54 protein-coding genes (1 of these 54 running past the window's edge) are annotated in these 44,517 nt (G+C 48.1%); 6 read left to right on the top strand and 48 right to left on the bottom strand.

What is annotated here, in order from left to right:
- Positions 1-343 precede the first annotated feature (343 nt).
- Positions 344-1,228 (bottom strand): nucleotidyltransferase-like protein, encoded by an 885-nt coding sequence (locus tag K7P76_RS30325; protein ID WP_232189848.1) that lies wholly within the window; start codon positions 1,226-1,228, stop codon positions 344-346.
- 209 nt (positions 1,229-1,437) lie between these two features.
- Here K7P76_RS30325 and K7P76_RS30320 point away from each other — a divergent pair, with 209 nt between their 5' ends.
- The gene (locus K7P76_RS30320; RefSeq protein WP_232189847.1) at positions 1,438-1,815 is read left to right on the top strand and encodes a DUF2614 family zinc ribbon-containing protein; all 378 of its coding nucleotides are present in this window, start codon (positions 1,438-1,440) and stop codon (positions 1,813-1,815) included.
- Between the two features lie 67 nt (positions 1,816-1,882).
- Here the strand turns inward: K7P76_RS30320 and K7P76_RS30315 are convergent, their stop codons facing one another.
- From K7P76_RS30315 to gatC, 8 genes are all read right to left on the bottom strand, one after another.
- The gene (locus K7P76_RS30315) at positions 1,883-3,562 is read right to left on the bottom strand and encodes a glycosyl hydrolase family 18 protein (protein WP_232189846.1); all 1,680 of its coding nucleotides are present in this window, start codon (positions 3,560-3,562) and stop codon (positions 1,883-1,885) included.
- A 216-nt stretch (positions 3,563-3,778) separates the two neighbouring features.
- Positions 3,779-4,210: a Fur family transcriptional regulator gene (locus tag K7P76_RS30310; RefSeq protein ID WP_232189845.1), complete on the bottom strand. Its 432-nt coding sequence runs from the start codon at positions 4,208-4,210 to the stop codon at positions 3,779-3,781.
- A gap of 115 nt (positions 4,211-4,325) precedes the next feature.
- Positions 4,326-4,985 carry a DUF6677 family protein gene (locus tag K7P76_RS30305; protein ID WP_232189844.1) on the bottom strand — a complete coding sequence of 220 codons (660 nt, stop codon included), beginning with the start codon at positions 4,983-4,985 and terminating at the stop codon, positions 4,326-4,328.
- A gap of 22 nt (positions 4,986-5,007) precedes the next feature.
- A complete protein-coding gene (locus tag K7P76_RS30300; RefSeq protein WP_232189843.1) occupies positions 5,008-5,712 on the bottom strand; it encodes an MgtC/SapB family protein in 705 nt (234 codons plus the stop codon).
- A gap of 113 nt (positions 5,713-5,825) precedes the next feature.
- Entirely contained in the window at positions 5,826-6,305 is a 480-nt protein-coding gene (locus K7P76_RS30295) for a GNAT family N-acetyltransferase (protein WP_232189842.1), read from the bottom strand.
- A gap of 67 nt (positions 6,306-6,372) precedes the next feature.
- Positions 6,373-7,806 carry an Asp-tRNA(Asn)/Glu-tRNA(Gln) amidotransferase subunit GatB gene (gatB, locus tag K7P76_RS30290; RefSeq protein WP_232189841.1) on the bottom strand — a complete coding sequence of 478 codons (1,434 nt, stop codon included), beginning with the start codon at positions 7,804-7,806 and terminating at the stop codon, positions 6,373-6,375.
- Positions 7,807-7,818: 12 nt separating this feature from the next.
- A complete protein-coding gene (gene gatA, locus K7P76_RS30285; protein ID WP_232189840.1) occupies positions 7,819-9,279 on the bottom strand; it encodes an Asp-tRNA(Asn)/Glu-tRNA(Gln) amidotransferase subunit GatA in 1,461 nt (486 codons plus the stop codon).
- A 20-nt stretch (positions 9,280-9,299) separates the two neighbouring features.
- Complete coding sequence (gene gatC / locus K7P76_RS30280) at positions 9,300-9,587, bottom strand: Asp-tRNA(Asn)/Glu-tRNA(Gln) amidotransferase subunit GatC (protein ID WP_232189839.1); 288 nt, start codon at positions 9,585-9,587, stop codon at positions 9,300-9,302.
- Positions 9,588-9,736: 149 nt separating this feature from the next.
- Between gatC and K7P76_RS30275 the strand changes: the two genes are divergently transcribed.
- A complete protein-coding gene (locus K7P76_RS30275; RefSeq protein WP_232189838.1) occupies positions 9,737-10,816 on the top strand; it encodes an EAL domain-containing protein in 1,080 nt (359 codons plus the stop codon).
- An 82-nt stretch (positions 10,817-10,898) separates the two neighbouring features.
- On the opposite strand, the gene K7P76_RS30270 is transcribed toward K7P76_RS30275, so the two are convergent.
- From K7P76_RS30270 to K7P76_RS30230, 9 genes are all read right to left on the bottom strand, one after another.
- Entirely contained in the window at positions 10,899-11,282 is a 384-nt protein-coding gene (locus K7P76_RS30270) for an ATPase (protein WP_232189837.1), read from the bottom strand.
- Positions 11,283-11,431: 149 nt separating this feature from the next.
- Positions 11,432-12,646, bottom strand: a complete 1,215-nt coding sequence (locus K7P76_RS30265; protein ID WP_232189836.1) for a M24 family metallopeptidase — start codon at positions 12,644-12,646, stop codon at positions 11,432-11,434.
- 74 nt (positions 12,647-12,720) lie between these two features.
- A complete protein-coding gene (locus tag K7P76_RS30260; protein WP_232189835.1) occupies positions 12,721-13,203 on the bottom strand; it encodes a hypothetical protein in 483 nt (160 codons plus the stop codon).
- A 24-nt stretch (positions 13,204-13,227) separates the two neighbouring features.
- Positions 13,228-13,653, bottom strand: coding sequence for a hypothetical protein (locus tag K7P76_RS30255; RefSeq protein ID WP_232189834.1), 426 nt, complete (start codon positions 13,651-13,653; stop codon positions 13,228-13,230).
- A complete protein-coding gene (locus K7P76_RS30250; RefSeq protein ID WP_232189833.1) occupies positions 13,650-13,796 on the bottom strand; it encodes a hypothetical protein in 147 nt (48 codons plus the stop codon). The genes K7P76_RS30255 and K7P76_RS30250 overlap by 4 nt, the downstream gene beginning before the upstream one ends.
- A gap of 19 nt (positions 13,797-13,815) precedes the next feature.
- The gene (locus tag K7P76_RS30245) at positions 13,816-13,965 is read right to left on the bottom strand and encodes a hypothetical protein (RefSeq protein WP_232189832.1); all 150 of its coding nucleotides are present in this window, start codon (positions 13,963-13,965) and stop codon (positions 13,816-13,818) included.
- 15 nt (positions 13,966-13,980) lie between these two features.
- Complete coding sequence (locus K7P76_RS30240; protein ID WP_232189831.1) at positions 13,981-14,874, bottom strand: hypothetical protein; 894 nt, start codon at positions 14,872-14,874, stop codon at positions 13,981-13,983.
- A 20-nt stretch (positions 14,875-14,894) separates the two neighbouring features.
- The gene (locus tag K7P76_RS30235; protein WP_232189830.1) at positions 14,895-15,830 is read right to left on the bottom strand and encodes a type II secretion system F family protein; all 936 of its coding nucleotides are present in this window, start codon (positions 15,828-15,830) and stop codon (positions 14,895-14,897) included.
- Complete coding sequence (locus K7P76_RS30230; protein ID WP_232189829.1) at positions 15,824-16,108, bottom strand: hypothetical protein; 285 nt, start codon at positions 16,106-16,108, stop codon at positions 15,824-15,826. The genes K7P76_RS30235 and K7P76_RS30230 overlap by 7 nt, the downstream gene beginning before the upstream one ends.
- 287 nt (positions 16,109-16,395) lie before the next feature.
- Between K7P76_RS30230 and K7P76_RS30225 the strand changes: the two genes are divergently transcribed.
- From K7P76_RS30225 to K7P76_RS30210, 4 genes are all read left to right on the top strand, one after another.
- Complete coding sequence (locus K7P76_RS30225) at positions 16,396-16,584, top strand: type II toxin-antitoxin system HicA family toxin (RefSeq protein ID WP_232189828.1); 189 nt, start codon at positions 16,396-16,398, stop codon at positions 16,582-16,584.
- A 34-nt stretch (positions 16,585-16,618) separates the two neighbouring features.
- Complete coding sequence (locus K7P76_RS30220; RefSeq protein ID WP_232189827.1) at positions 16,619-17,038, top strand: type II toxin-antitoxin system HicB family antitoxin; 420 nt, start codon at positions 16,619-16,621, stop codon at positions 17,036-17,038.
- Positions 17,039-17,239: 201 nt separating this feature from the next.
- Complete coding sequence (locus tag K7P76_RS30215) at positions 17,240-17,866, top strand: hypothetical protein (RefSeq protein ID WP_232189826.1); 627 nt, start codon at positions 17,240-17,242, stop codon at positions 17,864-17,866.
- A gap of 169 nt (positions 17,867-18,035) precedes the next feature.
- Positions 18,036-18,503 carry a hypothetical protein gene (locus tag K7P76_RS30210; RefSeq protein ID WP_232189825.1) on the top strand — a complete coding sequence of 156 codons (468 nt, stop codon included), beginning with the start codon at positions 18,036-18,038 and terminating at the stop codon, positions 18,501-18,503.
- A 91-nt stretch (positions 18,504-18,594) separates the two neighbouring features.
- Here the strand turns inward: K7P76_RS30210 and K7P76_RS30205 are convergent, their stop codons facing one another.
- From K7P76_RS30205 to K7P76_RS30060, 30 genes are all read right to left on the bottom strand, one after another.
- Positions 18,595-19,404, bottom strand: coding sequence for a C39 family peptidase (locus K7P76_RS30205; protein WP_232189824.1), 810 nt, complete (start codon positions 19,402-19,404; stop codon positions 18,595-18,597).
- Positions 19,397-19,861 carry a phage holin family protein gene (locus K7P76_RS30200; protein WP_232189823.1) on the bottom strand — a complete coding sequence of 155 codons (465 nt, stop codon included), beginning with the start codon at positions 19,859-19,861 and terminating at the stop codon, positions 19,397-19,399. Before K7P76_RS30200 ends, K7P76_RS30205 begins: the two co-directional genes overlap by 8 nt.
- A gap of 67 nt (positions 19,862-19,928) precedes the next feature.
- Positions 19,929-23,198, bottom strand: a complete 3,270-nt coding sequence (locus K7P76_RS30195; protein WP_232189822.1) for a phage tail protein — start codon at positions 23,196-23,198, stop codon at positions 19,929-19,931.
- Positions 23,198-23,482 (bottom strand): ketopantoate hydroxymethyltransferase, encoded by a 285-nt coding sequence (locus K7P76_RS30190; protein ID WP_232189821.1) that lies wholly within the window; start codon positions 23,480-23,482, stop codon positions 23,198-23,200. Before K7P76_RS30190 ends, K7P76_RS30195 begins: the two co-directional genes overlap by 1 nt.
- Positions 23,479-24,063 (bottom strand): putative phage tail protein, encoded by a 585-nt coding sequence (locus tag K7P76_RS30185; protein WP_232189820.1) that lies wholly within the window; start codon positions 24,061-24,063, stop codon positions 23,479-23,481. The genes K7P76_RS30190 and K7P76_RS30185 overlap by 4 nt, the downstream gene beginning before the upstream one ends.
- Positions 24,056-25,135 (bottom strand): baseplate J/gp47 family protein, encoded by a 1,080-nt coding sequence (locus K7P76_RS30180; RefSeq protein ID WP_232189819.1) that lies wholly within the window; start codon positions 25,133-25,135, stop codon positions 24,056-24,058. Before K7P76_RS30180 ends, K7P76_RS30185 begins: the two co-directional genes overlap by 8 nt.
- Positions 25,128-25,529 (bottom strand): DUF2634 domain-containing protein, encoded by a 402-nt coding sequence (locus K7P76_RS30175; protein ID WP_232189818.1) that lies wholly within the window; start codon positions 25,527-25,529, stop codon positions 25,128-25,130. Before K7P76_RS30175 ends, K7P76_RS30180 begins: the two co-directional genes overlap by 8 nt.
- On the bottom strand, positions 25,526-25,870 hold the full coding sequence (locus K7P76_RS30170) for a DUF2577 domain-containing protein (RefSeq protein WP_232189817.1): 345 nt from the start codon (positions 25,868-25,870) through the stop codon (positions 25,526-25,528). The genes K7P76_RS30175 and K7P76_RS30170 overlap by 4 nt, the downstream gene beginning before the upstream one ends.
- Positions 25,870-26,838: an XkdQ/YqbQ family protein gene (locus K7P76_RS30165; RefSeq protein WP_232189816.1), complete on the bottom strand. Its 969-nt coding sequence runs from the start codon at positions 26,836-26,838 to the stop codon at positions 25,870-25,872. The genes K7P76_RS30170 and K7P76_RS30165 overlap by 1 nt, the downstream gene beginning before the upstream one ends.
- Before the next feature lie 14 nt (positions 26,839-26,852).
- Positions 26,853-27,524 (bottom strand): LysM peptidoglycan-binding domain-containing protein, encoded by a 672-nt coding sequence (locus K7P76_RS30160; RefSeq protein ID WP_232189815.1) that lies wholly within the window; start codon positions 27,522-27,524, stop codon positions 26,853-26,855.
- Complete coding sequence (locus K7P76_RS30155; protein WP_232189814.1) at positions 27,521-30,235, bottom strand: tape measure protein; 2,715 nt, start codon at positions 30,233-30,235, stop codon at positions 27,521-27,523. Before K7P76_RS30155 ends, K7P76_RS30160 begins: the two co-directional genes overlap by 4 nt.
- Positions 30,236-30,280: 45 nt before the next feature.
- Positions 30,281-30,802, bottom strand: a complete 522-nt coding sequence (locus K7P76_RS30150; RefSeq protein ID WP_232189813.1) for a hypothetical protein — start codon at positions 30,800-30,802, stop codon at positions 30,281-30,283.
- Between the two features lie 237 nt (positions 30,803-31,039).
- Positions 31,040-31,462: a phage tail assembly chaperone gene (locus K7P76_RS30145; RefSeq protein ID WP_232189812.1), complete on the bottom strand. Its 423-nt coding sequence runs from the start codon at positions 31,460-31,462 to the stop codon at positions 31,040-31,042.
- Between the two features lie 24 nt (positions 31,463-31,486).
- Positions 31,487-31,951: a phage tail tube protein gene (locus tag K7P76_RS30140; RefSeq protein WP_232189811.1), complete on the bottom strand. Its 465-nt coding sequence runs from the start codon at positions 31,949-31,951 to the stop codon at positions 31,487-31,489.
- A gap of 1 nt (position 31,952) precedes the next feature.
- Positions 31,953-33,269, bottom strand: coding sequence for a phage tail sheath family protein (locus K7P76_RS30135; protein ID WP_232189810.1), 1,317 nt, complete (start codon positions 33,267-33,269; stop codon positions 31,953-31,955).
- A gap of 1 nt (position 33,270) precedes the next feature.
- The gene (locus tag K7P76_RS30130; RefSeq protein ID WP_232189809.1) at positions 33,271-33,471 is read right to left on the bottom strand and encodes a YqzN/YkzM domain-containing protein; all 201 of its coding nucleotides are present in this window, start codon (positions 33,469-33,471) and stop codon (positions 33,271-33,273) included.
- Positions 33,468-33,899 carry a phage tail terminator family protein gene (locus K7P76_RS30125; protein ID WP_232189808.1) on the bottom strand — a complete coding sequence of 144 codons (432 nt, stop codon included), beginning with the start codon at positions 33,897-33,899 and terminating at the stop codon, positions 33,468-33,470. The genes K7P76_RS30130 and K7P76_RS30125 overlap by 4 nt, the downstream gene beginning before the upstream one ends.
- Before the next feature lie 4 nt (positions 33,900-33,903).
- Entirely contained in the window at positions 33,904-34,308 is a 405-nt protein-coding gene (locus K7P76_RS30120) for an HK97 gp10 family phage protein (protein ID WP_232189807.1), read from the bottom strand.
- On the bottom strand, positions 34,308-34,673 hold the full coding sequence (locus K7P76_RS30115) for an ABC transporter ATP-binding protein (RefSeq protein ID WP_232189806.1): 366 nt from the start codon (positions 34,671-34,673) through the stop codon (positions 34,308-34,310). Before K7P76_RS30115 ends, K7P76_RS30120 begins: the two co-directional genes overlap by 1 nt.
- A gap of 2 nt (positions 34,674-34,675) precedes the next feature.
- A complete protein-coding gene (locus tag K7P76_RS30110) occupies positions 34,676-35,062 on the bottom strand; it encodes a phage head-tail connector protein (RefSeq protein ID WP_232189805.1) in 387 nt (128 codons plus the stop codon).
- Complete coding sequence (locus tag K7P76_RS30105) at positions 35,052-35,303, bottom strand: hypothetical protein (protein WP_232189804.1); 252 nt, start codon at positions 35,301-35,303, stop codon at positions 35,052-35,054. The genes K7P76_RS30110 and K7P76_RS30105 overlap by 11 nt, the downstream gene beginning before the upstream one ends.
- Before the next feature lie 59 nt (positions 35,304-35,362).
- The gene (locus K7P76_RS30100) at positions 35,363-36,484 is read right to left on the bottom strand and encodes a major capsid protein (protein WP_232189803.1); all 1,122 of its coding nucleotides are present in this window, start codon (positions 36,482-36,484) and stop codon (positions 35,363-35,365) included.
- Positions 36,485-36,519: 35 nt separating this feature from the next.
- Positions 36,520-37,161, bottom strand: coding sequence for a phage scaffolding protein (locus tag K7P76_RS30095; RefSeq protein WP_232189802.1), 642 nt, complete (start codon positions 37,159-37,161; stop codon positions 36,520-36,522).
- Positions 37,162-37,406: 245 nt separating this feature from the next.
- Positions 37,407-39,053: a minor capsid protein gene (locus tag K7P76_RS30090; protein WP_232189801.1), complete on the bottom strand. Its 1,647-nt coding sequence runs from the start codon at positions 39,051-39,053 to the stop codon at positions 37,407-37,409.
- Positions 39,050-40,489 (bottom strand): phage portal protein, encoded by a 1,440-nt coding sequence (locus tag K7P76_RS30085; RefSeq protein WP_232189800.1) that lies wholly within the window; start codon positions 40,487-40,489, stop codon positions 39,050-39,052. The genes K7P76_RS30090 and K7P76_RS30085 overlap by 4 nt, the downstream gene beginning before the upstream one ends.
- Positions 40,490-40,501: 12 nt before the next feature.
- Positions 40,502-41,758 carry a PBSX family phage terminase large subunit gene (locus tag K7P76_RS30080; RefSeq protein ID WP_232189799.1) on the bottom strand — a complete coding sequence of 419 codons (1,257 nt, stop codon included), beginning with the start codon at positions 41,756-41,758 and terminating at the stop codon, positions 40,502-40,504.
- Positions 41,751-42,515, bottom strand: a complete 765-nt coding sequence (terS, locus tag K7P76_RS30075; RefSeq protein ID WP_232189798.1) for a phage terminase small subunit — start codon at positions 42,513-42,515, stop codon at positions 41,751-41,753. The genes K7P76_RS30080 and terS overlap by 8 nt, the downstream gene beginning before the upstream one ends.
- Positions 42,516-43,002: 487 nt before the next feature.
- Positions 43,003-43,611, bottom strand: a complete 609-nt coding sequence (locus K7P76_RS30070) for a tyrosine-type recombinase/integrase (protein ID WP_232189797.1) — start codon at positions 43,609-43,611, stop codon at positions 43,003-43,005.
- A gap of 56 nt (positions 43,612-43,667) precedes the next feature.
- Positions 43,668-44,279 carry a hypothetical protein gene (locus tag K7P76_RS30065; RefSeq protein ID WP_232189796.1) on the bottom strand — a complete coding sequence of 204 codons (612 nt, stop codon included), beginning with the start codon at positions 44,277-44,279 and terminating at the stop codon, positions 43,668-43,670.
- Between the two features lie 135 nt (positions 44,280-44,414).
- A protein-coding gene (locus K7P76_RS30060; protein ID WP_232189795.1) for a sigma factor-like helix-turn-helix DNA-binding protein crosses the window boundary here: on the bottom strand, positions 44,415-44,517 show its end. 407 nt of this gene lie beyond the right edge of the window; the window shows 103 of its 510 coding nt (coding positions 408-510); its start codon lies off the right edge, out of view; it ends in the stop codon at positions 44,415-44,417.

Here is a 44,517-nt window from a genome sequence, read left to right as displayed (position 1 = left end):
TAAAGAGCCTTTGAGGCTCAATCTGTACTGCTGGTTTGCCATCCGACAACCGAAGTCATCTTCAGACGTTTGTTCGTTTTCTTACGCTCAATGTTCAGTTTTCAAAGAACAATTTGTGTTGCTTTTTTTGTTGCTTTTTGTGCTTCGTTTTTCGTCATCCGCGCTAACGGCGACTTTTATAATATACCACAGTGCCTACTATCAATGCAAGAACTTTTTTTATTCCATTTCCTGTCGATTGATGTTTTACTGTGTCCGCTTCGCACTGCTTTTTCAGCGGCGAGATATAATTTATCATAGAACCGTATACCAAGTCAACGATAAATTCGACATTTCTTCAGCATTATCGCAAATGGCTTGCCGAGGCATATCGAAGCTCTAATAATCCCCTAATTTGTCGATGCGCCGGTTTTGCTATTTCACGAATACAGCCACGTTTGACGAGCTTCTGAAGAAGTATCGACATATCCAGAGAGAGCCCTGACAAATCAGGGTGCCGCAATAGCTCCGAAGGCGTCCAGGATTCGTCGCGGCTCTCAATCAGTCGAATAAGCAATGCGCACGAGGATTCCATTTTGTTCAGAACGGAAAACTCACAGGCTAGCAGCACGAGCTGCACACGTTGTTCCAGCGTTTCCCCGCTTGTCGTCAACTCTTCGAAAAGCTTGTATATCCCTGGATTAACCCTTCTCATCTGCTCCCAAACCGTTAATTCGGGATGCATCCCCTGTTCGACCAGAGCGATATGCGCCCAATAATGCAAAGAGGACAATACATTGGAATACGCATCTAATACTTGGCCATCTTTAATATCTTGCTTGGCTTGCAGATAAGTGCGCACAAACCGGGAAAATTCGCTGAGCAGCTTCTGTTCGCGGATAAGCGGCGACCATTCCATCAAACGATCGCGCAAATCCGTTATGTATCCCTCGCGGTCGATCATGATGTCGCCTTCAACAAGCCAGTGAACGACATTGCGGTTTTCTCCGCTTACGATCCAGCTCTCCAACGTTTCCGGAGTGACCCTTCTTACTTGAATACGCAAGTCTTTCCATATCCAGTGCTCGGTATCCTTGTTCAGATTCGCAACGTTCGTTACAATAAGAGCCAAGCGGTCCATCCCATCAATTAACGGTTGATAGGAAAATGGATTCGCAACAAGAAGAAGGCTGATTAACCCTTCCTCCTGACCTAACTGTTCGGAATAAAACAATTCCTTATTATCCATTCGCTCCACCTTATTCACACCCCGATCAAGGTTACAGACCTCGCATGATTTGTTCCAAGGTGGTCTGTCCGCTAAATGTGAGCTATAATTAATTTTACGAGTATGGTCTAGTTCTACAACGCACCTCCCGTTTCCTGCATAGCGTCCGAGACGGAATGATCAAGTAATAGAACGACCTTATACGGTCATTGAGGATGGGAGATATTAATATGAAATGGAAAGCCAGCAAAATATCGACGATGCGCACATGGGGGCTATTGCTCGTGCTAGTCGGTATGGGGATTATGATTTTCGGAACAAGCGGAATTTTACTATTCGGGGAAGTCGGCAAAATCATCGCCGCAATCTTCATGGTATTCGGAATCATTAGCTGCTTCGTGAGCATGGGTATCTATTTCTGGGTTGGCATGCTGTCCACTAGCGCTCCCGTAATCGATTGTCCTGAATGCAACAAAAGAACGAAGATGCTAGGTACGACGGATCGCTGCATGTACTGTCATACGATTCTTACGTTAGACCCAGAGAAAGCGACAACCGGCACACAATCTGACATGTCGGAAGAAACGCCGCTTCAAACCCAGCCTTAAAGAAAACTAAGCAAACAAATCAAAACCTCCGGAACCCGACTATTCAGTCGATGCTCCGGAGGTTTTTTTATGGACGACTTTGCAATGTTTTATCAAGTACGCCCCAAATGTCGGACGATTCAAATCCTCGGCGCCATGAAGCGATACCCGCCAAATTGTACTTCTTAGCTATTTCGGCACGCGCTCGTATAGAAGATGCATCCTCGATCCATATCTTTTTCACGAGATTGCCTTCCTTGAATTCCACGTAACGCTGACCCGTCTCCTCGGAGAACGTCGGCTTTAGCTTCTTTTCTTTCAATAGCTGCTGCACGGCATCCATATCCATCGTCTTGGAAGTAACCTTGACGCCTTGTTTACCGTCCGGTTCCTCCGTCCATATCCGCGTGTAGTACGGAATGCTCAAAATTAATTTGCTCGAGGGCACGCGATCTTCTTCCAAAATTCGTTGGATCGAGTTCTCGGCCCAAGATAACGAGGAAACGGAACCCGATACAGGACTCGAGGCCCAATGCTCGTCGTAAGCCATTACCATCATGAAGTCAACGATCGTACCTAAGCGTTCCCTATCTAGAAACGCGGACCACATCTCGCTATTCGACTTCGGAGTAACATCTATTGAAACAACGAGATTTTGTTCGTGCAGGAGAGGGGTCATTTCCCGCATGAACTGAACGAGGTTGTCCTTGTCTTTCGTATATACATTCTCGAAATCAATGTTGATTCCTTGAAGCTTAAACGTCTTGGCATAGGCCAACAGCTGTTGAATCATCGCAAACCGCGATTCGTAAGAAGCAAGCGCGATATGCGTACGATCGGGTTCAAACCCGTTGCTGTAAAGCCCCCATACTTGAATCCCCTTGGAACGGGCCCATGTCGAGTAGCCCGCATCGGCTTTACTGCGTATGTTCCCTTTGCCATCGAGCAACTCGAACCAAGTCGGACTTACGACGTTAACGCCGGGAAGCTCTCCGATTTTATTCGGGTCGGGATTAGCGGAATATACGGCTTCCCAAGTCAGATTGATTCGCTTCCCCGTTCCCTTCCAGGCTACAAAAGAGTCTTCGGGGGCTGTCGACTCAGGAATTTGCTCTACGGACAGCAAAGTGACACTCCCTTTGGATACATAGCCGATATGACCGGATTTAGATTGGGCTTTATACCATCCATCCGATTCTCCCCACAATCGCAAATCCGCTCCGGCCGGCAAATCTTCAATAATCGCAAACGACTTGTCCGAACCTTCCCGAAGCTTGATTCCCTTCTCATTCGCATCGGGAACTCCTGCATGCTGAATGGCTTCTCCAGGCATTAAGAGCGTAACGATGCCCGTCGATTCGCCAACCTCGGCCTTCACTCCGAACAATTCGGTAAGCGGCGCTAACGGCAAATAAAGCTTTCCGTCTACTTTCTTGGCGGCAAATCGCAAAGCGAACGGCTTCCGATTTAACGTAGCGTCCAATTCCCCGGTTTTAAAATGCAGCACTTTCGTTTCCGTCGTCAAAATAATCGATTCCGTCTTTTCCTCATAACGAACTCCGTCACCCACCAACTGCTGGGCAACCGCTATAGGAATCAGCAACCCTTCCTTGTTCCCTTGAGCATAAGCGTTCGTCCACTTCCCTTGGACCATAACCGGAAAAGGCTTCGAAGAGTATTCGGGTTTTATATAGGACGAATTAGGCAAACCGGATGCTTTCCACCAGATGATAGCGACGGCAGCCGCCACGAAGAGCAGCAGCAACATAATCCAAGGTCTCGTACGTCGACGCGCACGACGAGGTCCTGTCATCGAAGCGGTATTCAATATTATTTCACTCCCGTATTTGTTGATCTGGATGAAGGCATGTCCTTGATAGAAAAAACGATGCGAACAACCGGAAAGTTGCTAGACTAAGACGCTTAAACGAAAAAAGGCGCCAAGGCATTAACCTTCGCGCGTATATCCATAAATTAGACGGAATTAGGAATGCATGACCTTGCATGCCGGACAGAGTCCGAATATTTCCATCCTATGACCCAACACACTAAATCCAGTCGAAGCGGCTGCCGCTTCCTCTACTTCTCTCACCGGCGGATAATCGAAATCGACCATTGTTCCGCATTTCGTGCAAGTCACATGATAATGATCGGACATGTCGGCGTCGAAGCGGCTGGAATCATCTCCATAGGTCAGCTCGCGAACAAGGTCGGCATCTACGAAGACTTTCAGGTTATTATAAACTGTAGCAACGCTCAAGCTCGGATATTGCGGAGAAAGCGCGCGAAAAATATCATCAGCCGTCGGATGCGTAATTGATTCCATGAGATATTTAAGAATGGCATACCGTTGCGGTGTCATCCGGACGCCGCCCGATTTGAGCTGGTCCACGGCATGCACGACCTTGGAGTCCATGCTCTCACAGCCTTTCCTATAACGCCTGCTTACTAAAAACAGGTATAGCTTTATTCTACGTTTCGTATCCGATCATTGTCAATGGAAGATACACCCCGAAAACGACGTAAAACGATCATCTTTTACCGCCATGCTGTCCGCGCATTTCCCAGAACCATAGCCCTACGCCGGCACCGATAAGGACAATCGCCCCTAACATCGATCCAGTAGAGTTGAATATCCAGTGTGTCCAGCTCCTATCTGCCATAACAAGAACGACAATTCCTGCCGCCGCAAGAAACAGAATTCCTGCTGGAGGCATCCCCTTGATACTATTCTCTATGGTGGGATTAACTGGCCGATTCGCCCAGCCTTCGGGGGCATTATGAATGGGGAAGGCTTTGCGTTCATTGACGGAATCCGTGCTTTGAAGCGCATCGAATAGGTTATAGAAGTAGATGATCGGCAGCAGCAGACTTAGGAGAACGACGGATAACCCATTGTCTCCTTCTTGGGAGACGTATACGATAGCCGTAATATCAAAGGCGATAAGCAGCATAAGGACGATACCTTTGATCATCAACCCTAAATACATATGCCCGATTCCCGGAACTAAAAAAGCCAATAACCCGGCTACCCACTTTCTTCTTCTGCCAATCCGAGGCCCTTGCTCCCTGGCATAAGCCGGAGGGGCTCCATATCCTGGAGACCATTGCTCATGGATTCGTTCACCGGAATCCGGATTCGGTGGCGACGGATACTCTTGAGGGCGGCCCCAATCATCAGTTTCTTTCATGTGAATACCTCCGACTCTCTCTTTATTCCGCTGCAACGGATCTTACTCCATCCATTCGATTAAACTCGTCCGCTATGGCAATCAATTGCTCTCTGTGCGGAAGTATGACGGTGATCAAGATTTGTTGTTGCTTGATACCCGCATTTGGCGCATCATCGACCGCATCGATAAATCGAACCTTTACCAACTTGGCGCCATGCTGATCCAGCAGGCTTTGAAAGCCTTCGACTCGCTGTGTTTGGGCATCCGCGGTAACAACGAACGTGCATTGGCGCCGATGGTTTACATATCGCTTTTCCACGATACTTAGACCCCACAAAATCAGAAGGATCATTATGGCAGAAAGAATGGCTGGCAAGTAAAATCCGGCACCAACCGTAAGCCCAACGGCCATGACAACCCAAATAGATGCTGCGGTCGTCAATCCCGTAATCGATTTGCCGGTGAAAAGTATTGTACCCGCTCCTAGAAAGCCGACACCCGTAATGACTTGAGCGGCCAGCCGTGCAGGATCCAAGCTAACATTCGGTTCGCCTACGAAATCCGCAAAGCCATACATAGATAAAATCATTAGCAAGCAGGAGCCCAAGCTTACTAACGCATGCGTTCGTAAGCCGGCCGCGTGATTTGTGCGTTCTCGTTCAAATCCGACCAACCCGCCGAGTATGACGGATAGAAGCAGCCGGACAACAAGATGCACATTATCTAATACCCAAGGATTGTGCATTCGCATCCCTTTCGCCGATTCATTTTCATCATTGTATCACGCTGTAATTTGACCCGACAATGGTTTTCGGACGGGGATGGAACCTAGGCTGAGGTCGGAGTTGACACGATTAATCATTCCCTATTCGGCGCGCGTTCTAGACGCAGCATCGTAATTCCCGGGATAGGCTCGAATGTCTCGGACCGCATGAACCCGAAGCGTTCATACAATATGATTGCCGGCAAATTGCGGATTTCAGCTGTCACAGTCCAAGCAGCAGAGTTTGGCGTGTCGGACAGTATATGCTCCATCATTAAACGACCAATGCCTCGGCGCATAAAGTCCGGATGGACCATCAGCCTGCAGATCGTATATCGTCTCTCCCCTTCCCGCTCCCGCTCATACGAAACCGCGCCCACAAGCTCTCCGGAATCGTCGTCCCGGTATCCCCAGAACGTTTCACCGCATGTTTGCAGCGATTTAACCGTATCCTGGAGCGGAGGCAGATCAGCAACCCCAATCAATGCCGCTTCTACCCGATAAGCCGGATGCTGCAAAGCCCATACTTCCTCGGCCGCTTCCTGCTCTTTAATATTCAAAGATACGATGCCCATAATCGATCCTCCTCTCAAGAGCAAAACGACAAACCCGCCGCTAAGCGAATTTGCCGTTTCTTTATTTTTATGCGTTCAGCCGATCTATCAGCAATTTGTTGACAAGACCAGGGTTAGCTTTACCCTTCGTTTCTTTCATGATCTGGCCCACTAGAAAACCGATCGCCTTTTCCTTGCCGTTGCGGAAATCCTCTACCGATTGTGGATTGGCTGCGATAATCGCGTCCACGACCGCCAGAATGGCGCCCTCATCGCTGATTTGGACCAATCCTTGCTCCTCGACGATCTGCTGCGGCGATTTCCCCGTCTCAATCAACCCCTTGAAAACGGTTTTGGCGATTTTGGAGCTTATCGTGCCTTTCTCGATCAGCTGAATCATCTCGCCTAGCCCTTGGCCCGTAATCTTGACATCGTCAAGTTCCAGACCGTTGGCGTTCAGATAGCCGAGCAACTCCCCCATGATCCAGTTCGCGGATGCTTTCGCGTCACTCGTATGCTTAAGGCTTTCCTCGAAGAAATCCGCAAGCTTCATCGAAGCGGTTAATACGCCCGCATCGTAGGAGGACAGGCCATACTGCTGAATATACCGAGATTGGCGGGCATCCGGAAGCTCCGGAATCGAAGCTTGAACGCGAGACTTCCACTCGGCATCAATGTGCAGACGTACCAAATCCGGGTCCGGGAAATAACGGTAATCATGCGCTTCTTCCTTACTACGCATGCTGATCGTTTTCCCTTGGCCTTCATCCCAGCGCCGCGTTTCCTGTACAACGGTACCGCCGCTATCCAGAACGTCCGCCTGACGCAGTTCCTCGTATTCCAAGCCGCGCTGCACGCCGCGGAAGGAATTCATGTTTTTAAGCTCAGCACGCGTACCGAATTTCTCTTGGCCATAAGGGCGAATGCTGATGTTTGCGTCGCAACGAAGGCTGCCTTCTTCCATCTTCACGTCGGAAACATCGCAATATTGCATAATCGCTCTAAGCTTCTCTAAATAAGCTTTCGCTTCCTCCGGAGAACGAATATCGGGTTCCGATACGATTTCAACAAGAGGCGTTCCAACGCGGTTAAAGTCGGCCAAGGAGCCAAAACCGCCGTCGATATGGGTCAGCTTGCCGGCGTCTTCTTCCAGATGGAGTCGGGTAATACCGATCCGTTTCGTCTGGCCGTTCACTTCGATGTCGATCCAACCATTCTCGCCGATCGGCTGGTCGAATTGGGAAATCTGATAAGCTTTGGGCGAATCGGGATAGAAGTAGTTTTTCCGGTCAAATTTGCACCATTCGGCGATATCGCAGTTAATGGCCATTGCCGCTTTCATCGCGTATTCCACCGCTTGGCGGTTCAACACCGGCAGAACGCCCGGATGACCAAGGCATACGGGGCAAGTGTGCGTATTGGGAGGTGCGCCGAAAGAAGTGGAGCAGCCGCAGAAAATTTTGGACTTCGTATGCAGCTCGACGTGTACTTCAAGACCGACGACCGTTTCATATTTGGACATGTTATGCTCCTCCTAAGACAGGGCCGGACGCAGGTTATGAAACCCGGTTTGGCTTTCGAATGCGTGCGCGGCTCTCAGTACCGTCTGCTCGTCGAACGGCTTGCCGATAATTTGCAGTCCTACGGGCAATCCGTCCGCTAAACCGCATGGAACGCTAATTGCGGGCACGCCCGCCAAACTGACAGGAATCGTGCAAATATCGTTCAAATACATCGTGAGCGGATCTCCGACTTGTTCGCCTAATTTAAAAGCCGGCGTTGGTGCCGTTGGTCCGATAATTAGATCGAATTTCTCGAATACTTGATCGAAATCGCGTTTGATAAGCGTACGAACCTGCTGAGCCTTTTTATAATAAGCATCATAATAACCGGAGCTGAGCGCATATGTTCCTAACATGATCCTGCGCTTCACTTCGGCTCCGAACCCTTCGCTGCGAGAACGGCGGTATAGATCAAGCAGGTTGGACGGATTGTCGGCGCGAACGCCGTAACGTACGCCGTCGAATCGAGCCAGGTTGGAGGATGCTTCGGACGATGCTAACAAATAATAAGTAGCGACGGCGTAATCCGTATGCGGTAATGAGACTTCTTCCCACACGGCACCCATCGATTCAAAAACTTTTAACGCTTCAAGTACGCGTTCTTTGACCTGCGGGTCAATCCCTTGACCCAAATATTCTTTAGGCACCCCAATCCGCAAGCCTTTGACATCGCCGGTAAGAGCGGAAAGATAATCCGGGATTTCGACGTTAGCGGAGGTGGAGTCCCTCTCGTCATGACCCGCGATCGCTTGCAGGACATAGGCGGAATCTTCGACGTTTTTCGTGATGGGCCCGATCTGATCAAGCGAAGACGCGAATGCAACTAGGCCGAATCGGGAAACAAGGCCGTAGGTCGGCTTTAATCCGACAACGCCGCAATATGCGGCCGGCTGGCGAATGGAACCGCCCGTATCGGAGCCAAGCGTGAAATATACTTGTCCAGCGGCAACCGCTGCCGCCGACCCGCCGCTTGAGCCGCCGGGTACTCGGTCTAAGTCCCAAGGATTGTGGACGGGATGGTACGCGGAATTCTCGTTGGAACCGCCCATCGCAAACTCGTCCATGTTCAGCTTGCCTATCGTGACGGATTGTGCCGCGCGAAGCTTCGTTACGACTGCCGCATCGTAGATTGGATTATGGTTTCCAAGAAATTTGCTACCGCATGTCGTCAGCAATCCTTCGGTAACGATATTGTCCTTGATGCCTGCCGGAATACCGAACAAGAGGCCCCGTTCGTCCCCTGAAGCAAGTTGGGCATCCAATGCTTGGGCTTCCTTGCGCGCGCCTTCTTCATTTAACGTGAGAAACGCGCCGATTTTGTCGTCCGTATCGGTAATCCGTTTGAAGGATTGCTCCACCAGGTCGGTAACGGATAATTGCTTATCGTGAAGACGGTTATGTATTTCGGACAATTTCAAGTCAAAAACTGACATTCTTTGCTCCTCCTAAGTCTTTATTCCAGAACGGGCGGTACTTTGAATTGACCGTCCTCTTCCTCCGGAGCGTTGAGAAGTACTTTCTCAATGGGCCAGGATGGTTTAACCGTATCTGCTCTCATTACATTGGCTAGAGGCAACACATGGCTGGTCGGTTCTATCCCGTCCGTGTTTAATTCGTTCAATTTATCCGCATATTTAAGAATAGCGTTTAACTGATCTCCGAATTGCTCTTTCTCGGCATCCGACAGCTCAAGACGCGCTAAATTCGCAACATGCTCTACGTCTTTTTTCGTGATACTCATGCTTGTATTAACCCTCCTTAAAATCCACTTATCTGCTCATTCTTTTCATTATATCGGACAAACTAAGGGAACTCAATGATTCAAACCCGCTTCACGTACAAGGTAAAAGGGTAAAAGAAAACTATAGGCACAGAAGCGAGGAGGGAAAAATGATGTCCCGTTACCATAAAGGTTTATCTTCGATTCCACTGCGGGATTCAGGTTATGTGGAATTTGCGGCTGACGATCTAAGCTTGCGTACTCTATTGCGAGAAGCCATCCAGGATACCGAGAAATCGGAAGACCTTCCGATCGGGCTGCAATACGACAACCAGCAACAACTGCTTAAGCTCATGAGTAATTTGCAGGCACGGCTGCCAGCCGACGATGCCCGAAGCATTCAATGCCGGATTTGCTATGACGACAAACAAACCGACGATCGGTTAGCGGAAAATAAGGACGGCGAAGATGAGGCGTGGATTCCTTTGTCGGAGCTTTTTGGCGAAGTGGGAGGGCATAACGTATCCGACTATATTTTGCATCGGTTATTTACGACCCATCTTCAGCCCGTCGTGCAGCCGAGCGGCAACATTATCGGGTACGAGTTTCTATTGCGTCCGTTGCCGGAACAAATTCCTTTTCGCCCGGCAGAATTATTCGAGAAGGCGAGACGGATCGGCCAGCATTCCTTTCTGGACAGGGAAGCGAGGCATTCGGCAATCCGCATGGGCGCCGCACATCTGCAGAACGGGATCAAAAGGTTTATTAATTTCCTGCCTTCCTCGCTCCATTGTCCGACAGCTTGCCTGAAAGGCACTTTCGAAATGATGAAGGAAACGGGGACGGATCCGGGCGACTACGTATTCGAAGTGATGGAATCCGAACCGCTCGATGATCCCGGGTTATTGAAGGTATTCGATGTTTATCGGCAAGAGGGCGTTCGCCTTGCGTTAGACGACGTAGGAGTCGGTTTCGCTAATCTTGATGCCGTCGATCGCCTTCAACCCGATTACGTTAAAATGGATCGCAAGTGGGTTAGCAACTGTGATACGGACACGGGGAAACAACGATATATCGACGAATTGCTTGACCGCGTTTCTCATTTTCATGGCGTTGTTCTGGCGGAGGGATTGGAGCGCCAAGCGGAATGGGATTACTTGCGCAAAGCCGGGGTATCGTTGTTTCAAGGTTATTTATTCGGGCGAGCCACACCTGTACCGGCGGGTATCCGGGTTGCGGTAAGTAAGTGAATTGGCAAAGCGCGCCGTATGCATCTTGGATGACAAGATACTTACGGCGCGCTTTGGCGTATACGTTAACGGCTAGCCTGAATTATATCCACGCTTTTAAGTTGACCTGGCGAATAAATTCTTCGCGGCTTAACACTTCTTTGCTTGCTTCTTCGACGGGTTGTTCCTCTTCTTGCCCGCCGTTCATGATCCGCTTAAACAGCTCCTCATTTCGAGTAACCAATGCGAAGTCAATAAGCGCTTCTCTTTCGATTCGATCTGCTTCAAGCTCTAGCAGCGTTTCTTCCAATTCGATATCCTCGCAGGGAACATAGAATTGTCTATTGGCTTTAGGCACACGGATAATATAGTCAAATGCGCTATCGTTATTACGATCATAAGCGATCACATAACCGTATTCGCCTACCGGCAAATTCTGTTCAAACCGGTCATCCACGATAACGATTTTTTCCCCCAGTTTCAGCATCCCGATTCTCCCCTTCTCGATGCACGCGGTAATAATATTACTATCCTACTAAAAAGGGCTACTCTATGCAAATGCTGTTGTATGGGAAAATAGCATAAAAAATCACCAGAAACCAAAATCGGCATCTGGTGATAGGAATTCTATCGCTTTTAAATTTGTATCGTATATATTCTCTCGGGGGACTGAGTCAGGGGTCTGCAGCCGGTTTCCGTAATGAGATAGGTGTTCTCTATGCCGACGACACCAAGACCCGGAAAGGTAAACTTTGGCTCAACCGCAAGTGTCATTCCCGGCTCCAGCGGATCTTGAAATCCTCGTGCAAGAACGGGCCACTCATCGATCTCGAGGCCAATGCCATGACCGAGAAATTTGACTTGATCCCGGCCAAAGCCCATGAAATGCTCGGACAATCCCGCCGCTTCCGCCATTTCCAAAGCTTGCGCGTATAGTTGCTCCGGCTTCGTTCCGGGACGCAGCAGCTGTTCGCTGCGCCTTATAATCGCTTCGGCCGTCTCGTACGCAGCTTGAAGCTCCGAAGGAAGCTCGCCGATAACGGCAGTGCGAGTCTGGTCAATCGTATATCCATCGATGCAGCAACCAATGTCGATTAAGATGGTCTCATTTCGTCCGATCGGACGCAGACTAACGCTTTGCGGGGCCGCTGGAGATAACCCGCGGCCGCCGGCAGGGCCATCGAAGTAAGTAGGCTCCGCCGCGGCTTCTCCCGCCGAAACAACACCCGTCATAATTTCTTGGTTGTAACCGCGCATCCTCATAAGACCGATATGGCCTCGCTTCCGCATTGCATTTTCAATGATAGCGATGAGCTCGAGCTCAGTCATATCTTCTTGTAGAGCCGCGATCCCTTCTTCCAAAGCTGCAGCAGCCACCTCGGCTGCCCTTGAAATACAATCGATCTCATAGGGAGATTTCACGCTGCGAACATTCCTTAGCAATGCAGAGCCATCTTTTAATTGCGCTTGCGGAATCGCCTCCGCCAGACGGACATATAATTGCGCTGGCATGACATCCATGTCGGCACCTATCAACAGCGGGTTATCTGATTCAGAGATGAACACCGAGGGATAATCGGATTCCAACTGCTTGCCGAACTGCCGTAACGAGCCTAGCTCAACCGTCCGTACTTGCGACTCCTTGAACGCCCGCGCTATGCTTCTCCGAACATAATATGTAGGATCACCATCGGCAGGCATAAATAAGTAGCCGGTTTGCATGGAGCCGGTGAAATAATAGATACCGACGTTCTGAGAAATCAAACAGCCTTTTAAACCATCTTGAATTAGCTTTTGTTGCAGCCGCTGTTGGCGGTTGTACCACTCTTCTCGAGGAGGGAAAATCTGCATCCGGTCGACACCCCTTTAATGGCAATCCACACGTTATCATTAGAGCAAAGAAGGGGGATCACGTCAACAAGAGCTTAATAAACCAACTCGGCAGAGCCTTTTAAATCCCACTCCACGGGGGCTAATACTCCGAATAGCCGGGGATATTTTACGTGAACGATCAATATGACGCCTGGTCGATCAAGCGTGACTTCGTAGTCGTAGAGAGAATTTCGATAAGTATAGGGATACACGACCCCTTCATTAACGATTTTGAAAAGCCGTACTTCCGCTGGATCCCGGAGAAAGCTTCCCGGCTGCGGGTTCAAACCTGCATCTAACGATAGATTTTCTTGCAAATACGCGAGTGCCTTTTGTTCCGCGAATTCCGCCTTAATCGATAAAACGCCCAGCTCCAGTTTATCCCGATCGAGCTGCTGAGCCGCCGCGTGCGCGGCGCGGTCAACAGCGCGTTTGGCCTCATGAACCGTCCCCATCGCAAGCTCCTCATCCATCTGAAGAGCATGAAGCATCCACCAAATGACGATCATAAGCACGCTAAACACTAGCTTGGCCATATTGTTGCAAACCCCTTAGCTCAGTTAAGGTACGTACTCGCTCATCTTCATCCCTCCTCCTGCGATACGGGCATCCTCCGAAGGCGGCTCAAGTCCAATCAACCGATCAATGTTAAGCAAATTCTCGTAAGGATACGAGATTAGCAGCTTAATACCGGTACCTCTTGGCAGAGGGATCGCCGCGTTATCTCCTTCAGCGCCCGTAGTAGAAGATATCTCGTAATCGAGGAGCGGAGCAGAGAATCCATACTGAGAGAGTCTTCCCCGTGATTCCGCGACCATCTCGCCGTCAATATACCCATATTTGCCGCTTGCCCCTACTTCGAGCAAATAATCGACCTCTTGCTGAAGCAAAGCTTGCCGAATAACTAATACATGCTTGTAAATGGGTGAAAACATTAACCAACAAAACAAAGCGGCAAACAACACGAATACGAGCAATTGCTTCACGGGTTAATCCGGGAAATATGATCTGCCATCCTCCCGCCGGAGGACGTAATTTTCCCATGCGTGCCTTCGTCGCCTTGCGTAATACGTGTATAAAGCAGTACAACGGTTACGATTAGCAGCACCGTCATTAAAAGCTGTCGCATCCCTATCGCTCCCTTCCTATTAAGGCTGCAGATTTCCAAGCGTCGTATTGGCCGTACTCCCGTGGGTTTCTATACGGGCGCGAGTTCCCGTGTTATCTTGAGCTACGATCGTATTAAACATAAGTGCAACTACGATGAGCATCATAACGGTAATCAGAATATTTCTCATCCCAACACCTCCTTCCTAAGGATTAAGAGCATCGAAAAGTTTGGCCGCTTCTTGTACCCATGGGTAAAGAAAGATTTGAAACGTATACAGGATCGGGATTCCCGCAAGCACGAAAAGGAGATAAGAGGTCGTTTCTTTGCGTCCGTCTTTAGCCAACTCAATCTGAGCTTTGTAGTCCCGCACGACTTCCCGCAACATATCGTAGATTTCCTGGCTTTCGTTAAGGCGGAGAGAACGCATGCTCTCGGCAAACCCATAGGCTTCGTCGGTACCGAGCCGTTCCTTGAACCGCTTCAATGCCTTATCCGCATCGTGGTACCATTCATTAAGCAATAACCCCATCTCGCCTCGGATATGTTTGGTTAAAACAAGACACTTCATCAGCTTGCCATGCAGATGCAGCCTTGACCCCGTATAGTAGAGCAATTGGCTGCTAACGGCCACGATTTCCCGTCGGATTCGATCCGACCTATAGCGACGGATCGATTGCAGCCACATTCGGTCGCAAGCAGCCATTACAATAATAAGCAGTATGCCAAAGATAACATTCCAACTGAGCAGAGAAGGAAATAATCCCTTTTCTTCGCATTCATAGATTACTCCCGCCATAAGAGGAAGCACGAACAACAAACACCTTCTGTAAGCCAAATACACTTCGGGTGGATACCGAATACCGCAGCCGGCTAACAGCATCCGCCTCTCCTGCAGGCTTACGCTCTCCTTGTCTGTTCGCCAAACCTTAAGCCACCAACGGGGCGTTCGTCTTTCGCGCCAGCCTCGCAAATGAATACGCCAGCGATTGCGAGGGACGAAAGACAGTTTCATCATGACGGTTATCCCAACAAACAGAAGGACGAACTGGATGAGTCCGCCTATTGCGATAATGAGCGTCTGGATGTAGTCCGTCACAATTGGCACCCCTCCCTCTTTTATATTTTGCGTTTGGACAAATAGAGACCCATCATCAACGATCCAAATAACAAGACGACGGAGTTAAGCAGCATGCCTCTTCCCGCGGAGTCCATAATGTAATACTTGTGGCTTCCTTCGGGATTAAGCCTAAAGTTGATGCCGAGAAACAGAGTTAAAAATAGGATCGGGGCGAAATTCGCCATCCGTATTTCGAGCAGCCGATGTCGTTCTATCTGATTGGCCATCTGGGCTTTGCGCATATCTGATATTAATTCCTTCAAGTTATCCGCCACGTTGTTTCCCTCTTCAAGCGCCACCTTGAGAATACTGCCGAAATAATCCGCCCACATATGGCCGAAAGACAAGGAAAACCGGCGCAAGCTTCCGTCATCGTCCCCCCTAACCGACAAATTCCGGTAAAGCTGATCGAACACTGCCTGCACTTCGCCGGGAAGCCGCCGTTCTTCTACTGTTTTCTGTAAAGCAACCCGGATGTGGCGGCATCCGGTAACCAGATAACTTTGATAGAACAGTTCTACGGCCGGCAGAAACTCAAGCCTGGTCGCCATTTGTCTATTAATCAAAGACATGCGCAGCAGCAAATACGGAAGGCATCCCATTATGAGCATAAGAATAACGACGGCGCGAAAGGATTGGAAAACAAGTACCCCGCCCGCGACGCCCAACATGCCCATCCCGAAACAGGAAACCGCAAAGCCTTTCGGCTTCATTCTCCACCTGAGCGCCAGCAACAAATCGGCAATATGCTGGTGAGGCTTGCTTAACCGAATCATTTGCCGCGACAGATCGAGATTCCAGCGAGCTTCTTTATTGGCGTTTAACCGGCGTTTACGGGATTGTCCATCCCACCACGCGGATAGACCAAAACGAAAGCATGCATAGAGCAATAGGAAAAGAACTGCGACAAGAGAAATGATAGCGAGTTTCAACATGAGACCGACTCCCCTTTTGCCGACTCCGAGATAGACCGGTAGCCTTGCGAATCCGTTCTTGAAATTTTCCGCAGAGCCCGTTCGGAGAAAGACTCGGGGAAAATCCATCGTCCGGTGGACTCCTCGTAACGGATCAAGTCCCGAATCGCAACGACGCCGTTGCGCCATTCGAATTCTCCGACTCTGGCCAGCTTCCGCATGCCATCGATCATTCGCATCTCGAATCCAATGTGCGTTACGTGCTCGGTTATGCGCCTGATCATGGAGATCGGATTCATTCCTCTCCCATCAAGCATACACATTTCAGTTGGTCTATTCGGTATAAGTCGGTACTGGTCATTAGGGCTTTTTCTTATTGAGTTTCTTCATTATAAGACGGTCATTTAAGGTCGCCAAAAATCGGGGAAAATCACAGTGGTTTGTGGGGAAAATGTGGGGGATTTCCTCCCCCCGTTCCCTACTTAAATGGTAAACCGAGATAAATTTATACGTATAATTTGTACGTATATATTTGTTGACACGTGTTATTTATACGTGTATAATAAAGATAGAAAGGAGGAGCACAATGAAGGCTTATAGCTCTAGGGAAATCATAAAGCTGATCGAAGCGGATGGATGGTACTACATAGGAGCTAATGGAAGCCATCATTTTTACAAACATCCAACGAAACCCGGAAAGGTAACAGTACCGCATCCAAGAGACAGCTTCCCTCCCAAGACTCAAAAAAACATTCTGAAAAGCGCGGGGATATAGGGCGTAGGCCCTTTCCCCCAAGGAGGTTAATATAGTGAGTAAAAAAGATGTTTATCGTTATTGGGCAGTTTTGCATTATGCGCCCGAAGGTGTTTCAGTACGGTTTCCCGATCTACCCGGATGCTTCACAAGTGGGGATACAGCGGAACAGGCACACGTTGAAGCCAAGGAGGCTTTAGGTGGGTTTTTATGCATTATGGAGAATGAAGGCGATGATATCCCCGACCCCTCCAGCCTTGACACCATTATGAGGCAGCTTGAGGAAGATGAGGCCGTTTGTGAGGTTCGGGTTTACATGCCTACTGTCAGAGAAGCTATGGAGTCCAGAGCCGTCAAAAAGACGCTCACAGTCCCCAAATGGCTTAATGATGAAGCCGAACGGAATGGACTGAACTTCTCCGCAATCCTGCAAGATGGTATTAAACGAAGCCTGGGCATAACTGCCGACAAGTAAATCCGCCTGTTGAGTCCTGGGGAACGGACGAAAACGCACCGTCGCGATGATGGAGCGTTCGCGGGATCCCGCAACGAGGGAGCATACTTCTCCCCTTTACATAGATCACTTTGAAACTAAATATCAATTGTGTTTAATCAACTTGGCTGGCAAAATGTTCATAGGGATGAATTTGAACCACACATCAGGGGGTGAAGCGAAATGGCTCATTCATTGGACAGTAAACCGACCCTGCAAAGTATTTATCAATTTCCAAGTGAATTCCTACAGCTAGATGCTTCATGCCTAAAATCCGTTGCGCTAGAATTGGATTACAAGCCGAATCCGACAAGAGTAATGAATTTACTTTCTCGGTGTAAATGCTCGACGCTCGGTGACGTTATGGCGTTAAATTGGGATAGTCTAAGTGACATAAAAGGCCTCGGTCCGGGCGGTGAATCAATGTTGCTTGATCTCCTTGATCGAATAACAGAAGATCCGGAAGCGTTTAGAAACCGATATTCGACCGAGATAAGTATAGCGACTTTACCAATCAAATATTGGTTAAAGATCAATTTTAAGGCCCGACGCTTTACCCTCCATAAAGACAGTTGCACTAAAGCTTCTTTGGCAACTAGTCGAGTGCGATTTAAGTCGGGTATTGAACATGATTATGTATTTGACGGTTGTTGGATTGGTTTCCCATCTATTGAAATAGCAGTTGATTTTCATAGCAAATATCATAAACGTGAAGAATTTACCTTGTGTAGGGTGTGCTTTAATAAAGAAGTTCGAGATTTATTCAAACATCGGGGACATAACGAGTCACCACAATATCCGTTGAACTAACATGACTTTGTTATATTTTCACGAAGAACACGCCATAATCCCTAGCGCTTGGGAATTTGGTAAGGAAACTTTTCCTGATCTCTCAAGTAGGTTATGAGTCCATTGTTAAATTCTATCGCTTGTACTACGTTTTACTTACAGTATAATTTTGAACATCAGGGAGTGATCCATGTTGCAAACTAGGATAGACTACGACAAGCCCCTGAAACACTACTTCCCGGTTGCAGAAGAGTGTTTGTCCTTGAATGTATCCTCGCTTAAATTAGCATTAATCGAAACAGACTCTGTTCCAACTTTCAATCGATTATACAATTGCTTAATACGCAGCGGACTTACAACTATTGGTGACTCAATTCAAATTGATTGGCGAAGCCTTGATCATATGAGAGCCTGCGGAAGGAAATCTCATTTATTGTTGTTCTCACTCCTGAAAAGAATATCCGAAAATCCCGAACAAATATTAAATGCAACAAATCCGGTCATTGAAAGCCCCGAACGTTTCATTGATAGTTCTTATGTCCGGGAAATCATAAAGAAGCATCGAAATGTGAATCAAGTCAATAACGTCAAAGCAAAGCTAAGCGATAGGGCCGAAGAGATAAAGCGCCTGATGCGCGAGAAGGGTTTTACAAAGTAATTTCCCAAGCGTATGGGAATATGAGGTAAGGAAAACTATCCTGAGGTAAAACAAAAAAAAGCCCGGAAGCCGAAGCCCCGGGCGCTTAATGCTATTTCTTTTTATACCCCTGAACTCTCAACGACACGGCCAGTGAACGCCAAAATTCCAACGTACCAGTCGGATCCTTGATCTTCTCCAGCACCTTATCCCCGAACTCAATAATGAACCACTTAGGAGCCGGAATGTTAGTTTCTAGGTCTTTGATCTTTAATGTAAGCACGGTCAAGGCGCTTGATTGTTCCTCTACTTTTATCTGCAAAGCCTCGAACGCTTTTTGTTCAATAGCTGTCATAGGTTGATCCCCCTCGTTTGTATTAATGGTTGTAAAAATCCAATATTGCGCTGCTTCCCTCCGGAAAACCGTTTCGTCCGCAGTTACCTTGCCGTCATCCTTCACGCCCTCGCGAATGAGGCCATCTATTCCATACTTACGATTGTCCGGGTTCGGATCATAAACGTCGATCCATTTGTCGTGGATTCCTACGAGCAGTATATAATGACCGGCTCCCGTGAAATGTCCGAAACGCATGGATGCGATGACTAGCGCGCCATTCGATAAAGCTTGCTTGGCTTCTTCTAGGCTTCCCGTTTGCATGCAGGAGAGGCCATATGCTTTGGCAGCTTCTAAGAAGAATCCCCAAGAAGTACCATTATCATCAGTCCGATATCCGTGGCTGATAGCGAACTGCGCAGATTCTGGCGGCAGCACTCTTCGCCCAATGAACGAACTAGCGACCATAGCGAAGCATGTTGGACCGCATCCAGAGGCGGCAATTGTTTGCTTGGGATCACTACGGTTAGAGTAAAGGATATCCTTCCAGCGCGGGTCTTCTTGGCTGTAATAGATGAGTTTATCCATTCGCCTTTTCCTCTCCTTTCTCACCCAACTGCTGCAGCAAAGTCTTAAGCCAACTAGGAAGAGGTGTTCCCATCGTACCAAGGTTTTCCACAACCGAGAGGCCTTCACGTCCAACGTAAAAGTAAATAGCCGCTGTTCTAAACACCGGCGCTCCCGGTTGCAGCCAATCATCCAATAATGCTGCTAAGCCGACAACAAAAAGGACGGTCACCTTTCGGATGCCGCCCCAGTACATGGTATCGCTGTTGACTCGCTTAAGCTTGATCGCACCAAGTACACCTGTCACGTAATCCGCCACCATGAGGACTAAGAGAAGCTGCAGAGACTTATCCCACCCGCCCAGTAGTGCCCCGACTGTCCCGGCAATTGCAACCCATCCGCCCCATGCAGCCTCTTTACTGTTTGTACCTGCAGCGGCTGTCCATAGATTCAATACAAGCTCTTTTCCTTGATTCATGAGATTGGCCTCCTTCATATAGTAAGAGCCCCGCTAGAAACGGGGCTTAGTAAAGTTTGTCGATGCCTTAAACTCTTATCAAACTCGCTGTTATGTGTACTTGGTTCGCCGTTGCCGCATTTATCCCCAAGTATATATTTCCGGTTGTTGCCATTACTTCCACATATACAGGCGCATAAGTATAACCGCCAACAGCCAAACTTGTGGACGCTTGTATGACTTTTGTTTTCGCCGTTCCCGATTCGTCAATGTATTGACAATCTAAATAAAGAGTAGTCGCGGCCGTTTTAACTCTAGCATAAACATACAGTAAAAATGCGCCGCTCGTTGCCGGTGTATGTCCCAAATAATTTGATAGGCCAGTTGTAGTGATTAGGTAATCGGTTAGACCAGCAATCTTTCTCATGAAGTCAGTTTCGTGATAACCGCCTACCATATCGGCGTTAAGATTAGGGACGATAGTTGGTGAAACAACAGAAAATGGAGCAGTCCCACTAGCTGTGAACGACGGCATTCCAGTGAATGCAGGACTATTCAGAGATGCAATAGCTGTGTCAACGATACTTCCTCCAGTATCTTGTTGTAAGGCTCCTGAAGGCTTACCATTGCTAAATAAGATTACCGCACCCATTGATGCAAAAAAAGCATTGGTATTAGAAGTTCCAGTACATGCATTTGCTAGAACAAAACTTGTGTCTTGCCCCAGAATTGCAGACCCACGATTGCTAATTACGCATGTTGAAAATTCAACTGTGCTTTTGCTAACAAAGCATCCAAGAGATGCTGAACTAGATACGTTGACGAAGTTCGTCATGATTATACGCCCCGTGCAGTCACCAATAAAAAGAGCAGTCGAAGCAGCATACGTAGACGTAATCCCATTAATGTTAATCGATGCAGAACAACCACGAATATTAAGCTGCCCAGATACATTTCGAGAACGAGTTGTATTATCAGTGTCCCCATTAATCGTAATCATTCCTGCGGACGATAATCCAATAAAACCATCAATAGTACATGATGGATACGTACCTGGCGCAACGTTGATAAATATGTTGTGTTTAAGCAATTTTGGAATTTTTGCAAGAGCGCCGTTAATTGTTGCCAGTGCATTTCCTGCACCAGCTGACAGCCCTGTGTTGGAGTCGTTTCCGTTTACTGAGTCAACATAAAGTGTAATGCCGGACGTAGTCGCAACCAAGGAATTTTGATTGATCCAAGCGGTTGTCGGAATATTTGTTGAATTATCCCCAGCGGTAGGTGTCGGAGCTTTTGGATTCCCCGTAAAAATTGGGCTTCCAAGTGGTGCTATAGCATCCACTATACTTCCACCATTTGACGTAACCAGTGCACCGGCGGGAAGTGCTCCTCCAGGCCCTGTCACTACTGTTGCGCCGTTTTGTGCATTTATTGCTGTTGTATTACCTGTCCCTGAACATCCACTCATAAAAACTTGAGAAAGCATGTCAGCAAGAATACCAAGCGTTCGATTGCTAAGAACGCAGTTGTTCAGATAAAGTTTGGATCGCACACAGTTAATACCAGCTGATGCACTAACTGCAACTGCTACATAGTTATTCAGAATCGGTGGTGTAGTGCAATCATAAACGTTGAGTGAATTGTTAACGGAGTTAGTAAAGCCCGAAAAATAAATATGAGCAGAACATCCTCGAATATTAATCGTGTTAGCAATAATACGTGATCTCGTCGTATTATCGGGATCCCCATGAATCGAAAGTGTCACATTGGTAGTATTACCTCCATCTAAAAATCCATCAATATTAAGGGTTGAAGCTGGATTATAAGTTCCTGCAGCTACAATGATTGAGACGTTGTGCTTTAGAATCTTTGGAACTTTATCAAGAGCAGCCTGAATGGTCGCAAGAGCGTTTCCTGCACCCGCGGAAAGGCCAGTGTTAGCATCGTTTCCGTTTACCGCATCAACATACAACATCATAAGTCCAGTTGTTGTAACGAGTGAATTAAGATTAACCCAATTCGTTGTCGCGAGTGCCGAAGAATTATTCCCCAATGAAGGCGTTGGAGCTGTTGGAGAACCTGTAAATGCTGGCGAAGCAGTTGGTGCTATAGATGTGTCAATGATGCTACCTCCTGAATTTTGCGAGGCGTTAGTAGTTCCAGTTGGCCTACCACTGCTAAATACAATATTCGAACTAGACGCATACATTCCAGTAGTATTCCCTGTACCTGAACAGCCTACTGCCATAACCGAAGAGTTTGCTTGTGCTTGGATAGCAACTAATCGGTTACTTATTACGCATGTTATTAACAGCGCTATACTTTTATCAATTAGGATACCGAGTAACGATGCAATTGTATCAACGACTATATCCGTTAAGACAACTCTTGAACAGCCAAGAATATTTATTGGAGTTGAGGACGGGTAAGTTAACGTTAGTCCACTAACAGATATTTCTACTAAACATCCACGAATATTAATCTGACCACTAATAATGCGCGAACGTGTTGTGTTATTAGAATCCCCAATAATATTGAGATAGCCGTTAAATCCTCCCGACATAAATCCATCAATATTAACAAGTCCAGGATACGTTCCGGCAGCTACATTAATAGTAACTGTATGTTTCAAGATTTTAGGGACTTTAGCAAGCGCTGCGCTGATGCTTTGTAATGCGTTTCCAGCGCCGGCGGCAAGTCCGGTGTTTCCGTCATTCCCATTTACTGCATCAACATACAGAGTTATAGAAGCTGTTGTAGCTACCAATGAATTATTGTTTACCCAAGCGGTAGTGGGAATTTTCGTTGAATTATCTCCTGCTGCTGGAGTCGGAGCGGTTGGAGTACCTGTCAAGGCAGGTGAGGCAAGCGGAGCTTTTGTTGTATCCGCACCTGCACCCATCAACTGCACAAAAATCAGCGCTGTCGTGCCCAGCGTTATTGTACCGGCATTGCTCATCGTAAAACCCTTGCCACCATTGTTTGTCCCTTCACGGACGTATACGCTGATGCCGCCTAATATCTTGGCCGTGCTGTCTGAGTCCGTTGCGCGTGCCCATACGGCAGAGTCTACGACGTAAATGCCGTTCTGGCTCCCGGTCGTCTGATTTTTGACGAGGACGCGGTCGCCCACTACCAGTACTACACCGTCGATCGTCTGCAAGCCGGAGAGTGTGATGTTGGCAGTTGTTGCGGTGCGAACGGCACCGTCGATGGACTTTTGAGCGATGGCACTGTTAAGGTCCGTATACCCGGCTTTGTCCAGGTCCAGCGTCTTGATCCCTTGCTCGATCCGATTCAGATCCGTCTCAGTAACCGTATCGCCGAATTGCCAGTTAGTCTTTGCAGTGAAAGCCATTAGACAACCTCCTCTAATGTAATAACATGCCGCATGATTGTGTCCTCGATAATCGGTACGTTGACCGTTCGTGTACTAACCACCGCGCCTGCGGATGATTTAAGTTCCATTTTGGTGACGGTCGCAACCGTACCCATTAAAACCAGGTATTCAATCGTCAGAACGTTATCGGTTGTCGATTTGAGCAGGAAGCTCGTAATCTCGACTGTATCATTCAAGACGACTTTCGCAATCTTAGTATTAGTATAGGTTGTCAATTCGTTCAGATAAGTTTGTGCTATCATAATGGCACCGGACTCCTTCGGACGGAAAATGGTGTGATTCCGACCTGCCAACTGCCAAGCTTAGTCAGGCGGTTGAGGCCGATTACAAAAGCCTGGTCAAGCAGCCCGATCCGCTCCGCGACAAAGGTCGTCGGCTGATAAACCAGATTAGCCGGCTTGAGCAAATTAACGGTGTATTCGATCTCCCGGAGCACCGCCGCGTTCTCCACTCCGACACTGATCTGCAGCACAAAGTCGACCGGATCGACCTCAACGACAACCAACCCAGGCACTCCGGCGATAAAGTCTAGCTTTTGTTGCAGGTATCGCTCAGTAAACGGAGGCTTGGTCGTGTATCGGTTGATGATCCGGATCCGCCGGAAGCTGAGCGTTTCAGTCGTCGGATCCGCAACAATTTCGAGCATCCGCTCGCGCCGGCGCACCGCCTCTTCCGAGCTGGTCAGGACAAACTGGTCATTAAAGAGCCGGTTGATCGCCGTCTGCAGCGCCTGCAGCTCCACGTCCTCCGTCGCAGTCAATTCGATAAACTCCGTCACATCCCGGTAAAACACCGGCAAGTACGTCATCAGTGGATCACTCAAGGATCGTCACCGTCCCCAACACCGGAATCTGCGCCTCGGTCAGCATGACATTCGCGGCGGTGCCGTTTAAGGTTGTGCCCGAGACGTCCGCTACACCTTCGACACCAAGCATTCGTGCCTCCATAGGCGCGATTCGCACGACCGACTGTTTAACACTAGCCCATGTCCGGCGGAGAGACAGCAGGTACTCGGCTACGGCCGCCTCCAAAGCCTCCTGCACCTGACCGATCGTAAAGCCACTCTGCAGTGTGACCGTCGTGGTGACATTGATTGTGACCGGAGCTGCCCCAGTTACAGTCACCCGGTGCCCGATCGGCGCTAGGCCGATGCCCACCCCACTGTTGACCACCGGGTCCAAAATCGTTTGGACCTCGTTCACAAGCGCAGGCGGGGGCGGCGAGTAGCTGCTGTCGACGATCGTGATTTTGACTGTACCTCCTCCGGCCCAAGCCGGAAATACCTTGACACCGCCAACGCCATCCAGGTCACCGACCTTTTGCAAATAATCTCCAACGTTGCCGCCGAACGGCTGCGCATTGATCTCAGCCAGGAAGCGAGTAAGCAATGCATCGTCGGTCTCCTCTTCAGCACCAGGGATCCGAACATCTGCTAGTTCAGCGCGGGCCAAGCCGTCCACATAATCGATCGGCAGCAACTGGCCGAAATACTGATTACCAATGATGCCGGTCGAATCGCAAGTGAGCTCGAAATTTCCGATCGACAACCGGTTAGTGGCCGTGTAGTTGACGCCAGAAATCGAGTACCGGCTGCCGAGTGGCACATCCATCAGCGCATTGGCAGCGTTATAAAAGAGGCCAAGCCGCCGGGCTTCGGTCGCCGCTTTGTGTATCGTACCGTGCTCCGCGACTCTCCGTCTCCTGTAGTCCCCGGTTGCCGTGTCCGCGAAGGACAAATTGTAATTTACATCTAACTCCGCGTATATCTGAGCCAGCTCGGCGGCGGCCGGAGCCAGTGCGTCGTAAATAATCGAGCCCTCGCGCTTATCCATGTCGTTCGGCACCCGGGCTAGCATGCGCTGCAGGATCGCATCATACGTCTGCGCCTCATACACCTACGGTCACCCCTCCCTCAAATGATCCTTGATCCGAGACGACCGTAAACGTCGCCAGGGCGCTGTCGCCGCTTACCGTAATCTGCATATCGGTCACGTCGTTGATGCGATCGTCCTGCAGCAGTGCCTCCCGGATGCGCCGGGTCAGTTCTGATTGGACGATCTCAGGAGACCGGCCGGTAATACCCGCTGTCTCGGAACCATAATCAAAGCTGTAGATTAGATAATCATATCGCTCTGTTTGCAATATCTTGAGAACGGCTTGACGGACCGCATCCAGACCATCCACCGTGCCCGTTGCGCGCTTCTTGTCCAGATCAAGCCGATATGTCCTGCTAGGCAACTGTACCTCCTGCAACTCATCCGTATCGATTTGCCCGCCTGTTGGGATCACGTCTCCACCACCCTATCCAAAATCAAATATTGATTACCGCCTTGTACCCGTAGTAGGATCAGCTTGTCACCCGTTTCCAGCCCGCGACGGATCAACAGCTTGTCCGGCAGCGCCTGCCCGGTCGTACCACCGCCATAACTATGCGTGTGCTTCGCATCGATCTCGTATTTGGTCAGCGACTCCGGAACAATTAAAAAATCCGCTGTGAGTGCAAACCGTTGATCGACGGTTACCTCAAGCGGATTATCTTTTGTGACGGTCCCGGTCAGGATTGCAACGGGCTGCCCAGCTCCAATGGCGCCTATCCCGGCTTTTTTAATTGCATCTAATAGTCCACTCATCATATCACCTTCAGAGTCAGCGACATCGTATGATCGCCGTCAAATTTGTGACTACACTCGTCAACCAACATCGGCTGATTAATCCCAAGACGATCAATCCGGATGCGGACATAGCTGCCAGCTCGTACACGAATATCACCGATCGCCTCAAGCCTAAGCGACTTGGATTCCCGGTTTTTAAGTTGGATCAACGTGTCCAGAACTTGTTTGATCTGTGCGGCGTTAAGGCCCTCGTCCGCCTTTTGATAGAGCTGCAGCATCCCCCATTTGGCGATGTTCGCGCTGTCGAAAGCGAGGTACACATCGCGCTTTTTAGTCTTCTTGTTGTCTTGTACGATTTTAACCCGATTATAAGTATCACTGTCGATTGATTGCATGTAATCGTAATCAGTCATCAAACTCTCATCGCCGATATAAAAGTCTGGGAGCGGCTGGTTGACGTTCTTCAGAGCGAGAACACCGAAGTCATCGAATAAATAATAGTTGCCCCCTCCGTTAATCAACGTTAGATCAAGCGCCTTGCACATCGTGTCGAGCAGCTTCTGACCATCCGCCACGAGCGAAGGAATTTTGTACTTCGTATCTACCAACGTGCCGATCTTTAGTTTGAATTCGGAGGCAATGGTTTTAATGATCTCCGTTGCGGTTTTCCCGGCGAATAGGTAAGTGTTGCTCGCCATCAGATAACGGATCTGGTCGTAAGCCTTGATCTTGACATCCTCGTCGGCGCTGAAGCTGATTTCAAACACGTAACCGTAGAACACATTGGTGCCATCCAGCCGAACACGGATGATATCACCATTGTTAATGGCAAAACTCGCGTTCTCGTAGAGTCCGCCATCGATCAGAGTAAAGTTCAAGCTGCCGGCCTTTCCGATCCGGGTTGTCTGCCACTCCATATCGGAGACGATATCGGATATGTCCCATACCTTGCCGTTTTTGTTGTCGATCATCACCTCGAGGGGCATGTCGCTTCCTCCTCCTATGACGGCATTTTCAGCACTCGGCCAATCTGAAGCATCTTAAGCTGCGCATCCGTGATGCCGTTCAGCTTCTGGATCTCCTGCCAGCGCCCGCTGTCCCCCAGAACCTTCTGGGCGACCTTGGTCAGGTTGTCTCCGGCCACTAGCGTATAAGTCTTAGGCGTCTGCTTCTCATTTGGCCGTGCAGGTGCCTTCGTTATGGTCTTGGCCTTGTTAATGGAAACGGTATTCGTATCTACCGTCACCTTTTTTGCAGCATAAAAGCGATACTCCTTCAGATCGATCTTGTACTCCAGATCCCCGCCGCTGCCAGCTACCTCGGACCAATCAAACGACTCAATACTAACCGGTGTGTTGATTTCATAGCCTCCAGCAAAAATAAACCGGATTGGTCGCTTGGTTGCCATCCAGCTCTCTATCATCTGTACATACTCTCCGGGCGGCCTAAATGGAATATTCGGCTGCAGGAACGGGTAATCGGCTGCGGGAAAAAAGGATTCAAAGCTTATCTCCTTTAGTCCGCGGTCTTTAATAACATTGATCTCCCCGAGTCCGGCAACCGTGTACACCTTACCGCCGCCGTCGCCACTAATTTCGATTTTCTCGGGCATAATTGGTAACTCAAGTTTCTGGGCACCGCTGTTATAGCTCAATTCAATTCGATGCGTCATCCGGAATACACTCCTTCAGCACTGGTAACGATCGCGACCTCAAGATGCTCAGTTACGCCGGCGATGATAGAGTCAAGATCAGCCTCCTTGCTTACCGGACCGGTCTTGACGTTGACCGTCGTCTTCGGCTGCAATGTCACGAAGTTCTGAATGTTCTTCATTTCAGCGAGTTCGCGCATTGTCTTCAGGTCCTCGCTGGAGATATCGACCTTGTCATTGATCTTGCCGACCTCGTTGACTTTGTTGATGTTCCCGCTCGCCCAGGCGTCCCCAACCTGATTTAAATCGTTAATCTTATCTGCGGCCTTGGAGAATACATCCTCGCCCTTTTTTCTACCATCTTCAAAAGCCTTTGCAACATCTTTATAATCCAACTTATACTTCGACAAATCTACAACGTCTTTATCAGATTTTTTAGGTTTTAATGTTTCTACCCATGAATTATCAAGCCCGCCGATATGGTCTAAGTTACTTCCAGAAACCCAATTGAGTTGATCAATAGCCCAGTTCAAACCTTTGACAATACCGCCTATCATACTATCAAAGAAACCCGAAACTTCTTTAAGCATATCGTAGAATAGTTTCTTCACCGCATATACAGGATCAATGAAAACATTAACGAGGAATTCGGCGAAGGATAAAAAGATATTCCATATGAACGCAACTTTATTGAAAATTTGTGCGAAAGCAGCATTAAAATATCCCGCCACTAACCCTACGACTTGCTTTGTGGATACACCCAGCCTGTTTAAGCCGATTAATAATAAAGCAATCGCTCCGATAATAGCAAGGACAGGCCAAGTCGCAATCGCCCACATAATGAGCCAGTATGCTGCAAGTCCCAATACCACTACCCCTATCGCAATTAGTACGTTCTTGACGATGTCCATATTATTAACGATTAAGTCAGTGAATGCCGCGATCCCATCAGCCACAATGTTTATTCCTACACTCAAGCCATTCAAGAAGCTCTGTCCTTGTGCGCTGTCCATCCAGTCAACCATTTTCATAAGAGACTTAGTTAACCGACGAATCGGTCCGTCCGCACTATTGAGCGTTGAGATCCAACCTGCAGCTTTATTCTTCGCAAGAGTCATGGCCTGTCCGAAAGTAACGGGCATATTGCGAAAAATCTTATTGATATATGCATCCTGCTTGGAAAAAGCTTGAACGATAGCACTTGATGTGAGCTTTCCATCCGCTCCAAGTTTCTTCAATGAGCCGCGTGAGACACCAAGTCCATCTGCTAATACCTTCATCAACATCGGTGCAGTTTCACTTAATGAACGAAGCTCGTCACCTTGCAGGACACCACTTGAAAGTGCTTGCGTCATTTGAAGTATCGCGTTTTTACTATCTTCCGCAGAGGCTCCACCTGTAATGAGTAGTTTGTTAAACCGTGATGAAAAGGCCAGTATCTCGTTATCATTTTTGAACACACCCTGCGTTGATGCCCCGAGTTGCGCGACCATGCTTGCTGTCTCTCGATAGGCTTGACGCGTATCATTCGCCACGGCCATAACTTTGCGTTGGAGTTCCAATTGCGTTTGTGTACCATCGTTAATCATTGATAACCTTGTATTAACGCTTGCTATCGCATCAGCCCAGTTAACTAGATCAATTGCTTTATGCAAGGTGGCGATCGACAAATAAGCTGCTGCTATACCTTTTAAATTGCTCAAAAGACCACTGGATGCCGAACCACCTTCACGCAATCGCTGATTATGTTGCTGTTGGAGTTGGTTTATTCTTTCTTCCAATCTGCGAATACGCTCTAGAGCTGCTTCAAGCTGCGCCGTTCCGGTACTCGTTCGGCTGAGCTGCCGTACAGCGACAAGCAATCGCATGACTAAACGCTGGATGTTCGTAAACATCACCGTCAGCGATGTCGGGAGTTGAACTTGAATTCTCATTCTGATTTCGCCGAGCTTGGAAAGCACCATCTCCCTCACTCTTTGAGCATCTGCTTGTATCGTCGAAGTGTCGAAAATTATTTTGACACCAGATGAACGAAGTCGGTTTTGAATCTGTGAAAGCGTTCGTGTCACCGCATCTGCATCAATAATGATGTGCAAGGCTGACGATCCTGTCGCTGAAATCTGCTGCTTAAGACGCTCAACTTCCGCCAGCGCCTCGCTCGCATCAAGCGACAAGTGCAGTGTAGCCTGAGCCGCTGCCAACCTTTGAACTGTATCATTGATATCTCGATAGGCGTAGTTGGGATCAAATAACAACCTTACTGTGACCGAAGGAGCTACTCCGGCGAACAATGAGTGGATTCGATTTCGAATTTCCTCATCTACTGGTATATCAAACTTGATTTTGGTCTCAAGTTGACCAACCGCCTGTTCCAGGTGTTGCCGAATTGCTGGCGCTTCTTGAATTGCATTGGAGGGGTCCAGTGTCACACCTACAACATTGTCCGTTAAACCAGACCGAATACGCTGTTGAATTTCTGTCATCCCCTGTGCGATGCTCCCGGCGTCCAGAATAACATGCAGAGCAGAACTGCCGGTGGTAGCAATCCTGTTTTGGATATGTTGCAGTTCAGCAAATACTCCTTGCACATCAATTGCCATCCGAACAGGCTGCTCAATCTGTTGCTTCACGCGATCGGCCGCGCTGAGTACTCGTTCCATGCCTTGATGCGCTTTGTTAAGTACCTGGCTAAAGCGGTCAAACAATTGTAAGCTCGCGCTGACTGTCGGCATCTCGGCACCTCGCTTTTAATCAAATAAAAAACGCCCAAGAGGGCGTTAGAAGTATCTTAAGTCGTATGTTATTTTTATCGTGTCGATTTTGTTATCTGCTTCTGTGACCCAAACTTCCGGCACCTTTTCAGAGACCGAATTAAATTTGATAGTAGTTCCGCCGCTTGATTTCTTCATCTCATCACTTGGCAATATGCCAAACTGTTTGAATAAATTTTCATCAGTTGTATATAGCTGATCATTAGCGTAATAAGTGAATCGGACAACTTTACTGTCAATCACAAGGTACTCTTGATTTCCATCATCGTAAGTATAGGTTATTGCCTTATACTTTTTTCCATTCGAACTGTCAAAATTCCAACTATCTTTTAATTCGGGTTTACCTTTTAAGGCAACTAGTTCTTTTTCCGATATACGGAAATACTCGTTCGCATCTATTATCTGCTTTACTCCCACTGTGGCTGCTGGTTGGGTTGAAGTTTCAGAATCATTATTTTCAGCCACACAACCAACTAAGACAAACACAAATAATAAAAATATCAATAGTGCTAACCTCTTATTGATCAAATTAACCCCTCCGCGCATCTTTTAGACCAAATCTACCAGATTACGGGATAAAAAGGCAATATCCAATTTATTTCATTTTTCGGTTTGATTCTTTTCGCTCTTTCTCAACACGGATATCGATCATAGCGAAGATGGCCGCTTTCTCATGGCGGCTCATCCTCACCAAGTCGTGTGGCAAAATCTTAAGCTCATGGAGAGCGTAGTAAGCATAATTCGCTTCGCCATCGCCCTCCTTAATCAGTTTTTTACTTCTTCAATCAAATCGTTCAGATCCTTATCGTAACCGTTGATCTCCTGCACTTTCTGGATCAACAATACATACTCTCCCGCCAAGAGCATCTTACGCAGCAGGTTCTCGGCACCCAATACGCCGTAAGAACGCTGCAGTTCTAAATCCTTTAGATTTGGGAACGTTACACAAGCGACTGCAACCTTAGCCAAGTATTCTTCAGTAACGGTTTCAGTAACCTGATGCCCACCCTTACCCTTCGTTCTACGGGTAGCCGCTTTCCGAAATTCTTCATCCTCAGAGGCTGAGATGCTCCGGAGTGTCCACGGAATCGGACTACCGTCCTTGCCCTTAAAACGCTCCGAGACAACAAATTCCTCCGTCTCCTCCGCTGCTACGTTCTGCGAGTAAAACGCACTCAAATCGCTCATGTTGATTTATCCTCCTAGATTTAATTAGCCAAGCGTTGGCGTGCCAAACTGATCAATAATGTCGACGTCTTCAAAAGTAAACTCTACCTCTTCATCAAGTGCTTCGCTGTCCGTGTCCAACTTAGCCAAGATCACTTTGTTAAGGTTAACGTCCCGAAGAATAACAGTCTGCTTCCCTACACCGGATGCTGGGTCCTCATTGACAACCTGAACGTCGAAGTAAGTGTCGACGCCATTCTTGATGTAATTGAGCATCTGTTGACGAAACCTAGACGTCACGTAATAAATCGTCATCGTTCCGGTTCCCGACCACCCTGCAGCTTTATGCTGGGTCCCGCGCTTGCCGAGTGTCTTAATCTCGGTCTTTTGCTTCTCGGCAGATGCTTCTAGCGATTTGATGTAAAACATCTCCTCGACTTGACCGTCGATCGTAGCGTAAGCGCGGCCCTCTTGGCCGTGAATGGTGTCGCGTGCCTGAAGGAAAGCCATCTTACTTCACCTTCACTTTCATGTAAATTTTCTCGATCGCGTCCACTGGTTGAACGTTCAGTTCGACATACACGCTGTCAGAATCGGTACCGATCGTGACCTGGACATCCGTTTGCGAATCAAAATTCTGGACGGCGTTCGCAGCCTGCAGCGAAGTCAAATACGAAATGATCTCCGCTTTCAGCAAATTGCGACCGTCCGCGTTGTTGTTGACCTTTCCGAGGTAGAAGGACTCGAAGATCCGTTTGAAGTCGTTTCCGATGCCATCCAGTACCCGAATAACGCGGTTTTTGTGGAACTGTTTGCCTTTCTCCGGCGTGAAACTCGTCAAGCTGTTAATGTCCTGCTCGACGATCGCCTTTCCGCCGGAAGCAGTAAAGAGGAATTCCCCCGCCTCGAGCGCCGCGATCGTCTGGCTGTTCGTGTATCTCGGATTGGCGTCGGTCGCGTCATCGTAACCACGATAAGTCAACGACTCCGCAATCGACGCCGCCGCCGTCGCCCCAGCCACCCACGCCGTCGCCTGTGCCGCCGTCAGCGTAGTGCCATCCGAAAGGATTACGCCGTTCTTGACGCTAATTACGCCCTCATGATCCGCAGTCGGATAGTTTTCCAATACGGCTTGAATCTTCGTGCCTTCCGTGTCACGCAGCCGCCGCGCAAACGCAGCATAGACGCCCTTGAGTGTGTTGTCGGTCCCCGGATACGCGACGGTTTGAAAATCCCTCAGTTCCAACGCCGACAAGAAGTCGGTATGGTCGCCGTTAACCGTTGTGCCATCTGCACCGCCAGTCAGCGCTGCGCCGGCCGAAGTGGTCAACGATCCGGTACCCGACCAAGTCACCCAAGCATTGGCTGTGAGGTCGGCGATCGCGGAAACGATTTGACGGTCAACCTCTTCGCCGGTCAACATCGTGATGACATCGAATTTCGCATTGTCATCCACATTTGTCTGGATGATGATCGTCAGATCATTGCCCCGGGCACCGCCATACTTGGCCGTGGCCGTGAGGGTGCCGATCGCTTTACTTGCTTTCGTTCCGGTATTCAGTCGATACAGGAGCAGCGTCTTCGCTCGTTTGAGCGCCTCGCGTACTAAGAGTACCTGGGAAGCCGCGATGTCGTACCCAAGAAGCTCACTCACATCATCACCCGCATTGATCGTGAGGATTTGTTTGCTCGTCCCCCACGGCAAAGACAGTGCCATAGCCGCGATGCCGCGTTCACCTAGCGCTCCCAGTGCACCGCCATCGCTAACGAAATTAACATATACGCCAGGACGTACCTTGTTCTGTGCTACCCATGTTCCACCTGCCATTTTAATTCACCTTCCCTTGTTCAAAGTCGGCAATCATTCGCTCGGCCTTGTCGATCGTGTACTGCTCGTAGTCCGTCAGGACCGCCGTCAGCACGTCCTTTTGCACCGGCGTAAATCGGCTGGCCGCGAGCAGCTGGCGTTTGCTGTACATTGGCTCTGAAGAGTTGTCCTGATCGGGGACATCTTGATCCTGTTTACTCATTTGATCGTCTCCTTTATCGTTGCCGTTTCCATTAATGGCGACGGCGTGATTTGTTTGATCAACTGCATGTCAATACTGAAAAAGAAATGCATGACCCCATTTACAATTTCGTGTCGCATCCTGGAACAGCGACAAAGAGAAGCTCCGACATAAAGATACTCCATATTGTCGTAAAGTTGTTCGACAATGTCATGGGCATCCTCGTTCTCTTCCTTATCGGGATCCGGAAAGTAATGAATATCAAAGGTATAGTAACGAACATAACGTCGATGAATCCCCCGACCCTGTGCGATGGGGAAGAGTTTGACAAAGAAGCAAGGTGCGTTAAGCTCTTGCTTGATCTCCTCACAATATCGCGGCATATTCGGAAATTGTTCAGCCAGCGCCCGTGTCACGCCGTTTAACACGTCATTGACTTTAACGGCCATAGCATCACCTCAAATACCTATTCATAAATTCTTGATGCTTTCGCTCCAGGAGGGCAGGTAACTCACGCTCTAATTCCTCCTCCGAAATCGTGAGCATGAAACGCCCCTCAACCCAGCCGGTATGATCTGGCGTTCTGTGACCGTACTCGACGTACAGAGCGTAGTCCACTGCATTGATGATTTCTACTTCATAAGTTGTCCCCGTTTGTACGACCTCTCCGATTGTCCAGCCCCTCCGGAGATCGCCGGTTGGACCTACAGGCGTGCGGGCAATGACCTTTGCCATTAGCCGTGCCGCAAGCTCCTTGATACACTCGATCCGAAAGGCAGGCAAAGCGGCGTTCATTTGCTTTAGGCGTTTGTGATACGCTTCAAGCTCCGAAAAGTCAAACTTGCCCATGCCAGCCATTAGGCTTTATCCTTTCGTTGTAGGCTTACCTCTTGGTGTGTCGGGTAAGGCGGGAACGGTTCGCCCGCTTGGTACTTGCGTGTTACTCCGCCCTTGGTTACCTCGATCTCATCGCCTTGCTGAATCGAGAGCTCCGGCGCAATGAAAAGCTTGGACTCGGAAGCAATATTGTTCTGCGCCTCTGTCTGGCCGTTGCTGGCGAGATCGGATTGAGATAAGCGGCACGGCTGATTCGTAAAAACTGGCGCGAGCTGCTGGCGCGATTTTTTACTTACCGGGTCCTCAGAGGTAACGTAGCGGCTAATAGTTGCCTTGTCCTCATACAGCTTTTCGATGGCTGCGCGATGCTTACTATAGTCGATCACGCTTACCACCTCAATTTCCGATAGCTATTCAACTCTCCCTGGTAGTCGAAAACAACTGCATCGATAATTGCGACAGAAGGACGAACGAGAACCTGTGCTGCGGGATTCTTGACCTGTTTAACCGAGGTATCCCCAATGCTGATTTCGAATGCCTCTTCTACCACCGGGGCCGGAAATAGAACTGATGACTGTTCTTTCGTCAGCGCAACGGATACCATAGCGACCCATGTATACTTTAGTCCGTCCGGTATCTCCGAGAGATTACAGTAATTCAAAATGCGCTGACCGATCTCATCTACATAAAGACCGATCAACGCATCATGTTCATTACCCGGTAATCCCATCTTGGCTTTAACGATGACAATGATCTCAGTCGCATTAATCGCCATTAGGTTTCGCCGCCAGAATAGCAGCTAAAATTTCATCCTTTTTGGCTAATCCGCCAATGTCGATATTATTTTTTTCTGCAACAACCTTCAGCTCCGGAATGGTCATGTCTTCGATTTTTTTGTCGATATCCTTTTCCTCTTCCCGCTCAACAGGGAAGTTCGCCGGATTCTGCTCGCAACGTTCCTCGTGATAAGGAATAACGGAGTCGCTAAACGTTTCGTCACAATGTTGGCATTTCATAACATTTCTCCCTCTGGCGTTGGAGAGGCACAAAGCCCCTCAACGCTCTTCGTATTGGATTATCCCAGCACTTGCACGGCAAGCTCTTGCTGTAGTGTCTTCACACCATAGAGGATGTCGAAAGACATTTGATTGACTTTGCTTCCCATGCTGTAACCTTGTGTTACGCGCACGGACAAGCCTTCGAAGGAAGCAACATATCCGGATGCGCCGCCTTGCGGAAGAGCAAGAGGGCGATTGACAAAAGCAAATGCGTTTTTGTGGAAAGCGAGGTTCGCAACGTGAGCGCCAGGCGTTTTGTCGGGAAATGTTATCGCCGCTGCTGCCGCTGCTACTTTCAATCCCGGATAAATCTTTACAGCCGCGATGGCACCAGCTACCGCATTTGCTGTATCTTCAGTCACTACATATTGATAGTTTCCGATATCTAAGAGATCGCCTTTCTTCAGCGAGGCGACAGAAGCGCCAGCTGTACTTGCTAGGGCGATCGTAGTCGCTCCGAGTGCGCCCGTTGCTTTAGCATCAGCTAGTGCTGTGTAGCCGCCAGCAGCGTGTGTATAGATGTTCTGATCCATGAAGTTATCCAGACCTTGAATTCGTCCAATGGAACCTTCACGAAGGGCTTCCGTGCTCCCGGATTTCTCCGCGTTGACGATCGCAGGAATAACGCTGAACTTTTCGTCTGCATCCGGATTCCAAATCGCAGAGCGGAGGGAATTCGGAGCTTGGAGTACATTCAGACGTCGGCGAGCTGAAGCGAATGCTGTTAGATCGGTCGGTGTGGTCCCGGACGTACCTACGTGGTACGGAATATCCAGATACAGGCCGAGGAGATCCCTATCAATCTTCTGAGCAATGGCTTCCATTGCTGGATTGACGATCTGGTTGGAAAAGTCATTGATGTTAAGCGTGAGCTCCTTGGAAGTGACATCCACGCTTACATCAGCGATCTTGTCCAGCTTGACGGTTACTTCGGATTCATTGATATCCTGCGGCGCTGTCGCTCCGTTGAATTCCTGCGCGGTGAAGGTGTTAGGACGCTTTACCTGAACACTGTCCCCTTTGTTTTTGAACTCACCGGAATGGTCTCTGTGAACAAGCGGTAATGTAACCAAGTTGTTCCGCAATCTAAGCAGCGCATTTCGCGCAATATCTTGCACGGTCAAATATGTGTTAGCCATTTAACATTTCCTCCTGTGCGGGTTATCCGAAAATATTATTTTTTCTCTTGCAGCGCAATTGTGTGAGCGAAAAACTGCTCGTCCGTCATCTTCGACGTGTCGACAGGTGGATTGCCGCCTCCACCTACATGAGGCGTAATCCCGCTAGGCGTCGTAGAAGCGTCCCCGGTGAAAAGGAACGACTTGGACTCACGAAGCGTCTTCACTTGATCATCGTATCCGTCGATGATCTCGCCAGCATCATTTAGCTTGATCTTGGTCTTATCCAACTGCCCGATAACGAGATCGGCATCGTGGACTTGGCCTGCAAGCTTAAGGCGTAAGGAAGAAGTCATCGCAAGGTCACCCAGCTTAACCTTGTAATCGTCATCCTTTTTCTTGTTGTCGTCCTGCAGCGTCTGAATCTGCTTTTTCAAATCCTCGTTATCGCCTGCTGACTTCTTAAGTGTTGTAAGTTGGCCGTCCCGATCCTTGAGATCCGCTTCCGCTTGCTTCTTGGCTTCATTGACCTGGTTGAACGTTTCCTTCGGGATATAACTCCCGTCTGAGACGATCGCAACCTTATGCTTGTCGCCAAGCTTCGCAGTGACTTGATTGTAAAGCTCCTCACCGAGTAACGACTTCAGGTCTGCCGTTTCAGCAAACAACTGCAAATTCATTTTGATTCTGTTTTTCATTTTAAACACGCTCCCATTGGTTTTTATGGCGCAACCCCGCCTTGGGCGTCCGTGATGCTCCGGACAACGAGCAAATAGGCCCTTGCAGTCTCAGCAAGAGCCCAACCAAATTCCCAAACGTTTGTGATTTTTGCGCAAACAAAAAGCACCCTCGCGTAATAGAGAGTGCTTACTATTTCTTTGTATCCGGTTTGGTAATGGTGACGCCGTCTTTCGTTGACGTGAATCGATCTATTCTTATCTTATTACTCATGATCGAGCAACACCTCCGCTTTGACCTTGATTATGCCGTTTACCTCAACTGCTTCCAGAATAACATACCGAGTCCCTTTATCCAATAGGAATTCGTATTCGTCCTCGTAGCTGCTTAACCACATAATCGGAGATCCTGGTGCACCTTTAGGAACAACAATCTCCATTTGGATTGCGCTTTTCGCAAAGAGGTTTCCGAGTAGTGATGTGCTCATAAATGCATTCTCGGTAATGACATGCCCCGGAAGCTCGACAACCGGCATTGAGAATAAATCATCTGCAGCACGATAAACGGTTATACTTTCCTGCAATTGGGATTTCTGAAGCGCGGAGCTGATGGTCTGAACAATCGAATCCCATTTTTCAACACTGCCGCCCCTTAATCGCTCATTGATCCCGTTATAGGAATCACCCGAGTAGAGCTTAATACCAATTCGCTCGTCACGGGTTAGGCTCGATATCCATTGCGGAGCAACCTCGGCATTCCAGGCGTCTGCTTCTACTGCATTACTGAATCTGCGAGTGACGCTACCGGGAATAGGCTCCACAGTCTTCACTTTCGGCGGCTCTATCGCTTTGATGGGATTCGTATTGGGCAAGAACTCTGCCTCATTCGGAGCGTACTTGTCGGCCCATTCCTTATAAGTGATATCCCCCGGTACGCTATAGACTTGCTTGTCCTCGCTCTCAGCAACCCGTTCCTGTACGTTTCCGTCAAAATGAGGGATCGTTGTGGTTCGACATCGATTGTGGAATGGCGGGTAATTGACGCCTGCTTGAGCATCAGAAACCAGGAACACAGTGCCGTCCATCTTCCGGCAAGTATCGGATGTTTTCCGATCCAATGTCGCAAAATTTTTGTAATCTTTTACATTGAGTTCTTTGTAAGCGTCCAAACGCGATTGGCCCGAAAAGAAAGCAGCTTCAGTTAATATTAAGTTTTCAGCATGTCCACGCGAGACACCCATTCGTTTAGCGAAGTTGGTTATCAACTCATCGATCGGCGCACCGCTCGTTAGGTTTTGAGTCAAGACAGTGGTCATTTCTGAGAGAAGCTTTGTCCGATCGCTCCAAATGCGGGAAGAGAAGTTCTTTCCGTCCGGCGCCCATGGAGAAGACAATATCTTTTCGATTTGGTTGTTGTCTAGCTTGGTGAATGATGTGCCTACACCTATGCCCTTCTGAAGCTCGTAGATGGATTTATAATAGTTGTCTTTGTAGACACCGCCTAGCAAGGATTCGGCACTCGTTAGCTTTTTTCCTGAAAGCAATTCGATTTCTTGTCGAAGCTGGATTTGCTTTGCTTCTAGTCGTGTAATATGCACCTTGGCAGAAGCATTTTCCAACTCTTTCATCCATCGTTGATCGACGGCGTTTTCCCGACCGGCTTTGATATAGTCCTGGACCGTCCATTTTAATTCCTTCAGCTCACCTGAATTCAGCAGTTTACGGGCTTCAGCCATATCTATGATGCCATTATTGTTCGCAAACCGACTATACCAAGCCCTAGTCTCGCTCTCGATCTTTGCTAGTGACCGGGAATATTCATCTTGCATCGTCTTAATATATTTCTCAGCCTTGTTTAACTGGGCTTCATTCAGCGCGTCGAGTCGCTTGCCCCAATAGGCATCCGATTTCATGCGCCATCATCCTTATTAGGATCAGTAGGTTTGTCGTCAAGACCGCCATATGTTTGCTGTTTCTCAAGCTCTAACTGCTTCTCTTCCGCGGATGCATCCGTTACCCATGGATGATTAGCCCGGATCGTTTTGTCGGAAATGATGCCGACGCTGTTTTTACCGTTTGTTATGACATCTGTCTCACTTGTGAGAATGTCGCGGTTAAAAACGAAATCGACGCTTTCATTCGTGTAGTCACCCTTATTGGTCAGGCTAAAATGCTGCGTTAGGAACCATAGCAAGTTCTCCATGCCCGCTTGAAACTCGGTTTCCATATCATTGCCGTCCATATCCAAATCGTTGTAAAGCTGCTTGAGCGCAACCCCTGTAGCGCCGTTGAATTTCTCAGCAGCCATATCAACTCCACGACCGAACTCATAAATATTTTGCCTAGTAATCTCAACATGAGTTTTGAAAGCTTCGGTATCGATTTCGATATTGAGCGTGTCAACTTTACCGCCGCCTCCATTAGGTCCTGATCGCGTCTTGACCGCTCGATACTGCGAGAGGTTTCTGCGGAACTCACCTAAGTCTGTGCCGTCATAGTTTTCGAGTGTGAAAATACTATTCGGCAAGTCTTCTAGGTTATTGGAGTTGTCCGATTTCTTATTGTCGTAATCGTCAACAAGAGACTTGATCAATTCAACCAACGGCTGTTCCTCATCATTGTACTTAAAGCAAATGAAGGGAACGCGTACCCAGTTGTATGGCTTATCGCCAACATTAAAATGGGATTGGCTAGGCTTGTCCGGATCAATAAGGATTGAACCATCTTTATTGATGTAGAACCTAACCCCGCTCTTATCCCAATATTCGACCTTAATGATGATCTTCTTTTCGGTACCGACATAGGTCTCAATAGGATAAGTACGGATGAAGGCGTCCAATTGGGTGTGTGCTGCATCTTTCCAAAAGGGTATTCCCTCTTCGCTTGGAATTTTCATCAGGCGGAATTCGCCTTGCTCGTCATAGTATGGATGTAGCCATGCCTTACCCTTATTGACTGCCTCTTTTCCGAGATTTTTCAGGGTTTGAGCAAAGCGCTTGTTAAAGAAGTCTTCCAGAAGCTTTAGAAATTCTGCCTTTTTGGTTTTGATGCTCATCGGCTTGGATAGAAGGTATCCCACCTTTTGATCGGTGAGCTTACGAAGGAACCCATGCGTGATATGGTTGTTAGCCAGGTTCTTGTCCTCAATCATGATCCCACCATCGCCGATCACCATACGCTTTCGGTCCAGGATATCGTTTTTGACACGATAATAGCGTTGGCCAATGATCATCCAAGAGCGTGCTTCTGATTTGTTCCAGAGTTCTATTTCATTCTTAATGATCGCCTGTTCGTTCATTGGGGCGCTAGCTTCCAAATTGGCTATGATAGCTGCCGTTTCCGTTCCCACTGTCTCACCACCCTACCAAGTGAAATTTGCACCATGCCGTATTTGCTCCATTGCATAACGAAGCGCGTCCATGATGTGATTGAATTCGTCGATCGGTTTCTTGAGGAAACGACCCGTTTTATCTTGTGCCCATAAGTAGGAGGCGAGCTCCATTGCTGTATTTGGACAACGGTAAGAATGAACAATGATTTCGTATTGCTCAAGGTACTGGATACCTACGTTGATACTGTCAGGCCCTTTCTCAGCTCCCCGGATTCGGTTGATACCAAGACTGTACAACTCGTCTATCGATTTAGGTTCTGCGGAGTCGGCAATGATCCGTTCCTTGGTATGTCCTTTACGCTTGAGCATTTCAGCGATATCACTGTTAGTCATTGCTTGTTCGTAATGCTCGTCGTAGATATAGAGCTTCTTTTGTTGCTCATTAACAAGTGCGGCGACGAAGCCGCTTGGGTCATGCCGGTATCCGAAGTCTAATCCGAATATCGCCTTATAGCCCGGAAGCTTGGCAATTACATCCGGATTGAATTCTTCTTCTCGCCAGTTCTCGTAAATCGCGCCTTCGGAGATGCCCCAATCTCCATTACCTTCGACCTTATAGCGCTTGGGTCTGTTTTTCTTCATCCAATCAAAACGCTTGCGGTCAGCGTCATCAAGGAATTCGTTATTACGGTAAGTTGTCGTTATCGCGAGAATGTCCGGATCATCTACCGGATCAAAGAAGCGCGTTTTCAACCATGACTTTTCGTTCCATGGGTTGAATATAATCGTGATCTGCTTGTAATAGCCTTCCGGCACTTCTCCCCGGATAGACATGTCCACTTTGTCGAAATCATCTTCGTTTAGGATCTGATAGGCTTCCTCGAATAGACAAAAGCACAAATAGCCCACTTCCACCGTGATGGAGGTAATGGACATCGGATCATCCAAGCCACGAAATAGGATCTTCTGGCCGGTTGGTTTAAACGTTGCTTCAAGCGGACTTTTGCTAAATTTCCAAAACCTTGATACGCCTAATCGTTTCGTTGCCCACTTGAGTTGCGCCCAAGTGCTATCCTTATGCGTGTTAAACGTCTTCCGTACAACAAGTGTATTGGATAGGGGTAAATCCATCATGTTCGTAATAATGGAAAGTGCAGCCGTTGCACTCTTCTTACTACCGCGACCGCCTTTAACTACCCGATAACGACCCTTGAAGTTCCAAAAGTCTTTATACCCTTTGCCGACGACTTCCTGTAGACTTATCTCCTTCCGTAATGGCTCACTCACGGATATCATTCCTTATGATGACCGGGCCTTGACCGGCCTCATCATTTATGGTCTTTGCCTCTGCTTTGACCTTCACCACTTCGGCCTTCAGGATCTCAATACGTGAACGGTGTTCTTCCCGAATCTCTTCAGGCGGCAACGTTCGAAGCATTTCGTCATATTGTTTGAACATGCGGGCTAGGGCCGTGCTTGCAGCCGCTTGTGATTTTAAGCCGGTTGCCTGTACATCCCAGGCGAATTGGAATTCATATTCCTTTTCAATTTCAACGGGGACGAGTTCTTTGTCCTTACCGCGCCCCTTGCTGTGAACCTCGAATTTTTGCTTTTTGAGCTCCTTGATGATTTCGTTCTTATCCTTAACGTATTGAATCTTCTGTGCCCGCATAATGTTTGTCCAGGTGATTCGTATTTGATACCAAAGCATATCCAGCGGCGACATATTCTCAGTAGCATCGAATATCTCCCGCGTTTCGTCATCGTCTGGAAGAATCTTACGAAACAATCCATGTGTGACCGCCTTCGCGTTCCCCAGGGGGCCGCCATCGCCACCCTTATTCCCTTTAGCGTTTCTGTTGCCTCGTGGAGCACCGGGGCGTGGATCGGGCTGGTCTTCCCATGTGTAATAACTCTTCCACTTCCGAACTAGTTCAGAACTAACACCCAAAGCTTCGGCGATTGCCTTTGAGCTTCTTGGTCGTCCGCTTTCGCACCATATTTTGAAAGCTTTCTTTTGAATCGGGCTCTGTTTTCTGGACATTACCTAATCACCTGCCCCACCTCCAAGCTTTATACAGCCGTTATGCAAGGACATATGTACAAAACATGTGATTATGTACATATATCTAAGTCTCGCTAACCTTGAAATACCGCGCTATTACTGAATTCCCCAATTCACGCTGAAAGAACTGCTTATACACTCATTATGCAGAAAAGCCAGGGAACCCGCATCAATACAGGGTTTCGTGCTAATTCTGATACTATGAGAAATTCACCGACATCGGCGATTTTGAAGGTCCATATACAGCATTTATGCAGAAATAATTGAGTTGGATTTCCTGTTTTTGCTTTAGTCGAGTAAAGCGCCTTCTTTTTTGCCTCTTTTTCAGAGCGCATTCTACCGCCTTAATTAACCTAAATCCTGTAAATTGAGTGCATCATATCATATAAACTGTTTCACTCGTAAAAATGAACTTTTTCAATAGAATCAAGGCTTTTCAGTGATTCTTATTTTGAGTGCGACAATGTTAAGATTTTGTATAACTCAACCGTCGAATTGCGGTGTCCATCGCATCTTGTGTAAGCCCTAAATAACGAAAAGTGTACATCGGATCGCTGTGTCCGAACATTTCCATTAGTAACGCTAAGACATACGGCGCTTGGTCCGGTTCGGCGTTCGTTAATAGTTGGTAACCCCACGTCTTCCTGAGTGTGTGGCAGCCGATCTCCTTGAGTCCGAATGGTTTGGCAATCTTGTTTAACATCCGATAAGCTGTCGCTCGATTGAAAGGTTGTCCACGTTCGCCGGACTTCGTTTTCTTCTGGCGACTCGCGAAAAGGAATTCGTCATCCTCCATGCCTTCTATGTACCTTTGAAGGTCATCGTAGAGGTCTGGATGAATGATAAACTTTTTCTTTTTTACCTTCTTACGGGTGTTTCTTGTCTTATGTTCAATCAAAGATATATGCGTCTGATTGCGTACCGCCGAAACTTGAAGTGTGAGCAAGTCAGAGACACGGAGGCCGCTATAGACGCCCATACAGAAGAATATGTAATTCCTCTCGCTAGTGAATCGAAGTGTACTAGCGATTTCCGCAACCACTTCCTTGTCTCTTATCGGCTGAACCGTGCTCATGACTTATTCACCACCTGGTATGTAGTATTAGACAAAAAAAAAGCACCCGAAGGTGCTTAAAACTTAAAATCGTTTATCAGTTGTACTGCCTTTTGTTGAAGCTCTTCGACAGTATTTTGACCATCCGAATAATCTCGATATTCGCCGTCACCTGTTTCTAGATGGTCTAGCCAGCCCTCCAACAGGACTTTATAGGTATTTTCTAGGTGATTAAGTCTGCTTCTGCTTCCCACGTAGCCGTTACCCGCTTGGAAAGTTTCGACTCGTACTGCGTACCCTTCGCGGCTATTTCCTGCTGGGATTAAGTGCACAACTCCGTTATAGTCAACGACTAGGGAATTGCTAACCTCGTCGTTACCTCTGCGTAAAACTGTTTCCACTTCTTCTTTTGTGAAATAACAATTTGCTGGTTTTGCCGTTCTGTGCTGACGGATATCCAAATAGTGGTCCCCCATTCGATTTCCGCCGGTGTTCTCAATCGTAATTCCGTCAAATTCAACAACTGGATGACGCTTCTTCCACGTATCAGCCTGGAAATAATCATCGAACACTTTATCTCCATTTGCGATATGGTCGGCCCCTTCTTCAACTTTCTTGAAGGTATTATCTTCTTGCAATCGATGTGTCGTCATAATAATTTGCACAGCATCAATAGTGAATTTGACCAAGGCAATCTCTCCCAACAATGAATAGCTTCCAGTAGTTATTATACTACATTTGGAAAAATTTTTCTTATTCACTGCCCGATCAAGTAAAATAATACCTCTTACTATATAGGCGCTTTGCACGACAAGAATTTCAATTTAGAATAAAAAATTATTAAACTTCTTGCCCTGCTCTATTTTTTCACGAGCTCTCTCAATAAATGTCTGCACGCTGCTCCGTCCGATATGCAGTTCCATTCCT

Source organism: Cohnella silvisoli, from assembly GCF_021190915.1.
Classification (GTDB): Bacteria; Bacillota; Bacilli; order Paenibacillales; family Paenibacillaceae; genus Cohnella; species Cohnella silvisoli.
Note: the sequence above shows the minus strand (reverse complement) of the source record. Positions and strands in the feature narration are given on the sequence as shown.

Excerpts from the sequence above, each read along its gene's own strand:
- K7P76_RS30275 (WP_232189838.1), top strand. The coding sequence starts at position 9,737 with ATGATGTCCCGTTACCATAAAGGTTTATCTTCGATTCCACTGCGGGAT.
- K7P76_RS30315 (WP_232189846.1), bottom strand. The coding sequence starts at position 3,562 with ATGTTGCTGCTGCTCTTCGTGGCGGCTGCCGTCGCTATCATCTGGTGG.
- K7P76_RS30100 (WP_232189803.1), bottom strand. The coding sequence starts at position 36,484 with ATGGCTAACACATATTTGACCGTGCAAGATATTGCGCGAAATGCGCTG.
- K7P76_RS30225 (WP_232189828.1), top strand. The coding sequence starts at position 16,396 with ATGAAGGCTTATAGCTCTAGGGAAATCATAAAGCTGATCGAAGCGGAT.
- K7P76_RS30260 (WP_232189835.1), bottom strand. The coding sequence starts at position 13,203 with ATGGCCAAGCTAGTGTTTAGCGTGCTTATGATCGTCATTTGGTGGATG.
- K7P76_RS30205 (WP_232189824.1), bottom strand. The coding sequence starts at position 19,404 with ATGGATAAACTCATCTATTACAGCCAAGAAGACCCGCGCTGGAAGGAT.
- K7P76_RS30265 (WP_232189836.1), bottom strand. The coding sequence starts at position 12,646 with ATGCAGATTTTCCCTCCTCGAGAAGAGTGGTACAACCGCCAACAGCGG.
- K7P76_RS30305 (WP_232189844.1), bottom strand. The coding sequence starts at position 4,985 with ATGAAAGAAACTGATGATTGGGGCCGCCCTCAAGAGTATCCGTCGCCA.
- K7P76_RS30170 (WP_232189817.1), bottom strand. The coding sequence starts at position 25,870 with ATGAGTGGACTATTAGATGCAATTAAAAAAGCCGGGATAGGCGCCATT.
- K7P76_RS30105 (WP_232189804.1), bottom strand. The coding sequence starts at position 35,303 with ATGAAATGCCAACATTGTGACGAAACGTTTAGCGACTCCGTTATTCCT.
- K7P76_RS30195 (WP_232189822.1), bottom strand. The coding sequence starts at position 23,198 with ATGGCTTTCACTGCAAAGACTAACTGGCAATTCGGCGATACGGTTACT.
- K7P76_RS30095 (WP_232189802.1), bottom strand. The coding sequence starts at position 37,161 with ATGAAAAACAGAATCAAAATGAATTTGCAGTTGTTTGCTGAAACGGCA.
- K7P76_RS30140 (WP_232189811.1), bottom strand. The coding sequence starts at position 31,951 with ATGGCTTTCCTTCAGGCACGCGACACCATTCACGGCCAAGAGGGCCGC.
- K7P76_RS30130 (WP_232189809.1), bottom strand. The coding sequence starts at position 33,471 with ATGAGTAAACAGGATCAAGATGTCCCCGATCAGGACAACTCTTCAGAG.
- K7P76_RS30230 (WP_232189829.1), bottom strand. The coding sequence starts at position 16,108 with ATGAATCCGATCTCCATGATCAGGCGCATAACCGAGCACGTAACGCAC.
- K7P76_RS30160 (WP_232189815.1), bottom strand. The coding sequence starts at position 27,524 with ATGACGCATCGAATTGAATTGAGCTATAACAGCGGTGCCCAGAAACTT.
- K7P76_RS30300 (WP_232189843.1), bottom strand. The coding sequence starts at position 5,712 with ATGCACAATCCTTGGGTATTAGATAATGTGCATCTTGTTGTCCGGCTG.
- K7P76_RS30120 (WP_232189807.1), bottom strand. The coding sequence starts at position 34,308 with ATGGCTGGCATGGGCAAGTTTGACTTTTCGGAGCTTGAAGCGTATCAC.
- K7P76_RS30210 (WP_232189825.1), top strand. The coding sequence starts at position 18,036 with ATGTTGCAAACTAGGATAGACTACGACAAGCCCCTGAAACACTACTTC.
- terS (WP_232189798.1), bottom strand. The coding sequence starts at position 42,515 with ATGTCCAGAAAACAGAGCCCGATTCAAAAGAAAGCTTTCAAAATATGG.
- K7P76_RS30320 (WP_232189847.1), top strand. The coding sequence starts at position 1,438 with ATGAAATGGAAAGCCAGCAAAATATCGACGATGCGCACATGGGGGCTA.
- K7P76_RS30200 (WP_232189823.1), bottom strand. The coding sequence starts at position 19,861 with ATGAATCAAGGAAAAGAGCTTGTATTGAATCTATGGACAGCCGCTGCA.
- K7P76_RS30110 (WP_232189805.1), bottom strand. The coding sequence starts at position 35,062 with ATGGCGATTAATGCGACTGAGATCATTGTCATCGTTAAAGCCAAGATG.
- K7P76_RS30295 (WP_232189842.1), bottom strand. The coding sequence starts at position 6,305 with ATGGGCATCGTATCTTTGAATATTAAAGAGCAGGAAGCGGCCGAGGAA.
- K7P76_RS30215 (WP_232189826.1), top strand. The coding sequence starts at position 17,240 with ATGGCTCATTCATTGGACAGTAAACCGACCCTGCAAAGTATTTATCAA.
- K7P76_RS30145 (WP_232189812.1), bottom strand. The coding sequence starts at position 31,462 with ATGAGCGATTTGAGTGCGTTTTACTCGCAGAACGTAGCAGCGGAGGAG.
- gatC (WP_232189839.1), bottom strand. The coding sequence starts at position 9,587 with ATGAGTATCACGAAAAAAGACGTAGAGCATGTTGCGAATTTAGCGCGT.
- K7P76_RS30125 (WP_232189808.1), bottom strand. The coding sequence starts at position 33,899 with ATGGCCGTTAAAGTCAATGACGTGTTAAACGGCGTGACACGGGCGCTG.
- K7P76_RS30090 (WP_232189801.1), bottom strand. The coding sequence starts at position 39,053 with ATGAAATCGGATGCCTATTGGGGCAAGCGACTCGACGCGCTGAATGAA.
- K7P76_RS30235 (WP_232189830.1), bottom strand. The coding sequence starts at position 15,830 with ATGTTGAAACTCGCTATCATTTCTCTTGTCGCAGTTCTTTTCCTATTG.
- K7P76_RS30165 (WP_232189816.1), bottom strand. The coding sequence starts at position 26,838 with ATGCCCCTCGAGGTGATGATCGACAACAAAAACGGCAAGGTATGGGAC.
- K7P76_RS30155 (WP_232189814.1), bottom strand. The coding sequence starts at position 30,235 with ATGCCGACAGTCAGCGCGAGCTTACAATTGTTTGACCGCTTTAGCCAG.
- K7P76_RS30250 (WP_232189833.1), bottom strand. The coding sequence starts at position 13,796 with ATGCGACAGCTTTTAATGACGGTGCTGCTAATCGTAACCGTTGTACTG.
- gatA (WP_232189840.1), bottom strand. The coding sequence starts at position 9,279 with ATGTCAGTTTTTGACTTGAAATTGTCCGAAATACATAACCGTCTTCAC.
- K7P76_RS30270 (WP_232189837.1), bottom strand. The coding sequence starts at position 11,282 with ATGCTGAAACTGGGGGAAAAAATCGTTATCGTGGATGACCGGTTTGAA.
- K7P76_RS30325 (WP_232189848.1), bottom strand. The coding sequence starts at position 1,228 with ATGGATAATAAGGAATTGTTTTATTCCGAACAGTTAGGTCAGGAGGAA.
- K7P76_RS30190 (WP_232189821.1), bottom strand. The coding sequence starts at position 23,482 with ATGATAGCACAAACTTATCTGAACGAATTGACAACCTATACTAATACT.
- K7P76_RS30070 (WP_232189797.1), bottom strand. The coding sequence starts at position 43,611 with ATGAGCACGGTTCAGCCGATAAGAGACAAGGAAGTGGTTGCGGAAATC.
- K7P76_RS30310 (WP_232189845.1), bottom strand. The coding sequence starts at position 4,210 with ATGGACTCCAAGGTCGTGCATGCCGTGGACCAGCTCAAATCGGGCGGC.
- gatB (WP_232189841.1), bottom strand. The coding sequence starts at position 7,806 with ATGTCCAAATATGAAACGGTCGTCGGTCTTGAAGTACACGTCGAGCTG.
- K7P76_RS30135 (WP_232189810.1), bottom strand. The coding sequence starts at position 33,269 with ATGGCAGGTGGAACATGGGTAGCACAGAACAAGGTACGTCCTGGCGTA.
- K7P76_RS30245 (WP_232189832.1), bottom strand. The coding sequence starts at position 13,965 with ATGAGAAATATTCTGATTACCGTTATGATGCTCATCGTAGTTGCACTT.